Source organism: Ruminiclostridium hungatei (genome assembly GCF_002051585.1).
Classification (GTDB): Bacteria; Bacillota; Clostridia; order Acetivibrionales; family DSM-1351; genus Ruminiclostridium; species Ruminiclostridium hungatei.
The window spans coordinates 115344-173014 of sequence record NZ_MZGX01000004.1 but is presented as its reverse complement, the minus strand read 5'-3'; the positions used below and the strand labels follow the sequence as shown (position 1 = coordinate 173014).

Genomic DNA, 57671 nt, shown 5'->3' with positions numbered 1-57671 from the left:
GACACCTGCTGATAGCTGGCTATGACGTGATTACTTACAGCCTCTTTGACAGTGCCTTTCTTATGGGAGACGCAAAGCTCAATTACGATATGGCAAAAAGGCTTGGGGCTGATATCAGAAAACTGGCGGATGCCGCGGATATTGCCGGATTTGCTGCAGAGCTCAAAAATGCAACCATGGTTATAGACGGGATTTTCGGTACAGGCTTCAGAGGCCGTGTCAAAGGCTTTATAGCAGAAGTAATGGACACAGTTAACGTCAACTCAAATTTTACGCTTTCCATAGATATTGCCTCCGGAACAGAATCTGCCACCGGAAAGGTTTCGGACACCTGTATAAAGGCGCATAAAACAGTTGCTTTTGAGCTGCCAAAGATAGGTCAGTTGATATACCCGGGGGCGGAATATGCCGGAGAACTGGTGGTGGAAAGTATAGCCATGCCTCAAGAGTCCATGGACAGCGTGGAAATAAACACTTTTCTCACCGACCGGCAGACTGTAAGAGGTTTTATGCCTGTGCGGGCTGCCGATGCAAACAAGGGCAGTTGCGGAAAAATTGCCGTGGTAACAGGTTCCCAGGGCATGGCCGGTTCGGGCTGTCTGGCGTCAAAAGCCTGCCTCAGAACAGGCTCAGGCCTGGTATACGTGGCAGCACCCCGGAGCATGCTGAATATATACCAGTGTGTGGTGCCGGAGGCTGTTGGGGTTGGACTGTCAGAGTACAACGGAGTTCTTGGACCGGACAGCGTTGACGGCATAACAGGCCTGATAAAAAAATGCAATGCGGCGGTGATTGGACCGGGCCTCTCTTCCAACGAATGCATATATCCTGTGATAAAGTCTCTTTCTGAAAAGCTGGCTGTGCCGGTGGTGCTTGACGCCGACGCATTAAATGCCCTGGCGGTTGATACAGGCCTTCTGGGCAGTTTTAAGAAAGAGGTTGTAATAACTCCCCATCCGGGAGAGCTGTCAAGGCTGACGGGGCTGGACACAAGCTATATCCAGGAGAACAGGCTTGAAGTTGCACGAAAGTTTTCCAGGCTGTGGGGAGTGACACTTGTGCTCAAGGGGGCAAAAACCATAATAGCGGACAGCAGGGGGACAGCATATATCAATCCCACAGGTAATGCAGGCATGGCCACGGCAGGCAGCGGAGATTCCCTGTCCGGAATCATTGCATCTCTTATGGGACAGGGGACTGGAGCTTTTGAAGCCGCTGTGGCGGGAGTATACCTTCATGGACTGGCAGGGGATATTTCCTCAGGAGAAAAGGGGGAGTACGGGCTTACCGCCATGGATATTGTGGAAAACATACCAGATGCAATAAAAAGAACAATATAACCTGTTGTCCTGATTCAGGAGATAAGCTTTACCAGTCGGGAACAGTTATGCTCAGCCGGTACTTCCATACTAAATTCAATCAATGTTTGCACCAAAAGCAACCGCTTGAAATTGTACTGCTCCTTCCAAATTATTTTCCCGTCGCTCAAACTCGACTTCCTGTCTCGTGTTGAGCCTCAAAGCAACGTCCTGTCGCTTTGCCGGTAAAACAATTTGTCTTTCGCCAACAATTCCAGCAATTGCTTTTAATCGTGCCGCTCATTGCCTGAATTTGTATTCGCTTACCGTTGAGCTGAATTTTCTTATCTGTGCTAATCAACCAGCACAATGCATTTATTTAATATAAAAACAAGGCCTGGTTATGAAAAAGCAAAACTATTGCTTCTAATGGGTGGCATTTGGAGCAGATAAACATATTAATATAATATAGCTGTTTGAACAGTTGAAAATATAGTGATAGTATTTTTACTGAGGAATGTTTTTAAAGTAAACAGAATTTGGTTATACTAGAGAGAGAAACAAGTGCTGTATTTAATCCTGTCTTATGCCGGCGAAGATTCAAGGGGTCCGGCAGTGGATCGGCACGGGTACACACGGAGGTTAAAATGGAATATAAACTAAATAGGGCGTGGGCTGAGATCAACCTTGACAATATCGCCCATAATATTCGTGAGATCAGAAGAATAACAAACAAGAACGCTGAGATTATGGGGGTAGTCAAGGCGGATGCATACGGACATGGAGTAATGGAGGTGGCAAGGACACTCCTGGAAAACGGTGTGACAAGGCTGGCGGTATCAATGCTGGATGAGGCCATTCAGCTTCGGAAGCAGGGAATAAATGTACCAATACTTATTTTAGGCTATACCGACCCTATAAGGGCAAATGAAATCATTGAAAATGATGTGACTCAATCGGTATTCAGTCATGAATTGGCTCAGGCACTTTCAGATGAAGCGGTTAAGCAGGGACGAAAGGTCAAAATCCACATAAAAATTGACACGGGGATGTCCAGAATCGGATTTTTACCCGGATATAGTGCAGTTAAAAATGTTATAGAGATAAGCCGTTTGCCAAACATAATTATTGAAGGATTATTTACTCACTTTGCAACAGCAGATGAAAAAAACAGGGAATTTACAATATCTCAGTTTGAGCGTTTTATGAGTATATGCTATGAGCTTCAGAGAATAGGAATACATATCCCAGTCAAGCATTGTGCCAACAGTGCAGGAATTATAGAATATCCCGAGATGCATCTGGATATGGTCCGTCCGGGTATTATTCAATTTGGAATGTACCCATCTGAAGAAGTAGACAAATCAAAAATCCTCCTGAAACCGGCTATGACGTTAAAGGCAAATGTAATACTTGTCAAAGAGGTGGAAAAAGATACATCCATAAGTTACGGAAGAATATATACAACTTCCAGGACATCCCGTATTGCAACCATACCCATAGGATACGCAGACGGATACATGCGGATGCTTAGCAATAAGGGAAAGGTGCTTATCCATGGACAATATGCCCCCGTAGTAGGGAGGATATGCATGGACCAATGCATGGTGGATGTTACCGAACTGACTGAAACGGTGGAGGTTGGTGATGAAGTTGTCCTTGTGGGGGAACAGGGCGGAAATGAAATAACGGCTGAGGCTGTTGCCTGCTCTATTGGCATGATAAATTATGAGCTGGTCTGTATTGTGGGTAAAAGAATACCAAGGGCTTTTATAAAAGATGGAAGGATTTCAAAAATTCTCAATTACTTGATATGAGCGGGTTCTAGCATGGTAGTAACATAAACTTAATTTGACCGGGTATTTGATGGGGGATTATAATATTCCTATACATGTGCATTGAAATTCCACTGGATTGTTAATGAACAGGCATTTGGAATATTATAGATATAGAGAAAAGCTTATTAAGAAACGATTGAATGATGAAGATGAGGTCGTTATTTGTCGTTCTGAGAAGTGGGGGTAAATAAGTTGGCTCAATATAAAAAGATATTAATTAGCGTGCCGGACAACTTACTTGAAGAATTGGATATCATTGTATCAAATGAAAAAACAAACAGAAGTATGCTTGTCAGGGAAGCGATGAGTCTTTATATTAGAGAAAAACGCAGGGTTGAATTGAGGGATAAAATGAAAAGAGGTTACGAAGAGATGGCTGAAATAAATCTAAGGCTTGCTGAGGGTTGCCTTGGAGCTGACAACGATCAGCAGCGTATATATGAGGAAAGGCTTGGGGAGATGGAGGAAACGTGGTAATAAAAAGAGGAGACATATATTATGCAGATCTGAGTCCTGTCATAGGCTCGGAGCAGGGCGGTGTCAGACCTGTACTGATTGTACAGAATGACATCGGTAACAAATATAGTCCAACTGTAATTGCAGCAGCAATTACTTCTCAGATAAATAAAGCAAAGCTGCCTACTCATATAGAAATAGGTGCTTTGGAATACGGTCTTGCAAAGGATTCGGTTATTTTGCTGGAGCAGATAAGAACTATTGACAAGAAGCGACTGAGGGAGAAAATCGGGCATCTTGATGAAGAACTCATGGATAAAGTAAACAATGCTCTTGAAGTCAGTTTTGGACTTTCAGAGATATAAAGAGATATAATAGAACTAAACCTTTAATAAAGTTCGGCTAAAGCCATAAAAATCTGAAAACACAATGGAGGTTGGGATGAAAAAACTAAAGAGTGTGATAAAAAAGAAACACATTATTATTTTATCTGCCTTTGCATGCAGCTTTGTCTTGCTTCAGCTTGCACCGGCAGTAAGGGCCGAGACAGGCAGCGGTCAGGTTATATATGATTCCACATACATAGACAAATTGGAGTCCGGCTTGAAAAGTCTGATTCAAAGCACCAGGGAGGATTTGCAGAAGCAGATGACAGCATCAGCTTCGCAGGCTGATCTGGAAAAAAAGCTCAGTGATACCGAAAAGGAACTGGCGGCATTGAAGGAAAGCATGGTATTCAAGGTTGTTAAGCTACCGGTGGGCAAAATCCTCCTGGGCGGCAACAGCACCGAAATCATATTGAGAACCAAAAACGGGGCTACTGCGTACATAGAGAAAACTGCAAGCGGCGGATTGTCAAACCTTATATCGGGTAAGGACCATAAAAACGGAGAGGTCATACCCGACAACCAGTTGCTGCTTGTTCCGAATGGTGACGGAAGAGGAATTAAGGCTTCCAAGGAATCCTACATAATGGTTAAGGGTGCATATACAATAAAATAGATTTTTTCATATCAGGGTATTGACCTATCCTGATATATTATTTAGCAATATTAAATAAAAGGGAGCCTGATGACGATATATCATTAAGCTTCTTTTTTGCATGCAGGACCTTTGCATATAAGATGCCCCGGTGCAATATATATCTGATATGTACCATGCCCTGCCTGAAAAGGCAGAACAATTTTGTGAAAAGGAAAAAATCTGATGGACAATATGAATCAGAAAAAAACAGTTCAGCAAAAAAGAACGGACATACTTATAAGGCTGGCTTTAATTCTCATAGTAGTTATGATTTTGTTTTTTTTCGTGGTCAAGCCCATGCTCAAAAAAGATTATTATTTTGAGGCCGGAGATGATTACAAATTTGATAATCTTGGTGCTGACAGCCATAAGGACAGCTTTGACGTGGCAGTGGCAGGTGAGGGGATAGATGCGGTCAGCAGTGCGCTTGGAGCTGCCGGGGTTGGTGCGAAAACTCTGCTGATATGGCAGGCACCGGATTTTGGAAGTGCATTTAAAGGTGCACTGGATGTCAACTGGGCGGCCGACTACACTCCCACCGGCAACAGCGTCAGCTCGGACCTGTTTAAGGAATTGCGCTATAAGTCCGGTGACGGCTCCAACCTTGAAAATTATATCAGTGAAATTGAAAAGCTGGTTTCGGAGGAAAAGAAACTGACGGTACTGTTTGATGCCGAAATCAGCACTGTAAGCCTGAGTGGCGGAAAGCTGACCGGACTGGAGGTTAAAACCCCGTCAGAGACCAGGAATATAGTGGCAGGCAGGTATATTGATGCAAGCCGGTTGGGTGAGATACTGATTAAGTGCGGAACCGCATATAACCGGGGATACGAAGATATTGGCATCAAAGGCCTGTACCCGCCTGTCCAGCTTAATTTCACAGTTTCAGGGGTTGATTACCCCAAAATTCAGGAACTGCTCCGGAAACAAAGTTTTCTCATAAGCTATTATATTAAGGAATATAATACCGGAAACAGGAATATTCGTATTTCAGGACTGAATGCGGCTGATCAGGGTGACGGCAAGGTTGTTATACAAGCTGTAAATGTGGATAACCTTGACCTGTCCGACGAACAAAAGGTCAAAGCCGCCTATGACAAGGCAAAAAAGGAATGCCGGAATTTTTATATTTATCTTAAGGCCAACCTGGAAGAATTTAAGAATTCGTCCCAGATGACTGTGGCGGAGGAATTTGTCATGCCGTCGCCCTATCATTTCAAGGGCAGGTACACCATGACGTTAAGTGATGTTCTTACCGGCAAAAGGTATACCGACAGGATAAGCACCGCCTCAAAGCCTGTCACCTTTACCATGGATGACGGCAACAAGTATGTGCTGTGCAATCCCAAAACCTTCTATATACCGCTGGGCTCCCTTATACCGGAAGGACTGGACAATGTGCTGATGACGGGGGACAAGATATCGGCCTCCTCCCTGGTCCAGCCCGCTATCGGATCAAATTCCAGCAAAGCCGGCAACGGCTATGCCGCAGGTATTATTGCAGCATACAGCATTTCAAGAGACATGGAAATACCAAGGCTGATTGAAGACAGGAACCTGGATACACAGCAGGACATAGAAAAAATACTGAGAAAAATGGGCATATACATGTCCGACATAAAAGAAGACGTGGAAAGTATTACAGGAAACTGGAGCTATCCATTTGCTGAAAAGCTTATAAACCTGGGCTTGCTCAGCGGCGGCATAACCAACGACTACAAATATGAAAAGGAAGCCAGGGAAAAGGATCTGGCCTACATAATTTTAAACGGCGTCCCAAGAGTTGATGAGACGGCCTATAATTATACCTTTGACGCTGCCGTCAGGAAATATATAAAGGATGAACCTCTCAGCAGGGAGAAGTTCGGACGGATTTTGCTGGAACTCACCGGCAAAACAGGGACCGGGAGTAAGAATTACTATGAAGAAGCCTGTAAATCGGGACTTATAGATGATACCCTGCAAAAGAACCTGAAAAACGCAAGCGTGCTTAAGCTGTCGGATGTATACTACGGGTCGGTGAAGCTGCTTGAAAAGCTGACAGGAAAGGCTGTAAAATAATATCCGGAATAATAAACCGGATATTGCGAGGTTTAACTATTTCACCAGTCCCACCCTTATTCCCAGAACGTGAAGTATAAACTTGGGCAGTCTTAACATCCTTTTAAAACGCCAGGGCTCCTTATATAGCCTGTATAGCCACTCAAGCCCGTGATTCCTGAAGAAATCCGGTGCAAGCTTTACATTTCCGGCCAGTACATCCATGGTGCCGCCCACTCCAAGGGAAGCCTTAACCTTTAAACGGTGCTTGTTTGCGGTAATCCACAGCTCCTGCTTCGGAGCGCCGAGGCAGACCAGAAGCACCTCTGCACCGGAACTGTTTATATCTTCTATTATTGAAGCCTCGTCGTCACTTGTAAAATATCCGCTCCGCGTGCCTACTACCTCCGCACCTGGATAGTCGCATATGATATTGGCATTAGCTTTCTCTGCTATACCGGGTTTGCCCCCGAAAAGATAGAACTTCACAGGCCTCTGGGAAGCTGCTTTCAAAAGGTTCTTTACAAGATCAAAGCCCGAAACCTTTTCGGTGACTTCCCTGCCCAGAAGCTTTGATGCAAGCACTACGCCCGCACCATCGGCAACAAGCATATCTGCACCGTTAAGCAGGGCTTTCATATTTTTATCTGTTATCCCTTCCATCATGATTTCTGCATTGGGAGTAAAGACAGAATGGTTTTCAGCAGAGGAGATAAATTCATATATTCTTTCTACAGCCTGCTCCATTGAAATATCGTCAAGATTTATACCTGCTATTTCAACAATCTTTCTCATAGACTCCATATCCTCCAAGCTCCTGTGAATCAGAGCCTTATGGCAGCTCTGACCATATAAAACATTCCTCTACAGTTTAAAATATACAATTTTATTTGTCAATGAATATGGCAAATGTAATAAAGCTGTATAAAATGCTGGAAAATGTATCCAATAGGGCATGTGAATACCCGGCGGGAAATTAAAGTACTATAATATTGTGGATATTGTTGAGGCAGATTTATCCTGCTATAATTGAAGCAGGTACACGGCGAACCTGAACGGTGGTGCCGAAAATTAAGGAGGACTGATCATGGGTTTTGATTATGTAAGTGAATCCAATTTTATTGTGAGAAAGTCTGGAAGGGAAAGCGACAGCTATTACATCGACTACCTGGGGGTGTACAAAGTTACCGAGATCGCCAAGCTGGTTCGGCTGGAAGCTCCTTTGCTCAAAGAAAAGTATTTGAAATACGGCGCAGTATACTTTGATGAACTGGATGTATACTACTTCAGCCGGGCGGAAGATGCAAAAAGTGCCATAGAGGAAATACTGAAGAAGCTTAAATCAAGCCAGAAAGGCCGGATAATACAGCTTACGGAGGCCGAGATAGAATATATAAGGCAGGCTCTTATAAACGAAGGGGTAAACAACATCAGGGTGAGTTCCAAAGTAAAGGACAATATATTTAAAAAGCTGAATTCCTAGCACGGGCAAGAGGTCTTCAGCACAAAATATTGTGCGGTGTTTGGAAAAAACTTCATATAAATATTCAATCTGCAAGTCAGACATACAAAACCTGCAAAACTCCTTGTAAAATTACGTTTTTTAATGTATTATAATTGCATATTGAATAAATATACATAAATAAAAAAAGGGGTGTAGGGATTAATGAACAAGATGAAAAGAATTTTAATTTGTCTATCGGCATTGCTTATTATAGCATTTGCAGCAACAGCATGTGGTGTTTCCACCGGCAGTGGAAATGCAGATGATACTCAAAAGGTTCTTAAGGTAGGAGTTGACGATACTTATCCTCCAATGGAGTTTAAAGATGAATCAAACGCTACTGTGGGATTCGATATTGATGTGGCAACCGAGCTTGCCAAAAAAATGGGAATGAAAGCGGAATTCATCTCCAATGATTGGGCGGGAATATTCCTTGCGCTGGAGTCCGGCAAATTTGATGTAATAGTATCCTCTGTAAGCCGTAATGAGGAAAGAATGGAGAAATATTCCATGACGACTCCTTACATTGCAAATGCCCAGGTTATTGTTGTACCTGCAGAGGACACCTCCATAAAGGAACCCAAGGATCTTGCGGGAAAAAATGTCGGTGTACAGATTGGTACTACTGCTGACGAATCCTGTGCAGAATACCTGAAAACTACAAAATTCACACTCAAGCAATACGACCAGGTAATCCAGCCCTTTTCAGATATGAAGGCCGGAAGACTGGATGCCATAGTAGTTGACGAGGTTGTTGCCAGATACTATGTAAAGAAGGATCCAAAGAGCTACAAGGTATCAAGTGCAAGATTGACCAATGAGCCTATTGGTGTATGCTTTGCAAAAAACAGTACAGAATTGAGAGACCAGGCGCAAAAGGCGCTGGATGAGCTTTTTGCCGACGGCACCATGAAAAAACTGTCTGAAAAGTGGTTCGGAGAAGATCTTACCGGTAATGTAAAAGATATTAAATAATATTTCAGAAGCAAACCTGATATAGACAAGAGATTGTTTTTCCTCTTGTCTATATTTAGGAATAGAAATATAAAAAGGTATAATAGGGAGTTGTTTATTTTGGATTTAATAATAAGTAAGATACCACAGTTGCTTGAAGGAGCGGTTGTTACCATGCAACTGACAGTAGTAGCTGTTGTCTTTGGTATGATTCTGGGATTGTTCCTGGCCTTGGGCAGGCTTTCCAAAAATGCAGTAGTTGATAAGATTTGCTGGTTTTACATTTGGATATTCAGAGGAACTCCTTTGCTTATGCAGATATTCTTTTTCTATTATGCACTGCCTCTTGCATTGGGAAAGACTTTTTCCTTCGGTGCTATGACGGCGGCATTTATAGCCTTGTCCCTTAACTCGGGAGCATATCTGGCAGAGATAATAAGGGCGGCCATCCAGTCCATAGACAAGGGACAGATGGAGGCTTCAAAGGCACTGGGAATGAGCTATGGACAAGCCATGAGGAGGATAATCGTACCTCAGTCCTATAGAAGGCTTATTCCGCCTGTAGGTAATGAAGTAATCGCTTTGCTTAAGGATTCCGCACTTGTTTCATCAATCGGGATGTCTGAGCTTATGAGAACCACGACTCAGATTTCAAATGCTACAGCCAGTGCAGTCATTTATCTGCCTTCTGCTGCATTGTATCTTATAATGACTTCACTATTTACTTTTGTTTTTGAAAGACTGGAAAAGAAATATTCCGTATATGAATAAGGGGGAGAGACGGCATGGGAAGAATGATTTCAGTAGAAAAAGTATATAAGTCGTTTGGAACCCTTGAGGTGCTTAAAGACATTAATCTAGAAGTCCAGCAAGGAGAGGTGCTCTGCATAATAGGCCCCAGCGGCTCTGGAAAAAGCACTCTGCTGAGGTGCCTCAATCATCTTGAAGTAATCACCAGCGGCAAGATAATGATTGAAGATGACCTGCTTGCAGAAAAACTTGACGGCAAGAATCAGTTTAAAATTGCCCATAAGAAGATTTCCGAAATATGCACCGAATTGGGAATGGTTTTTCAGAGGTTCAATTTATTCCCGCATATGACAGTTTTGCAAAACATAATTGAAGCTCCCGTATCAGTAAAGAAGCTTTCAAAGGCCGAAGCAGTGGCCTATGCCATGGAGCTTCTGAAAATGGTGGGGCTGGAGGACAAGAAGGATGAATACCCCGCCCGTCTTTCGGGTGGACAGCAGCAAAGGGTTGCCATTGCCAGAGCTCTTGCCATGAAACCTAAAATAATGCTGTTTGATGAACCCACATCGGCACTTGATCCGGAACTGGTGGGTGAAGTGCTTGAGGTTATGAAGAAGTTGGCCAGGGGTGGTATGACAATGGTGGTGGTTACTCATGAAATGGGTTTTGCAAAGGAAGTGGGCTCAAGAGTGATATTTATGGACAAGGGAGAAATCAGCGAGGAAGGCACGCCTGAAGCTATTTTTTCCAATCCTAAAAATGAAAGGACAAGGGCCTTTTTGCAGAAGGTGCTGTAATAGCCTGTCAATTTTTAAAAAACATCAGAGTAATGTTTATATAAGCCAAAAAAACATATATTAGATATATATGTTTTTTTTGTTGCAAAGGAAGACAGCATATATTTATAATAAAAACCTGTAAATATTAATATTCAAAGGGCTGTAGCTGGATTGCAGCCCACTGGGTCATGGAGGAAAAATGCAATTAAAAAAAGTATTGGGCTTTTTTAAGATTTACCTGATAATTACATTTGGAGCAGCAATCACCGCACTGGCCATCAATATCTTTCTGGTACCCTACAAGATTGCGCCAGGAGGCTTGAGCGGACTTGCTACAGTTATATTCTATCTTAGCGGAGGGAAGCTGCCTGTAGGAACAACGATGCTGGTAATAAACATACCGCTTTTTTTTATGGGGTATAAATTTATTGGCAGGCATTTCTTCGTGAGAACCTTGTATGGCACCATTGTACTTTCCGTAATTATCGATCTGACAGAAAATTATATGGCGGAGCTGGCTAAAAAGCTGCTGGTCAATGAGGCGGGCAGTGCTACAACCCCGGACATACTGTTGTACAGCATAATAGGCGGGTTTTTAAGCGGAATAGGGCTGGGGCTGGTTTTAAAGATGGAGGCTACCACAGGCGGGACGGAACTGGCTGCAAAGCTTTTGAACAGGCCCATCAGAAATCTGACCATCGGACAGATACTGCTGGGTATTGATGCATTAATCATCGCTTTTGCCATTGTTGCTTTCAATAGCGTTCTCATAGGGTTGTATTCACTTGTGAGCCTGTTTATAACAACAAAGGTAATCGATGCCATGGTGGAAGGTGTGGATTATGCAAGGGCTGTCCTCATAATATCTGAGAGGCAGGAGGAAATATCCAGGAGGATTATGAGAGAAATGGACAGAGGAGTGACCGAGCTCAAGGGCAGAGGCGTATATTCCGGCAAAGATAAGAATGTTCTTCTGTGTGTACTCTCAAGAAGCGAGATACCGCACCTTAAAGAAATAGTCCATTCGTTGGACATAAATGCATTCATGCTGCTGGCTGATGTAAGGGAGGTTTTGGGAGAGGGTTTTAACGGAGTTCCCAAAAAATGAACCTCAATAGCCGGCAAAATATCCCTGAGATTTAAAGAGAAAATATTGTTTCAACAATAGAGAATGGTGGCATTTATATATCAGGTCTCTATAGGACGAGTATGAAACAATTCCAAAATAATTTATGTTTGTGATTTTGGCAGGAATTTGGGGGATATATGAAAATAAGGATAGGATTAAAAATTTTTGTAAGTTTCTTTGTGATAACCTTTTTGATTATTCTGGTCAGCATAATAGGACTTACGGGAATGGATTCCATACGTGACTCCTATGGAGTAATAGTAAATGAAAGCCTTCCGGTGGAAACGCTTATAAAGGAAGCAAGGGCCATAAACCTGGAGCAGGTGGCTGCGGTTCGTGGATTCATGATATACAGGGACGAGCAGTATCCGAAACTGTATAATGATTTGTCAAAAGAACTTGAGGATGTATATGCGAAAATAGCTGAAATGGCCAAGACAACTGAATCCCAGGAGTATCTGAACAGGTTGAAAGCCGCCGATAAGGCATATAGTGACGGAGTTCAGGTGGTATTCGATTATGTCAGAAAAGGTCAGCTGGATGAGGCGGTTGCATATGGCGAGAAGGTTAAGGTAAAGGTTACCGAAATCAAGGAGATAACTAAGGCATGGAGTACATATGTGGGCAGTCTGGATATTGAAAGAATCAATCAGACTGACAAACAAATAAACGCGCGAATAACCTTCTTGTTTGTGCTGGTAGCTATTGCAGTGCTGAGCGCCCTGGGGGCAGGGTTTATACTTACCAGGAATATTGCAGGCCCCATCAAGGCATTGACAGGTGTGGCAGGCAAGATTTCAGAGGGTGATCTTACTCAGGAGATTCCGAAAATAAAAACCAGGGATGAAGTGAGGGAGTTGGGCAGCGCTTTTGCGGCTATGGTTGCAAATCTCAGGGGACTGATTATAAATGTAAATGATGCCTCACAGGAGCTGGTCGCATCCAGTGAGGAGCTTGCAGCTTCGTCGGAAGAGGTGTCCAAGGTGTCGGAGCAGATAGCCGACGCAGTTTCCGAACTTGCTGAAGGGGCGTCTGAACAGGCCCATTCATCTGAAAAGGGAAATGCCAGAATTCTGCAAACCGTTGAGGGCTTGTCTCAAATAGCGGAGGATATGGCCCAATCTGAAAAAATGGCGGAAAAGGCAAAGGAAGTTGTGGAGAAAGGGGAGGCATCTGTAAAATACCAGGAGCAAAAGGTTGTTGAAAACAATCAGACCTCTTCTGAAGTTGCTGCCGCAATCTCGGAATTATCAGTAAAGTCTGCAGAAATAGGGCAGATATTGGAGGTTATTAAAAGTATTGCGGAGCAGACAAACCTGCTGGCACTGAATGCGGCCATTGAGGCGGCGAGGGCAGGTGAGGCGGGAAAGGGTTTCTCAGTTGTCGCCGACGAGATACGCAAGCTGGCAGAACAATCAGGATACTCGGTAAAACAGATTGATAAGATTATAAAAGAGGTTCAGGAGGGTGTCAATTCAGCCGTAGCCAAAATGGACAAATCCAGGCTGGTAGTCCGGGAACAGGCTGAATCACTGGAAAATACCGTGGCAGCTTTTAGGGATGTGGCGGAGGTTGTGGGCATTATCAGGAGCAAAATCATACTGTCGGCGGAAGCCTCGTCTGCCTTGAGCAAAAATGCCGTGCAGGCCGGTGAAGATATTACCGCCATAGCATGTGTGTCACAGCAGACAGCCGCAAGTACCCAGGAGGTTGCGGCATCAACACAGGAACAGGCCTCTACCGTACACCAGATAACCGACTCTGCCGAAGGACTGTCCAGGCTTGCCGTCCAGCTTCAGGAGGGTATAGGAAGGTTTAAACTTTAGAAATGAAAAGTGAAACGGCACAGCAGGTGCCGGATCTTTTAATAGACGCAAATGGGCAGTTGCAACCGCCCATTTGCGTTATTGTGTTTATACGGTCCGGGACTTCAGCAAAGCTGTCAGTTCAAACCAAGCTCCTTACGTTTTTTCTCGATATGATCCACATATATCTGTATGGTTTTCTCAGCATCAAGCTCCACCACAACCTTTCCCAGGCCCAAAGTTTCAGTTGTCTCGGTGAGGGTTTTGACCACCACATCACTTCCCGTTATGGAGGGAACAGGCGCCACATGTACGAGCCAGCCCAGGGCAACGGCAGTACAGGCATCGGCCACAGCTTTCTGTTCAAGATACTCCGGTGCTCCTATTACAAGCGGCAGCAGGTTTGTATCTATTTTCAGGGCGTCTGCAAGTTCCTTGGCGGTCTGAGTCATCTTGCCAATATCGACACATGCTCCGTAGGTAAGTACGGGAGGGATGCCCAACTGCCTGCATACAGCCTTCAGGCCTTCTCCACATTCCTCGGCAGCCTCAGGATTTGTAAGTCCGGTGTACTCCATGACGGAAGAGGTACAGCCACCGGAAAGCACCAGGATATTTTTCTCTATAAGACCCTTGGTAATTCTGAATATATTGCTGCCGCCCTGTCCGTACCTGGCGGTTGTGCAGCCTACTATGGTGGCAATTCCGCGAATATTTCCATTTGCAATCTGCTGGATAAGCGGGTCAAAGCTTCCTCCAAGAGCCTTCCTTATGGATTCGGTGCTGAAACCTACCATACAGTCGGAGGTGTGTGGCGGTATATAGGTTTTTCTGCTTTCGGCTTTCCTTTGCTTGAAGGAGTCTATTGCCATGTCCAGAGCTTTTTCCGCCTGCTCTTTCATTTTTTCAGGTATAAAGTCCAGGGACTCGGTTCCCTGGAGGCGTATGACGGGATGGGTGCCTAAAAGCTTGGTGCCGAACCTTTTGGCATACAGGGGCATGGTCGGAACAGTACAGTTGTAGTCAAACATAAACATGTCCACAACTCCGGTTGCCAGCAGGTATTCCTGGGACAGCCATTCTCCCTCCTGACCGCCGTAAGCCGTCTGATTATGTGTGCCCTCATAGTTTATAAGCTGCTGGCCTTCGCAGACATGTCCCAGGATCTGGATACCGTCAGCACCCGCGGCCTTTGCCCTTTGCTGCCATTCTTCAGTAGAGGCCAGGTCGATGGCGACATGTGCCAGCAGTGGCATGTGTCCATTTGTGACTATGTTTATCATGCCTTCCTTCAGAAGCCCCATATTCTGCTTTTTGACAGCGATTTCCTGGGTGCCCATCAGTATTTCCTGTATGATATCCAGAAGGAACAGCCCCTGATATTCATTGGCGACCCCCAATCTCACACTGTTAAGCAGGAATTCCACCGGATCGGATGTGAAGTTTGTCATGCAGCGGGTCTGAGCATAGGCCACTTCGCTGTAACCGCCGCCTGGGAATAGTCCGAGCGTTCTCCACAGCTCTTTCCGCTTTGTGGGGGCGAAGGCTTCAACGGTTTTTGACTCAATATGATAAGGAGAATGTATATCATCCATAACCCATTGGGCAAAGTCTACAGCCAGTTTTTCAAGAGGTTGTCTTACATCCAGTCCTGCCATCTCCGCATATTTTTTAAGCTTCTCAGGGTCTCTTAGCCTGAGCCCGCTTTGGGGATGTTCACCGGCAGCCTTCAGGGTTCTGGCGGCCTGATGGCAGTGAAATATGTTGGCCGAGGTTCCAATTGTAACATGCCGGTACATAAAGTTTCTGGCCACCATGGTATGTGCATCCACGCCGCAGGTACCTCTCGGGACTTTATCGTTTATCCTGCAGGGGCCGTTTGCGCATAGCTGGCAGGACAGACCCTCAATGCAGAATTTACACTGGATGGGCTGCTGCTGGCTGAACCGGTCAAAAACATTGGTCATCCCTGCATCATGTATTACCTGGTACATCTCTCGCATGGCCGGATCAATAATAACATTCATGGGATAACCGTCCTTTGTCTGGTCATCCTTCTTGATATGCTCCCTTTGCCACTTGTGGACTTCCTCCATTGAAGGGGACTTCCGGATTTTATCATAATCTACATTTATGCGGTTATGGATATCAGTGTGGGTAACCGGGTCATTTGAATGTTCATTTGTAAGCTTTGTACCGAAGGTGGTATTGTCACCTCGCATGGTACCAGCACTTTTTTCATAGGATTTTTTAATATCATTGTCGGACATTGACAGCCTCCTCTAAAACAGTATTTGCTTTATAGTCTCTCATTTTCAGAATTTTTATATTCTTCACAATTTCCAGACTCTGAAAAGATATCAAAATATAAGTAAATTTTGTATAAACCTGTTTCTTATAGAACTAATCTGGGAATAAAATAATCAATCCGATACTTGAATATGTTGTGTTATACTTTATAATAATTAAAGATATCAAGAGGAGGGAGCGGTTCACCTTTGTGCATTAAAAATAAAAGCTGTCTGACTAAAGCCTTTATATTTATCGCTGCCATTATCTTATTCGCAGCAGTTTCGGGATTGAATATCAATGCGAAAGCTTTGAACAAAAAGCATGTATTGATTATAAACTCCTATTCCGAGGGCTTATCCTGGACTGCGGAGGAAAACGAAGGCATACTGGAGAAACTTGAAAAAACTGAAGCAATGCTTGATATATCCATTGAGTATATGGATTGGAAAGCTTATCCTACTCCTGAGAATTTGCAATACCTGCATGATTACATGAAATACAAATATAAGCAAAAAACCATAGACCTTATATTGACCACGGATGATGCTGCTCTCAGCTTTGCTCTGGAAAACAGAGAGGAGCTGTTTAACGGTGCGCCTGTGGTTTTTTGCGGTGTAAACAAGGAGGGAGTAGAAGACTTAACAACGGGCAGGCAGAATGTAACCGGCATAGTTGAGCAGATAGACCTTGAGGGCACAATACGAGCTGCCATGGAAATAAATCCGGATTTGCGGGAAATGTACGTAGTATTTGACAACTCTGAGAGTGCGGTTTCAACCTGGGAGCTTGCCAGAAAATCCGCCGGGAAGGTTTCTGAAGATATAAGTCTTATACCCTTGAACAGGGGAAACTATGAAGGCATCCTTGAAAAAGTCGGACAGGCTGAAGCTGGCAGCGCCATACTGTTGGCCTCCTTTTATAGTGATGAAGAAGGAAATGTATTGGGCTTTGAGGATTTCACCCAATTAATCGCCCAGTCCAGCAAGGTTCCCGTGTATCATCTGTATGAATTCGGACTGGGGCATGGTGTTATCGGAGGAAGCATGCTGGGTGGCAGGGTTCAGGGGCAACTTGCCGGAGATATGGCATTAAGGATTCTCAATGGCATGAATATTGCCGCAATACCGATTTATTATGCTGGTACAACCCGTCTTATTTTTGATTATGAAATGCTGAAAAGCTACAATATCAATCCTGGCAGAATACCTGAGCAGAGCCTGGTTATAAACAGGCCCATGTCCATATTCAGGGAATACAGCAGCTACGTTGCTTCGGCTGCAATCATAATAGCATTGCTGATTCTCTTCATTATTGTGCTGCTTTTTTATCTGAACAAAATAAGCAGGATAAAGCAGGAGCTTTACGGCAGAAATGTGGAATTATCACGCCTGTATGAAGACTTGACTGCTTCAGGTGAGGAGCTTAGGACAAAATACGACGAACTGGAGCTGGTCCAGAAAAGCCTTTTTGAAAGTGAGACCCGTTACAAGCAGTTGTATGAAAAGATGCTGAACGGATATGTAGTGTTTGAGCCTGTTGTGGATCAGGATGGCATAATCAGGGATATACGCTTCATTGAATACAATGACAGCTATATATACCAGATGAATATCAATGTCACAATAACTCCCGGACAGACCTGGACAGAGATTTTCGGCTTTATTAACAGAAATCAGTCAATATACCAGAGGGTGCTGGCTACCGGTGAGACGGAGCACTTTGAAACCAGCCATCCTGACGGCAGTGCATTTTTTCTGGTAAATGCCTTCAAAATAAATGACCGGCAGGTAGGTGTGGTATTTGAAAATATAACAAATTACAAACTGGCCATAAAGGAAGTGCGCAAGCTCAATGAAGACCTGGAGGAAAGAGTAAGGGCGAGAACCCACGAGCTGCAGACTGCGGTCAGCCAGTTGGAGTCTTTTGCCTATACGGTTTCACATGATCTGAAATCACCTCTCAGAGCTGTAAACAGTTACATAAAGATAATAATGGAGGATTACGGAAAGTCCTTAAACAAAGATACTGCCGAAATGCTTATAAGCGTTTGGAATATATCCAGGAATATGGTTGAAATGATAAACAAGCTGCTGGTCTTCTCAACGGCATCCAGAGCAGAGCTGAATCTTGAGGAAGTCAACATTGAAGAGAAGCTTCTGAGCTGCTTTAATGAATTAAAGGCGGCATATCCTGAAAGGACTGTAGAGCTGGTCATAGAAACGGGACTGCCTGTGGTAATGGCGGATAAGGTGCTTATTGTACAGGTTATCAACAATATACTGTCAAATGCATTCAAGTTTACAAAGGTTTGTGAGCATGCCAGGATCAAGGTCGGGAGTACGCTTACTGAAAATGAATATATTTTTTATGTCAAGGATAATGGAGTGGGTTTTGACATGAAGTATTCCGGCCGGCTTTACGGTATATTCCAAAGGCTTCATACCAGTGATGAGTTTGAGGGCTCGGGTATAGGTCTGGTCACTGTGAAGAGAATTATCGAAAAGCATGGGGGAAGGACCTGGATAAAGGGAGAGCCGGGAACAGGGACCACTATATATTTTACAATCCCGTATATCTCGGGCTAGGGAGGTGATGACTTGCTGAAGGTAATGCTGGTAGACGATGTGGAAATAGTAAGAATCGAAATGAAACGTATGCCTGTGTGGGGAGAGAAGTCCGGCTTTGAAGTGGTATGTGAAGCTAAAAACGGTGAGGAGGCTCTTGAAAAACTGGAAAAGCAGGAAGTGGATATGGTTATCACTGATATAAGGATGCCAAAGCTGGACGGAATGGAGCTCTTAAACGAAATCGTGGCTAACAGGCTTTGCTCCTGCGTGGTCCTTTTGAGTGATATCAGTGAATTCAGCTATGCAAGGCAGGGAATGATACTGGGAGCCTTTGACTATATACCCAAGCCGGCTGATGAAGAGGAACTGCTTAAGCTGCTGAAAAGGGCCTATGAACATATAATAGATGAAAAGAAGGAAAATGAGCGTGTTAAAAAGCTGGAAGAGGTATTTGAAGAGAAAATCGGGGAGTTTTTTCAGGGAGTGGATATAAAGGAAATTGCCGCCTTGATTCAAAGCAGGGATGAAAAGGCAATCGACAAAATACGACATACTGTAAAAAGAATAGGGGCAAACCTGGACTATAATCTGTTGAAAGCCGAAGGGGCCATGAAAAAAGGAATACCGCTGGTAATCAGTTCGCTGCTCTTGGAAAACCCCTGGCTGGAGAAATATATAAACACATCTGTTTTAAACAACCTGACCACCCGCCAATTTAGCGGGTTTGACGAACTTCTGGACTATATAATGCGGGATGTGACCTACATCTTCAATATTTTTCAGGCCCTGCAACTGGGATATCATGAGAAAGGCATAGTCTGGGAGATGTGCAACTATATCCTTCAGAATATAGATGAGGGTCTGTCCCTTCAAACCGTTGCAGAAAGGCTGTATATGAACAGGACATATATCAGCGAGGTCTTCAAACAAAAAACAGGCATCTCATTTACTGAATATCTGACCCGGGTTAAGATGGAAAGAGCGAAGAAGCTGCTTGAGGCTGAGGAGGTAAAAGTCTATGAGGTGGCTGAAGTCCTGGGATATAAGGACTCTGAATACTTTGGGAAGATTTTTAAAAAATATGCTGGTAAATCAATAACGGAATTTAAACAGGTAAACAGACAATAATTCGCTAATACCCGACATTTTTCGGGGTAAGTTCTTGAATATTTCCATTTTTGTTTTAAGGATAAACTTGTATTATTGGAATATAAATACAGGTTTATCCTTTATTGTTTAGTTGAGAAAAATCTAACATTCATTATAAAAATATCAACTTTTGAAATAGGCAAGTCCTGGCAGTGGACATTGGATGGGGGGGAAGAAAATGTTTAACTTTAAGCCTGATAGAATTACTCTTAAAATTACGGCTATTTATCTTCTGATTGGAATCCTTTGGATTCTATTATCTGACAAGGTACTTAACTTTTTGGCAAATGATAAAGAAATGGTAACCATTTTCAGTTTAATTAAAGGGTGTATGTATGTTACCATAACAGGTGTAATTCTGTATTTTCTTATTAACAATTCAGTAAATCAATTAAAAGAAACCGAGCTGGAATTGAAGCGAAGCTGTAAGGCTTTCTCAGATGCGAACATGCAGCTTGAACTGACAAACAGGGAACTTGAGGACTCACGGTCTGAACTTGAAGGTCAGTATAATCAGACATTAATCAATCAGAAAAAGATCCAGGAAAGTGAAGCGCATTACAGGTTAATATCCGAAGCTACAAATGATGCAATATGGAAGGAAGTTAACGGAGTAAGAAGTTTTTCCGACAGATGGTATCAGATCACAGGCTATAGTGCTGCTGACCTTGAAGCTGTGGAAGGCGGCTGGGAAAGCTTCGTCCACCCTGATGACCTGCTTGCGGCAAAGGAAAAGATGCTTGCCCATATCAGGGACAAGACTCCATATTATTTTTGCGAATACCGTATGAAGAGGAAAGACGGAAAATATATGTGGATCTATGCCAGGGGGAAAGCCTGCTTCAATGAAAACGGAGAGTTATTCCAACTGGCAGGCTCCCATACCGACATCACAGAACTGAAGGAATATGAACACAAATTGAAATACCTGGCCTATCATGACCAGCTCACAGGGCTTGAAAACAGATTTGCCCTGAATGAAAGGCTGAATTATCTGATTTCTCAAAACAGTAATGAAAAATATGCTTTGCTCTACATTGATATTGATGATTTCAAATATGTAAATGACAGTATGGGGCATAAATTTGGAGATATGCTGCTGGTAAAAATATGCGAAAGGCTTTTGGAAAGCAGGCTGTTGAACTCCACTATATATAGGATCGGCGGTGATGAATTCATTGTGCTGGTTGAAAACTACGCAAAGCAGGAAAACATTGAAAGGTTTGCAATAAGTATACTGAAGAGCTTCAAGCCGCGCTTCCAGGTAAACGGAATAAATATTTATACCACTGCCAGCATAGGTGTTTCAACCTATCCCGACCACGGAAACGGTATTGACGAACTGCTGAAAAATGCTGATATTGCAGTATATAAGGCAAAGGAAACAGGAAAGAACAGAATTGTTTTTTATAACACTCCCATGAATGCTGAGATTATCGAAAGGGCAATTATTGAAAAACATCTGAGGAATGCGCTGGATAATAAGGAGTTTGAATTGCATTACCAGCCGCAGTTGGACATAAAGAGCGGAAAGATATCGGGCTTTGAAGCGCTTTTGCGCTGGAACAATCCTGAACTCGGCCCGGTATCTCCGCTAAAGTTTATTGGGATTGCGGAGGCAACCCATATGATAGTGCCAATAGGTGAATGGGTGTTGAGACAGTCCTGTAAATTTCTCAGGGATATAGAAAAAATGGGCTTCCAGGGTTTGAGCATAGCTGTGAACATATCAATGATTCAGTTGCTTAATGAGGATTTTGCACATATGGTTATTGACATCATTGAGGAAGCCGGCCTCAATCCAAGACAGGTGGAGCTTGAAATAACAGAGTCCATACTTATGGAATCCTATGAAGTCATAGCAGGAAAGCTTAAATTGCTGAGGGCAAGAGGGGTGAAAATCGCACTGGACGATTTCGGAAAGGGGTATTCCTCTCTCAATTACCTTAAAAGCCTGCCCATAACGACCTTGAAAATCGACAAGTCATTTATTGATACTATTTCCAATGGCAACAAGGACAAATCCCTTACGGATTTGATTGTTAAAATAGGGCGTTCCATGGACTTGTGTGTTGTAGCCGAGGGTGTGGAAACACAGGAGCAGATGGACTACCTGGTCAAGCATAAATGCCACAGGATACAGGGATATCTTTTCAGCAGGCCCGTGCAGCAGTCTGAAATTGTAAGAAAGCTTAATGAACAATATTATAATCAAAACACTTTTCAGGAGGAATTAGCACTATGAAATTAAGGGTCAAATTATCCATTGCAATGATTTCAATGATGTTTGTAGCTATTGCAATAATGGGGGCCGTCACTTTGTTAAAGTCTACAGATACCATCAACAAGATGACGGGTTCGGCCATGACGGAAATAAACAAGGAAAATTCAACAATCATCCGTTCCATGATTGAAAAGGAAAAGAGAAATATTCAATTAGTCGCACAACAAAAAGAGGTAGAAGAAATCCTGCAAAAATCCAAAAACGGAGAAGCCGTGTCGGATATCCAGGGCGAATTGAATAAAAAGCTGCTGACTATGGTAAAGGAAGCCGGAAATATTGAACACATATTTATTGTGAATTCTCAGGGAGCGATTTGTGCGGATAGTGATACAAAGCTGCTTGGGACTGATTTGAAGGACAGGAACTATGCAAAAAACGCGCTGGCTTCAGGTGAACTCACCATCAGCGAAACCTTGCAGTCCAAATCAACCGGAGCATACATTGTAGTCTTTGCATACCCGGTAAAAGTAAACGGGGAGCTTCTGGGTTTTGCGGCAGCGGCGGTAAATGCGGACAGCATTGTAAAGTACCTGGCTGAAACAAAAATCCTGGATACGTCTTCCAGCTATGCTTATCTTGTGGACGAGACGGGAATCGTGCTTTACCACCCTGATATTAAAAAAATCGGACAGCCTGTAGAAAATGAACAGATTAAAGGCGTTGTCGAGAGAATAAAAAAAGGCGAAGAGGTGGCACCTGAAATAGTTCAATATGAGTTTCAGGGAAAGCTCAAGCAAGCTTCCTACAGCGTTCTGCCTGAAACAAAATGGACTCTTATAGTGGCAGGCGATATGGGAGATATAATGGCTCCTGTATATGGAATGATTCAATATATACTGATTATCGGCGGAGTACTGATATTGCTGGCCCTCCTTGCCGGTTTGTTCATTGCCGCAAGGATAGCGTCGCCCATTATCAAACTGACCGAGCTTATAAATAAAACCGCAGAACTGGATATGAAGTATGATGAAAAATATGAGTACCTTATAAACAATAAGGATGAAACCGGTGTCATAGCCAAAGCTACGTTCTCCACCCGGCAAGTTTTGCGGGAGATGGCGGAAAAGCTTCAAAAGGTATCGCAGTCCATCTTGCAGAACGCCGGGTATATGGAAAGGCTGTCCGGAAACATTCAGGAAAATGCCCATGACAGCTCGGCTACTACACAGCAGTTATCTGCCGGCATGGAGGAAACAGCCGCTTCTTCTCAGGAAATTACGGCTACAACGGAGGAAATCGATGCAAGTGTAAGCGCAATTGCTCAGAGAGTAAAGGACGGAGCCGAGAAATCCGGACAAATAACAGTGAGGGCAAATAATCTGAAAATAGACTCCATGGAAGCTGCAAAGCAGGCAAAGGATATTTATGAGGATGTAAAAATAAAAATGGAAAATGCCATAGAGGAATCAAATACGATCACTCAAATAAGCCTCCTGGCAGATACGATACTTTCTATTACCAGCCAGACAAACCTGCTGGCATTGAATGCAGCAATAGAGGCCGCCCGGGCAGGAGAGGCAGGAAGGGGCTTTGCGGTGGTGGCAGATGAAATAAGGAAGCTTGCGGAGCAGTCAACTTCCACAGCATCCGGTATTCAGGAAATTGTGAGAAATGTATATTCCTCGGTGGGGCATATGAAGGAAAATTCGGAGGCCATACTGACCTTTGTGGACAAAAATGTGCTGGCAGACTATGAAAAGCTTATAAAGGTAAGTGAGCAGTACAACAGTGATGCTGAATATATAAACAACCTTATGGCGGAATTCGAGCTGGCAGCCGGCCACCTTGATGAAGCTGTTTCAAGCATATCAACGGCAATGAATGAAGTGGCTGCAACAATAAACGAAAGTGCCAAGGGTGTACAGGATATTGCGGAAAAGTCCGCGGATATAGTTGAAAAGACAGTTCAGGAAACAAAGCTTGCGGATCAGAACTCGCAAGGTGCCAGAGAACTGCAGACGCTTGTGGGAAGATTTAAGATATAGGAGCTGAGGATTATGGTTATGGAAATAGAAAAATTACGTCAAAAACTTAATGACATGGTTGAAGCCTGTGACTGCGGCTGCAGTGAAGTTCTGGAGCTGAGCAGGGAAATGGACAAGCTGATTGCGAATTATCTTCAGGAAAGAAGCAAGTAATAGAATTGACATAAAATTCTTATACTTTTATAATTAAGTTTAAATCATACGTGATTGACTTGCGTTAGTGGCTTAAAACACGAAAGTTTTGTTATCCGATTATGTAGCGCAATCCGGACCTGAAGGCACGTCATATTTTGCTGTTTGGTATGACGTGAACCAGGGTCCGGATAAATTTAAGGTTGATTTTTTAAATGACACACGGAGGTGGAAAACTTGAAAAAAGTACTTATAGTTGACGATGCATCGTTTATGAGGCTGTCGCTGAGAACGATGTTTGAGAACAGTGGTTTCGAAGTGGCAGGAGAAGCCGGAAACGGCCTTGAAGCAATAAAGCTGTATGCAAAACTGAGACCTGATGTTGTTACCATGGACATAACCATGCCGGAACTGGATGGAATACAGGCATTGAAATCTATCCTCGATATAGATAAAAATGCAAAGGTTGTTATCCTGTCGGCAATGGGCCAGGAAGAAAGGGTAAAGGAAGCAATTCTGGCGGGAGCCAAAACATTTATAGTAAAGCCTTTCAAAGAAGAGCATTTAATCCAAACACTAAATAAAATAGCCAATAATTAATTTGGCAGGTTGGAAGGAGGCGGTCCCTTGTCAGGTCAATTTTCCGGTGAACCCATGCTCGATATGTACATATTTGAAACAAATCAAAACATTGAGCAATTGGAAAAATGCATTCTGGATTCGGAGAGGTCAAGCTGCTATACTCAGGCAGCAATAAACGAGATTTTCAGAATCATGCATACAATCAAGGGTTCATCAGCAATGATGCTTTTTAGCAATATATCCGTACTTGCACATTCCATAGAGGATCTCTTCTACTTTTTAAGGGAACAGAAACCGGACAACATTGATTGTTCAGCTCTATCGGATTACATCCTTGCAGGGATTGATTTTATCAAGCTTGAACTCCGAAAAATCGAGGATGGAGAAAAAGCTGATGGTATACCCGATAATATTATTGAAGATATAAAATCTTTTTTAAGACAAATCAAATCAGAAAATCCTGATAATTCTTCAGTTCAGGAAGACAAGCGAGCCTCAGCCGAGCAGCCCCGCTATTATATAACCCCAAATAAAATTAATAAATCCATAGCAGCTAATACCTTCAAGGCGGTCATTTTCTTTGAAGACGGTTGCGAGATGGAAAATATAAGAGCTTTTACAATAATTCATAATATCAGGGAATTTACTGAAGAGGTTTTTTATTTTCCTGAAGACATCATTGACAACGATGACAGCATCAATGTCATACGTGAACAGGGTTTTAAAATATACCTTAAGACCCGGAAAAGCCATAAGGAATTAAGCGTTTTTTTCAACCAGACAGTATTCTTAAGATATCTGGAGCTTGAAGAGCTCAAGGATGATTCGGAGTTTTACGGTCTCAAGGACAAGACCGGCAGTGACAATGCCGGGGCCGGTTCTGCAGTCATAGCTCATATGGATACCGTACATAGGGAAAACCAGGATAGGGAGGTAGCTGTAAATTCAGGTCAGAGCATAATCAGTGTCAATATTTCCAAACTGGACAAGCTTATGGACCTGGTAGGCGAAATGGTTATCTCGGAGGCAATGGTAACACAAAATCCTGACCTGGGAGGGCTGCAACTGGAGAACTTCCAGAAAGCTGCAAGACAATTGCATAAGATTACCAGCGATATCCAGGATATGGTCATGTCCATAAGAATGGTTCCTCTGGCCATTACCTTTCAAAAGATGCAACGGATAGTCAGAGATATGGGTAAAAAGCTTGAAAAGGAAGTTGAACTGGAACTTATAGGAGAAGAGACGGAAGTAGATAAAAATATAATTGAACATATATCCGACCCTTTGATGCACCTGGTGAGGAATTCCATAGACCACGGTATAGAGACAAAAGCGGTCCGAGAGGCTCTGGGTAAACCTTCAGCAGGCAAAATCACCCTGGAGGCAAAAAATTCCGGAAGCGATGTGGTTATCCTTGTGAAGGACGACGGCAAAGGCCTGAATAAAGAGAGTATTCTCGAAAAAGCCGGAAGGAATGGTCTCTTGACTAAACCCGCCGAGGAAATGACGGATAAGGAAGTATATAACCTTATTTTCCTGCCGGGTTTTTCCACAAAAGAGAAAGTTACTGAATTCAGCGGCAGAGGTGTGGGTATGGATGTGGTTGTGAAAAACATTGAATCTGTGGGTGGCTCTGTGGCGGTTGACAGTTGGGAAGGGACGGGTTCCGTCATAACTTTGAAAATTCCGCTTACTCTGGCCATAATAGACGGTATGAACGTGCTGGTGGGAAATTCCCGCTATACCATACCTACCAAGGCAATAAAGGAATCCTTCAGGCCTGGCTCAAAGGAGCTGATAAAGGACCCTGACGGAAATGAAATGATTATGGTCAGAGGAAACTGTTACCCTGTCCTGCGGCTGCATGAATTTTTCAGGGTTAAAACCCAGGTCACCGGATTTACCGAGGGTATTCTTATAATGGTAGAACACGAGAACCGGACAGTATGTCTGTTTGCCGATGAACTGCTGGGGCAGCAGCAGGTGGTGGTAAAAGCACTGCCCCAATACATAAAAGCCAGGCGCAAGGTTAAGGGGCTGACCGGTTGCACTCTGCTGGGAGACGGCAGTATAAGTCTGATCCTGGACATAGGAAGCCTGGTAAGTATCTAATATTTTGAAAGGAGATGCACAAATGGAGGAAGCTACAGAGCGGAAATTACCTGAAAAACAACTGCAGGACGGTGAGGAAGACACCCAGAAGGGCAGATTCCTTACTTTCAACCTGGACAGGGAATCCTACGGAATTGAAATAACACATGTTACAGAAATTATCGGTATACAGCCCATAACTGAGATTCCTGAACTTCCGGATTACATCAGAGGTATCATAAATCTCAGGGGCAAGATCATACCCGTAATGGATGTCAGGCTCAGATTCAGGAAGACATTCAGGGAGTACAATGACCGTACCTGTGTTATTGTTGTGGATATTGCGGATATTTCCATAGGCCTGATAGTTGACAGCGTATCGGAGGTAATCTCTATCCCTGACACCGAAATTGTAGCGCCGCCTGAAGTAGGCAAGGGCGGTAACAAATACGTCAAGGGCATTGGAAAGGTTCACGGAGAAGTAAAGCTTCTGCTGGACTGCAATAAACTCTTGAATGAAGACGATTCTGAGTATTTAATAAACATATAAAGGGAGGAACTTTTATGAAATGGTTCGGTAATTTGAAGCTGAGGACCAAGCTTATAGTCTGTTTTGTTATACTGGCGGTATTTACGGGTGTTGTGGGCTTTATGGGCATAAGCAACATGGGTACCATAAACAGCAGGGGGGACGATATGTATTATAATAATTTCGTTCCGGCAACCAGCCTGGCCAAAATTCAAAGAGCAATGCTCATTATCAGATCCGACTATCTTTTGATGGTATATGAAAGGGATGCGGCCAAATTTCAGGAGAGATATGATGAAATAAACAGTTTCTCAGAGGAAACAAATAATATAATGCAGGAATATGAAAAAACCATTGGGACGGATAAGACCAACAGGGACCTGTTTGAAGTCTTTAAGACCAACCTTGCCACATACAGGACCATACGCGCAGCGCATCTGGAAATAGTAAAAGCCGGCGGATATGAGGAAGCCATAAAAAAGCTGCCCGAATTCACAAATGCCAGAATTGAAGTGGAAAATTCAATAGATGCTCTTGTCAAATATAATACTGAAAACGCTCTTGACAAAGCCAATGAAAATTCAAAAGACTACCGGAGCCAGTCAATAATAATGATTGCCATAATTGCTGCAGGCATAGTGCTGTCAATCGGATTAGGATTGATAATTGCGGGAATAATCAGCAGACCTCTGAATAAGCTGGTTGTCTCGGCAGATCACATTGCTGACGGAAACCTTGATGTCAGCATAGATGCTGCAACTGACGATGAGGTGGGAATACTGGCAAAGGCCTTCAGAAAAATGACCGACAACCTCAATGATGTAATGACTAATATCAATGTTGCTGCTGAACAGGTTGCATCCGGTTCAAGGCAGGTGTCGGATTCAAGTATGGCCCTGTCACAGGGAGCCACAGAGCAGGCCAGCTCTGTAGAAGAACTCACGGCTTCCCTTGAGGAAATTGCATCCCAGACCAGGCTCAATGCCGACAATGCCAGCCAGGCAAATACCCTGGCAGTAACCGCAAAGGGCAATGCGGTCCAGGGCAATGAACAGATGAAGGAAATGCTCAATGCAATGGAGGAAATAAATGAGTCCTCCGGCAGCATATCCAAAATAATCAAGGTTATAGACGATATTGCCTTCCAGACAAATATTCTTGCTCTGAACGCAGCAGTGGAAGCGGCAAGGGCGGGACAGCACGGGAAGGGCTTTGCAGTGGTGGCGGAAGAGGTGAGAAATCTTGCAGCCAGGTCTGCCAATGCTGCAAAAGAGACAACAGATATGATTGAAGGCTCCATTAAAAAAGTGGAGGGCGGCACAAAGATTGCAAATCAGACAGCCGAAGCCCTCAATAAAATAGTTGAAGACGTGACAAAGGTGGCAAGCCTTGTAAACAATATCGCTGTCGCATCCAGTGAGCAGGCTTCCGGTATAGCGCAGGTAAACCAGGGAATAATGCAGGTTTCTGAAGTTGTCCAGACAAACTCTGCCACTTCGGAGGAAAGTGCGGCTGCAAGTGAAGAGCTGTCCAGCCAGGCAGAACTCCTGAAGGAACAGGTTTCGCGATTCAGACTGAGAAAGTCGGGTACCGCTGTTCACGGTTACAAGGCTATTGATGATGACCTGAACCCTGAAATACTCAGACTTTTGGACCGGATGAACTCCAGAAAGGCACCGGCAGGCAGCAATGAGACTCATAATGAGGGCTCTCCTGCTGCCGGCTCCAGAAAGATTGTCCTGAGCGACAGAGAGTTCGGGAAATATTAGGAGCTTTAGGCTGTGAATAATTTGGACAAGCAGGTGATAGCTTGGTAGAAATAACAAAAAAGGAGTTTCAACAGTTATCCGACTACATTAAGGCCAATTACGGAATCAGACTCAAGGAAGAAAAGATGACCCTTGTTACGGGGAGACTGCATAATGTTTTGCAGCAGGCCGGTTTTTCCAACTTTACGGAGTATTATGACCATCTTGTCTCCGATAGAACCGGAGGAGCGGTGGCTACACTTGTTGACAGGATTACCACAAACCACACCTATTTTATGAGGGAGCCCAGTCATTTTTATTATTTCAGGGACAAGGTACTGCCGTACTTGTCCGAGACCGTTAAGGAAAAGGATCTGCGCATATGGTGTGCGGCGTGCTCCACAGGTGAAGAGGCCTATACACTTGCTATGCTTATGGATGAATTTTTCGGCAGGACAAAAATGTGGTGGGATACGAAAATACTGGCTACCGACATAGCTGAACAGGTTTTGGATACGGCCAAAAGGGGAATTTACAGCAGGGAAAGAATTGAACCTCTGCCTCTCACGTGGAAGACAAGCTATTTTAAAGCCTACGATACTGAAAATTCGGTTTTGATCGACAGGATCAGAAATGAAGTAATATACAGGAAGCTGAATCTGATGGATAGTTTATTTCCTTTCAAAAAAAAGCTGCACACTATCTTCTGTCGAAATGTTATGATATATTTTGACAATGAAACCAAATGCAGGCTGGTTGAGAAGTTTTATGAGCATCTGGAATACGGAGGTTACCTGTTTATCGGGCATTCCGAATCTTTAAACAGGGAAGCCACCAGATTTAAATACATATTGCCGTCTGTATACAGGAAGGAATAAAGAGGAGTGGTTATATGACCGGCAGGAAGATAAAGGTATTGGTGGTTGACGATAGTCTGCTATTCAGAGAAGTAATAGCAAGGGGTATAGAAACAGACCCTGCCATTGAAGTTGTTGCCAGAGCAACAGACCCCTTTGATGCCAGAGATAAAATAATCCGGTATGAACCTGATGTAATGACTTGTGATGTGGAAATGCCCAAAATGAATGGTATAGAATTTATAAAAAGACTGATACCTCAATATCCTTTGCCCGTCATAGTCATCAGCACGGTCAGCGAAGCCGTTTTTGATGCTCTGAATGCAGGAGCTGTTGATTTTGTAACCAAACCCGATATTCAATCAGCCATAAGTGTAGAAAATTTTATTAAGGATATTATCCAGAAAATAAAAATAGCTGCAAACGCAAAAATATCAAGTGCAAAAGGCATGAGCGCCGTAAGTACCTCAGGCGGAAGAATAAACACGAAAAAAATAGTGGCCATAGGAGCATCCACAGGAGGAACCGAGGCCATATTCAGCCTGCTTAAAAATTTGCCTGCCGAGATGCCGGGGATACTTATAGTCCAGCATATCCCCCCCGTGTTTTCGGCCATGTTTGCCCAGCGGCTGGACAATCAGACCAGGCTGAATGTGAAGGAAGCCAGGACAGGAGACTTTCTGGAGCCTGGTATGGTATTTATTGCTCCGGGAAACATGCACATGAAAATTAAAAGTGCCGGAGATAGATTCAGGATTGAAACCTTTGCAGGTGACAAGGTAAACGGTCATTGTCCTTCGGTGGATGTTTTGTTTGAATCGGTTGCAAAGGAGGCAGGAAGCTCCTCAATAGGCATCATGCTTACGGGGATGGGCTATGACGGTGCCAGGGGCCTTCTGGCAATGAGGAGAAAGGGAGCCGGAACCATCGGCCAGGATGAACAATCCTGTGTAGTGTACGGCATGCCAAAGGTAGCCTATGATATAGGGGCGGTTGAAAAACAGGCATCTTTGCAAAACATACCGCAGGTGCTGATGGCAATGCTGAAGTAGGTGATTTGAATGAACTCGGTAAAATCAGTAATAGGAATTGGGGAATATGCCTTATCAGACAGCAGGGTTAACGCATTGAAGACATATGCTCTGGCATCCTGTGTGGCAGTTACTGCATACAGTCCGGCCAAACGGATAGGTGCAATGATACATGTGGCACTGCCCAAGCCCGGAAACCTGGAGGACGGTTTTTTCAGGCCGGGCTATTATGCCACAACCGGAATACCCATAATGATAGATAAGCTTGTAAGGGAGTGCGGCTGTACAAAAGAGGAGCTGCAAATCCGGATTTACGGAGGTGCCGAATCTATCAGCGACAAGGACATATTTCATATAGGCAGAAGGAATGTGGAGGCTGTATTGGAGACGCTGACCAATATGCACCTCAGAATAGTAAATGCAGATGTGGGAGGCCGGATAAGCAGGACGATTGAATTGGATGCGACAACGGGAATGGTGGAGATACACACTCAGCCTATGACCATATAAGGAGGTGGGTAGACTGGAAAACGACAGAATAGCTGCTGTCCTGGACAATATAGGGGATGGGGTTATTGCAACGGACAAAGAGGGCAGGATAGAGTACATGAACAATACTGCGGCCACAATGACGGGATGGACGGCAGAAGAGGCTGTGCGCCGGGAATTCAGCTCGGTATTTTCCCTTATAAACATTAAGAGCGGTGAAAGTCTGGACAGTCCCTTAAAAGAGGTAATGAAACTTAAAGCTGTTGTGGGGCTTAAGAATAACTCAGCCCTTTTGTCCAGAAATGGGAAAGCCTACATTGTGTCGGCCAGTTGCTCACCAATCAGGGATAAAGACAATAATTTCAGCGGGGTGGTAGTTGTATTCCGGGATATCAGCAGAATCAAGAGAATGGAAGAACATCTGATTGAAGAGAGAAACAATCTTGAAATGACCTTTAACCATTCTCCCCTTGGTATGCTTATTATGGATTTCGACAGGGTGGTCAGGCAGGTTAATAATGCATTTCTGGAGATGCTGGGAATTTCAGATAACGAGGTGCTGGGGCTGGGTTACGGAGACGGCATAAGGTGTGTATTCAGCCGGGAAAAAGGCTGCGGAAACAGCAGTGACTGCGGATTGTGCGAGATACGAAAAAGGATATCGGCAGTTTTAAAAACGGGTATACCCAGCAAGGACCTTGTAATTCAGCAGACTACGCTGAGAGGCGGAGTTCGGAAAAGACCCTGGTATAATATACTGTTTATGCCGGTTCATCATTCAGGAGAAAGAAGTGTGCTGCTTGTAATAACAGATGTGACAGAGAGCATGGAGCGAGAGCAAAAGCTTATAGAGGCTAATAACTTCAGTTTGAAGATGATGGAGAATTTTCCCGCCTTGATATGGAAGACTGACAACAACGGCAGGAATGTTTACGCAAATCATAATTTTCTGACCTTTGTGGGAAAAACAGAGCAGGAGGTTATAAGGGACGGATGGCTGGACTGCGTTCATCCTGCCGACAGAGAAAGGCTTGAAATAAGGCTTGAGAAGCAGATAGATGAAAAGTGGATGCATAATACGGAATTAAGGCTTAAGCATTGCGGCGGAGACTATATCTGGCTGAACACAGTTATTAAGCCCTTTTATGATATGACCGGAAAACAGGACGGGTATATAGGAATGGGCCTTGATATTAATGATAAGAAAAATACTGAAATGGAATTACAGAGGGCCAAGGAGGATGCCGAAAAGGCAAACAAGGCAAAAAGTGAATTCCTTGCAAATATGAGCCATGAGATAAGAACTCCCATAAACGGAATAGTGGGCATGATAGACCTGACCCTGCTTACCCTGCTGGACTCGGAACAGCAGGATAATCTCAGGACAGCTAAAAGCTGTGCCAACACCTTATTGAAAATTATAAACGACATACTGGATTTCTCAAAAATGGAGGCAGGAAAACTGATAATAGACAATGTGAATTTTGATATCAGGCTGCTCATTGAAGAGATTTTTAAGGCACAGTCCACGCTGGCGGACAGAAAGGGTCTGGAATTCAACTATTCATTTTATTCCGGAATACCTCAATATCTCATTGGTGATCCTGGCAGGCTGCAGCAGATACTTAACAATCTGATCAGCAATGCCATAAAATTTACCGAAAAGGGCGAAGTAAACATAGTTGTCAGAAAAGAACTTGTTGAAGCCGACAAAGTAGAACTAAAGTTTTCGGTATCGGATACCGGCATCGGAATAAGTGATGAGGAAAAGGAAAAGCTCTTTAAAACCTTCAGCCAGGTGGACAGTTCCATAACAAGAAAGTATGGCGGAAATGGCCTGGGCCTTGTGATTTCAAGACAGTTGGTGGAAATGATGGGCGGGCGGATGTGGATTGAAAGTGAGAAAGGAACTGGCAGTACCTTTAACTTTACAGTTAAATTCAGAAAGGGAAGTGCAGCCGCCCCGGGACAGGACAGCGAACAGGTGCCGGCAAGGACGGTGCATAAGCTGAACATACTGCTGGCGGAGGATGACAATGTAAACAAGGCCGTCATAACCAGAATGCTGAAGGAACGGGGGCATGAGGTGGATGTAGCCGCCACAGGCATAGAAGCTGTGCATATGCATAATGAAAAAGGCAATTATGATCTCATACTTATGGACATTCATATGCCTCAGATGGACGGTCTTGAAGCAACTAAAATCATCCGGGAAAAGGAGGGCGGGACAAGACACACTCCTGTTATTGCCATTACAGCCCATGCCTTGCAGGGTGACAGGGAAAGGTTTATGGAATTGGGAATGGACGAATACATTCCCAAGCCTGTAGCCATGAAGGAATTGTACAGGATTATAGAGTCTGCTGCTTTCAACATACAGCCGGAGAGGGATATCAAGGGCATAAAAATAGACGGCGACGGAAATATCGTACCGATACCGGAGCCGGAGCATACCGGCAAAGCAGCGGCAACTGCTCCGGGGCTTATTGAAAAAATTGAGGAGGTGGCATCCAGCCTTGCTGCTTCTCTTGAAGGAAGGGATATGGAGCTGGCCGGAAAATTTGCTCACGACATAAAGAATATCTGCAACGAATCGGGTGAGGACGAACTTAAAAGTCTGGCTTTTCAAATCGAACTGGCTGTGCGCCGCAACAACTTAAAAGATGTTCTTTATAATTATCTTACTTTTGATAAAGAGTTCAAGACCTTAAAAAGATTGTACAGTCGGGGAAAGGAGCAGTAGAATATGAGGATTTTAATTGTTGAGGATGATATGGTCAGCAGAAGGTTCCTGCAGAAATTTTTAAAGCAGTATGGGGAGTGTGATGTTGTAGTTGACGGAATCGAAGCCCTGGATGCCTTTCTGTTCTCCTTGAAGGCCAATGATCCATACAGTTTGATATGCCTGGATATCATGATGCCAAAGGTGGACGGCATAAAAGTGCTTAAGTCCATAAGGGAGCTGGAGGCCCAAAAGGGCATTGAACCTGAAAAAAGGACAAAGGTTATAATGACAACTGCACTGAACAGCGCAGACCTGGTGCAGAAAGCATTTGAACTGGGCTGCGAAGGCTTCGCTTCGAAACCCCTGGATACGGTCAAATTTGTTGAGGTTATGAAAAAGCTGCGGCTTATATAGATACTATGCTTATAAAAGGGCTATGGCATAAAAGGCGGTAATTTTCCCGCTTTATGCCACGGACAACTGAATATTCACCGGCATCAACTCTGGTACTCCTTTACCAGCAAGGCTCTTATATAGCCTCTGTCGGTGCTGGTGGAATCAATATAGAACCCGCGGCCGTAATAAAACCTTATGAGATCACGGTACTTTGAAGCGGTATGAAGGCTTACCTTTTTTACTCCCTGAGATATAAGAATCTTGTCTGCCAGGTTCATCAGGGATTTTCCTATTCCAATATTGTGATAACCCAGCATAACACCGAACCTGCTTATGTACGCGGTGTTGTCCGGCTGAAGCTTTATTCTGATGGTGCCCACCGGATTGCCGTCAATTAAAGCGATATATACCTCCTTTTCCAGTATATCCGCCTCAATATTCTGAAGGCTCTCGGTCAGGGCATCCAAAGTACCTGATAAACCGGTATCCAGCATATATTTTCTGAAGGCCTCCTGCATTATAATGGAAATAGAAGTTGCATCTTCCAGGGTGGCCTTTCTGATAATAAACGAATAATTCATGTATTGCTCCTTTCCAAACAAAAATAAAATGATTTCCTCATTAATTAATAATGAAAGAAATCATTTTAAAGCAAAATAGGATTACTTGCCCAAAAGTGTTGCCAGGACCGCCTTCTGTGCATGCAGTCTGTTTTCGGCCTCGTCAAAAATTACTGATTGGGGCCCGTCAATGATTTCCTCTGTAACCTCATATCCCCTGTAGGCAGGCAGACAATGCAGGAATATTGCATCTTCCTTTGCCTTTGAGAACAATCCGGTGTTAATCTGATAGGGCATGAATATTTTAAGCTTCTCTTCTTTCTGTTCCTCCTGGCCCATGCTGATCCAGGTATCTGCGTAAACCACGTCTGCATTGGCAATTGCTTCGGCGGGGTCACGGGTTATCAGGATTTCTGAGCCTGTGGATTTAGCTGCTGCCCTGGCCTCAGCAACATAGCTTTCTGTGCACTCGTAGCCTTCAGGTGTGGCAATTGCAACATCCATACCGGTTTTCGCACAGCCGTGCAGCAGGGAATGTGCCACGTTGTTGCCGTCTCCTATGTAGGCAAGCTTAAGACCCTCAAGCTGCCCCTTGTGCTCATACACAGTCAGCAAATCGGCTAATATCTGACAGGGATGCATTTCGTCAGTCAGACCATTGATTACAGGGATGGTGCCGAATCTTGCCAGGTCCTCCACATCACTTTGCTTAAAGGTTCTTATCATGATTCCGTCAATATATCTTGACAGTACGTTTGCAGTATCGTAAATGCTTTCTCCTCTGCCCAGTTGGATATCGTTTGAGCTCAGAAACAGGGAATACCCTCCCAACTGGTACATTCCGACTTCAAAGGACACCCTGGTTCTTGTCGAGGATTTGGAGAAGATCATGCCCAGTGTCCTGCCCTTTAAAATATGATGCTGTACACCTTCCTTGGTCTGTCTTTTAAGCTTTTGAGCAAGTTTCAGCAAATCCTGAATTTCTTCCGTACTTAAATCGTTCAGACTTAATAAGTGATTCATAGATACCTCCATATTAAAAAAATAGGTAAATTCAATATTGAAAGCATTTTATAGTACTTACGTACAAGCTTTTATCATGGATTGCTTCCAAGATATTTACAAGAATTAGCACTGGTTCATCACAGACAATTTTACTGCCGCTCACATTCGCCATCCCTGGCTCAGGTTTCGCTAAAACCTGCCTAGTACAACATTCGGTAAATCCTGGCACATAATTTGGGTATATTTTTTCGAACTACATCGTTGTCATCAATTGGAATAAAGCAATTATTCCGCACTCCTCCGCCTTGTACTTCAAAAAAATCTCCTCCAACTTATGCACCCTATTTGCCGAATGTTGTACTAGTACGGGTTTTTCAGTAAAATAATCCATGCTTCACCAACAAATTCATGTAAATACCTTTAACCAAGCCATCCATTGATACAAGCTGTACTCGCATACTATAAACGGATACTCATATATTGAATTTATATGTTTTTATTTCATTTCCGGCATTTCAGCCTCTGTATATGGAATACTCATCCAGTGAATATACCTCGGCCCTGTTGTCTGCAATGAGGCGTTCCAATATGCTCAGTACCGCATTGGTGGTGTCCAGGGAGGTTATGCAGGGGATGTTGTACTCCATGGCAGTTCTTCTGAGGATAAAGCCTTTTCTCTCGGGTATCTTGCCTCGTGTGGGTGTATTGATGACAAGGGTGATTTTGTCTTCCTTGATGAAGTCCAATACCTCGCTTTCATCAATCAAATCAACCGGCAGGGCGGCAGCGCCTAATACCCGGCAGGTGCCCGCTGTGGCAGAAAGCTTGAAACCCAGAGACAGCAATTTATTTGCTATGGCAATGCTTTCTTCCTTGTCCCGGTCTGCAACCGAAAGCAGGACATTTCCGCCGGAAGGTATTTTCATGCCGGAAGCTGCGATGGCCTTGTACAATGCGTTGTAATAGTCCTTGTCAACTCCCATGACCTCACCTGTGGACTTCATTTCAGGCCCAAGGAAAGTATCTACCGTGGTGAGCTTTGCAAAAGAGAATACAGGGGCTTTGACCGCATAGAATTCGGTTTCTCTGGCAAGACCGTTTTTATAGCCCAGCTCCGCCAGGGTTTTTCCCATTATAAGCTTTGTAGCCACGCCTACCATGGGTATCCCGGTAATCTTGCTCATAATGGGAACTGTTCTGCTGGCGCGGGGATTAACTTCAATCACGTAAACCTTTTCGTCGTTGTCCATAACAAACTGAATATTGAACAGGCCCACAACTTTCAGAGCCTTGGACAGGCGTATGGTATAATCCTCGATGGTAGCCTTCACCTTCTGTGACAGGTTTCTGGGAGGATATACGGCTATTGAATCCCCGGAGTGAACTCCTGCCCGCTCAATATGTTCCATGATGCCCGGAATAAGGACTTCATTGCCGTCGCATATGCCGTCGACTTCCATTTCCCTTCCTGTCACATACTTATCAATGAGTATGGGGTGGGCTGTGGAAATATCTGAAGCCATCTGTATATATTCCTGAAGGGTTTTATCGTTATAAACAATTTCCATTGCTCTTCCGCCCAATACGTAGGACGGCCTTACAAGGACAGGATAGCCGATTTCATTGGCTATGTGCCGTGCCTGCTCAAAAGAAAAGGCTGTTTTTCCTTCCGGAATGGGAATATCCAGTTCTTCCAGAAGCTTCAGGAACTTATCCCTGTCCTCTGCAATATCTATGCTCTGAACAGAGGTTCCAAGAATTTTTACGCCCTCGGAATGCAAGGTTTCTGCAAGGTTGATTGCTGTCTGCCCTCCAAACTGGACGATGACTCCCAGCGGCTTCTCCTTTTCGATGATATCCAGGACACATTCCTTGGTCAGCGGCTCGAAGTAAAGCTTGTCGGAGGTGTCAAAATCCGTGCTGACGGTTTCCGGGTTATTGTTTATGATAATAGATTCAATTCCCAGCTCCTTCAGGGTTTCAACCGAATGAACGCTGCAGTAGTCAAATTCTATACCCTGGCCGATTCTTATAGGGCCGGAGCCTATTACCAGCACCTTGTCGCCTTCGGTTACCTCTACATCGTCCTTTTCCTCATAGGTGGAGTAATAGTAGGGAGTCACTGCCTCAAACTCGCCTGCACAGGTATCAACTATCTTATATACAGGATTTATAGGGTATTTTTCCCTGAGCTCCAGTATTTTTTCCAGGGGTACATTGCACAGGTTGGCGATGTAAGAATCTCCAAAGCCTATTTTTTTTGCTCTGGAATAGAGATCGTAATCCAGCCAGGCAATGCCCGCATTTGTTATCTCTTCACCCAGCTTGACTATTTTTTTCAGCTTTCTTATAAAGAAATCGTCTATCTTTGTTATACGTACGATTTCACCTGCCGAAACCCCTTTCTGAAGCGCCTTGCATATGGCAAACATACGCTGGTCACTGGGGTGCTTGACGTATTCAACCAGCTCCTCGCGGCTCTTATTGTCAAAGAGGCTCAGTCCCAGTTGGTAGTTGAATTTAATATCCAGAGAATCTATTGCTTTGAGCAAGGATTCCTCAAAGGTACGGCCGATGGCCATAACCTCGCCGGTAGCCTTCATTTGTGTTCCGAGGCTTCTGTCCGCATTGGCAAATTTATCGAAGGGCCAGCGGGGAACCTTTGTGACCACATAGTCCAGGGAAGGCTCAAAGCAAGCACTGGTGTTTTTGGTAACAGAGTTTTTTATTTCGTCCAGAGTCATTCCTATGGCTATCTTGGCCGTAACCCTGGCAATGGGATAGCCGGTGGCCTTGGAAGCCAGCGCACTGGAACGGCTGACTCTGGGATTGACCTCTATTACAACATATTCAAAGCTGTCGGGATTCAAGGCAAACTGTATATTGCAACCGCCCTTTATATCAAGGGCTCTGATTATTTTTATGGAAGCAGTTCTCAGCATCTGGTACTCCAGGTCGGAGAGAGTCTGGCTGGGAGCCACGACAATACTGTCTCCCGTATGTACTCCCACCGGGTCAAAGTTTTCCATGTTACAGATAATTATGCAGTTGTCGTTGCTGTCCCGCATGACCTCATACTCAATTTCCTTCCAGCCCGCAACACTCTGTTCCAGAAGCACCTGGCTGATCATGCTGAGCTTGAGGCCTTTGCCGCAAATGTACCTGAATTCCTCCATATTGTTGGCAATACCGCCGCCGGAGCCTCCCAAAGTATAGGCCGGCCTTATGATAATGGGGAAGCCTATTTCATGGGCAAAGGCCACTGCATCCTGCATTGTGGTGACAATTTTGCTGTGGGCGACTTTTTCGTTGATTTCCTGCATGGTCTCCTTGAAAAGCTCTCTGTCCTCGGCTTTTTTTATAGAGGAGAGGGAGGTGCCAAGAAGCTGTATGTTCATCTCGTCAAGAATACCGTCTTCCGCAAGCTGGACGGCCATGTTCAGACCTGTCTGACCGCCCAGGGAGGCAAGTATCCCATCGGGCTTTTCCTTATATATAATCTTTTTTACAAATTCAAGGGTTATAGGTTCAATATAGACCTTATCCGCCGATTGGGTATCAGTCATAATAGTGGCAGGATTGCTGTTTATGAGAACGACCTCGATACCTTCCTCTCTCAGGGACTTGCAGGCCTGTGTGCCTGAGTAGTCAAACTCCGCGGCCTGACCTATTATAATGGGCCCTGAACCAATAACCAGCACTTTTTTTATATTTAAATTTTGGGGCATGATATTCTCCTGTCTGTGCGCACCGCATGCACGCTAAAGTTATAAAACCTTCAATAGCACGTAGTTCTTTTTTTAATTCAGGCCATCATTCTGACAAAATCGTCGAATATATATGCGGAGTCCTGAGGCCCCGGGGCTGCTTCCGGGTGGTACTGAACGCTTATGAGCGGAAGCTGCTTGTGTCTGAAACCTTCGATGGTGTTATCGTTTACATTGACATGTGTTATAACGATGTCGTTATTGGTACTGTTATCTATGGCATAGTTATGGTTCTGTGAAGTGATATAGCACCTTCCGGTGATATAGTCCTTAACAGGATGGTTTCCTCCGTGATGGCCGAATTTCAGTTTGGTAACACTGCAGTCCAGTGACAAGCCCAAAAGCTGGTGTCCCAGGCATATTCCCAATATGGGCCTGACTCCAAGCAGCTTCTGTATGGTCTTTTTTGCTGCCGCAAGATCTCTGGGGTCTCCAGGCCCGTTTGACAAAAGTATGCCGTCAGGGTTGCAGGACAGGATTTCCTCATAGGAACTGAAGGCAGGAAGAATGTGTATGTCGCATCCTCTGCTTTCGAGAGAGCGGACAATATTGCTTTTCACTCCAAAGTCCAGCAGCGCCACTCTTTTCCCCGGGCCCGGAACGTGCACCGGAGTTTTGGAGGTGACCTCCATCACAAGGTTTCTGGGCATGGCTTTGTAAGCCTGAAGGTTCTTGCCCAGTATATCCAGATTTCCGCACTCGGTGGATATTATTCCAAACATGCTGCCATGCTTTCTGATATGCTGGGTGAGGGCTCTTGTATCAATGCTTTTGATGCCTACAATATTATGTCGTGCAAAGTATTGCTCCGGGTCAAGGGTATATCTCCAGTTACTTGGGGTGGAGCAGAGCTCTTTTACAATGAAGCCCTGAACATGCGGTTTATAGGACTCGTTATCCAGGGTGTTGAAACCATAGTTCCCAATCAGCGGATAGGTCATGGTTACAATCTGGCCGTTATAGGAGGGATCGGTGGTGATTTCCTGATAACCGGTCATACATGTATTAAAAACAATTTCTCCGGCTGTCTCACCGCTTTTTCCGAAACCTTCTCCGGAGAAATATGTGCCGTCTTCCAACAATAATACTGCTTTCATATATAGTCTCCAATCAGCTGCCTGATGCAGCGACATCAATAATAAGTACGAAGTATAATCATTCACCCAGTGCGCAACTCAGGGCTGCAAGGAATTCGTCCGCATCCTGCGTGGTTATGATCAAGGGAGGAAGTATTCTCAGCATATTCTCGCCGATGTTGGCCAGCAGATATTTTTTCTCAAACATTTTATTTTTCACCTGGGGAGCTATAGGCGCATTGAGCTCGATGGCAATCATCAGTCCGGAGGCTCTGACTTCCGATATGACCGGACAGGATTCTGCTGCCAGCGCCTGAAGCTTTTCCTTGATATATTCTCCCACCCTTTGAGCATTTTCAGGCAGTTTTTCTTCCTCCATGATCTTCATTACTGCAAGCCCGGCGGTACAAGCCAGCGGGTTGCCTCCAAAGGTAGAACCGTGTTCTCCCGGGGCAAAAGCTTGTGCAACCTGGTCCTTAGCACATACTGCTCCTATTGGAATGCCTCCGCCCAGTGCTTTTGCCAGAGTGAATATATCAGGCTCTATGTCATATTTCTGGTAGCCGAAGAGCTTGCCGGTCCTGCCCATACCTGTCTGTACTTCGTCAAATATAAGCAGCAGCTTCTTTTCGTCGCAGAGTTCTCTGACCTTTTTCAGATATTGGGCATCGCACGGATATACGCCGCTTTCACCCTGGACAGGCTCCAGCATAATGGCGCAGGTGTTTTCGGTGACTGCTGCGCTGAGTGCCTCAAAATCATTCAAAGGCACCTTTTTAAAGCCCTGGGTCAATGGTTCGAAGGGCTTTGCATATTTGTCCTGGCCCGTGGCACTGAGAGTAGTGATGGTTCTGCCGTGGAAGGACTTTTGAAGTGTGATTATCTCGTACTTTTCAGGCATTCCCAGCTTTCTGAAGTATAGTCTTGCAAGCTTGATGGCGCCTTCGTTTGCCTCAGCACCGCTGTTGGAGAAGAATACCTTGTCTGCGCATGAATTCCGGCACAGCTCCCTTGCCAGCAAGGCCTGTGATTCTATGTAATATAAATTTGAACAGTGTACAAGCTTCGTCAATTGTTCGGTGACCATTCTTACAAAGGTCGGATGTGCGTAGCCGATGGAGTTGACTGCTATACCCGAGAAAAAATCCGTATATTTTTCACCGTCGGTACTCCAAAGGTTTATGCCCTGTCCTTTTTCAAAGGCGACGGGCGTTCTTTTCCCAAATGTATTCATAAAAAATTGGCTGTCGTATTCCTGAATATCCTTTACCAACATATTAGCCTCCAATCCACGTGGATTCACGCAGTAAAATAATGATGAAACATACTGGCGGCAAAAATGCAGCCATATAAAAACAATGTATAATTAATAATTATACATTGCTGTGTATAAAAATGCAATATAATAATGCTACTTTGTATTGTGAAGATACTTGTTTCTTAAACCGGCATATGAATTTTCAAGGGATATAAGGTAGGAATAAAGCCTGTTGCTGTTTTCCTCCTCCATAAAGGTGAACATCATGCAGTATTTATAAAGTGCATTTTCTGTGGATGCTGTGACTATCTGACCTTTTGCATATATGGAAGAATTGTCATCAAGAAGTATGTTTATTTCACAGGGGGAATTTTCAGGGATTTCCTGATCTATAAGAAAAGCGGTGCCTCCAAGTGAAAGGTTTGACACGTTGCAGTAGTAACTGCTGCTGCTGGTTGACAGGGCGGCAGGCAAATATACATCCAGCCGTGGGAAAATCCTGTGGTTCTGGCTTTCACATATATTATGGACTTTCACTCTTATGTAAGGGAAGCGGGATAACTCTATCTTAACTACCGAACAATTCAGAATATATTCATAATATTGATTGTTAAATTTGATGTCCACGGGAGTGCCGGAAAAAAGACAGGCCCTCAGCAGATCGTTTGTAAAAGGCAGACATATGGTGTCTTCAATACATTCGGTGATTATATTAAGGGACCAGGCGGATTGGTTCAGTTTCCTGAAGCTCACCAAAGACCCTGGGACAATTAATTTGGAAATACATGCACTGTTCAAAGATGTTTTCCTCCTGTAACTATGCAATCCCACCAACAGGATAGTAATTTTTTATGGAATAAAAACACTCCTTACTTTATTATAAAGTAAGAAGTGCTGTCCTACAATGTCAATACCAAAATTTTTGGAAAAAATTCGGTGGAAGCAAGGCATCAATATAATGCTTCATTTTCATGGTACAGCTTTTTATCCTTCATAATCATAGTTCCGATACCCTTGTAGGTAAATATCTCAAGCAGTATGCAGTGGGGTATCCTGCCGTCGATTATGTGTGTCCTTCCCACTCCTTTTTCGAGAGCGTCCACGCAGCCCAGTACCTTTGGTATCATTCCTCCTGCTATGATCTTTTTGCCGATCAGGTCATGCACTTCGTCAATGGTAAGGGCAGGGATGATACTTTCGCTGTCTTTGGAGGGTTTCACACCTTCCACGTCAGTAAGCAGCATGAGTTTTTCTGCTTTAAGGGCGGCTGCGATTTCGCCTGCTACCGTATCGGCATTTATGTTATAGCTTTGTCCGTTTGGGCCCACACCGATTGGGGCTACCACTGGTATATATTCATCCTTGGATATAAGTTCAAGAACCTTGGAATTTATTTTGGTAATAGAACCGACAAAGCCGATGTCTTTCATTTCACCGTCTATCTCGGTTTTATACTGCTCACACTCTATAAGCTTTCCATCAATGCCGCAGAGACCTATGGCCTTTGCGCCCTTGCTGTTCAGCAGTGAAACTATCTCCTTGTTGGTTTTACCCACAAGCACCATCTGAGCCACCTCGATGGTTTGAGCATCTGTGACTCTCAAGCCGTTTACAAATTCGCTTTTAACATCAAATTTCTGAAGAGCCCTGTTTATATCAGGTCCCCCTCCGTGCACCAGGACGGGATTCATGCCTATGTATTTTAAAAGAGTGATATCTTCTATGACGGAGTTTTTCAACTCGTCATTTATCATTGCATTACCGCCGTATTTGATAACTACTGTCTTTCCATAGAGCTTTTGTATATATGGCAGTGCTTCTATCAATATTTCGGCCTTTTTAATCAAACCATCATAATTCATAAATAAACATCCCCCTATAATATAACTTCCTGAATATAACTTCCTGAAATCTCAGATATAAATCAGCTAACTTAGCCTGTAGTGCTGATTAAAAATGTGGTAAACAGTCAGAAATTGCTGCTCACTCCCGTACGGACTTCGTCCTACAGCCCGGTTGCCTCATCCAGTCCCAGCATTATATTCATATTCTGAATCGCTGCTCCCGAGGAACCCTTGCCCAGATTGTCAAGTACGGCTATGAGCAGGATTCGTTCAGTGTTGCCTGTGACGTAAATCTCCAGGTTATTGGTATTGTTTACCCTGGTTGCCCCAATGAAGCTGTTTATGTACTCTTTTTCCGAATCCGGAGGCATCACTCTTATGAACCTCTCCTGTCCATAGTATTCGGACAGGAAGGCATGGATATCTTCTTTGGCCGCAGGCTTGGGCAATAGTTTCGGAAAAAGCGGAATGCATACGGACATACCTTTATAATACGGGCATACTATGGGAGAAAATATGGGAGCCTGCTCCAAACCGCTGATTGCAGTCATTTCGGGAATATGCTTGTGGGACAGTCCCAGTGCGTAAAGCTGAGGACTTTCAAAAGGATTTCCCCGGGGGTCTTCGAATTGGGCTATAAGTTTTTTGCCGCCGCCGCTATAGCCGGAAATGGCGTGGGATGTAACGGGATAATCCTTTTGCACAATACCTTTTGAAATCAAAGGATACATCAGGCTGATAAATCCGGTGGCATAACAGCCGGGTACGGATACTCTTGCTGAGGCCTGTATTCCGGCGCGGTGTTCCCGGCTTAACTCCGGCAGCCCATAAACCCATTGCGGGTTTGTTCGATGGGCGGTACTGGCGTCGATAACCCTGGTCGAAGGGTTATCTATCAGAGCCACAGCCTCAACGGCAGCAGTGTCGGGCAGGCACAGAAAAACAATATCCGCGCTGTTCAGGCACTTTTTTCTTTCATTTATATCTTTTCTTTTTTCGGCATCTATTTTAATAATGTCAAGATCATTTCTCAAGTCCAGTCTTTCGTTAAGCTGAAGTCCTGTGGTGCCCTCGCTTCCATCCACAAAAACCCTATACTTCATAATTATCCTCCATCTGCTGCTGGGCAGCCGTACAATTAATGATTTAATAATTATACAGTATTATGCATAAAAATTCAATATTACGCAAATATATTTTATCTTCGGGTTGAATTGTCAACCCGGAGCACGACCTTCCATTACTATATGAAATTCCTGAGATAAACAAAAACCGGTGCGGGAAATAAACCCAAAAGGTATTATAAATGGCCTGTATACATTTAAATTGGCATTATACAAAAGTACTAAAAGCAAAAAATTAATTTTGTTAAAAAGCAATATGGTTTGTACCAGGCTTGCAGTGTATCATATTAGTATAGAATTTCTTAATACGATTTAGATATAAAACAAATAGCGAGTTTTGGGAGGTATAAGAATGGCTAGTTTAAAGCTGAAAAATATTTATAAGAGATATGCAGGTGGAGTAACTGCGGTTAATGACTTCAATCTTGATATTGAACACAACGAATTCCTCGTACTGGTTGGACCTTCAGGTTGTGGTAAGACTACTACACTCAGAATGATTGCCGGTTTGGAAGAAATATCAGAGGGTGAATTATACATTGGAGATAAATTAGTAAATGATGTTGCTCCTAAGGACAGAGATATAGCAATGGTTTTCCAGAACTACGCATTGTATCCTCATATGACAGTATTTGATAACATGGCTTTCGGTTTGAAACTCAGGAAGACTCCTAAGGATGAAATCAAGAAGCGTGTTAATGAAGCAGCTAAGATTCTTGATATAGAACATTTGCTTGATAGAAAGCCAAAGGCTTTGTCCGGCGGTCAGAGACAGAGAGTTGCGCTGGGTCGTGCCATAGTGCGTGAACCAAAAGTATTCTTAATGGATGAACCTCTCTCAAACCTGGATGCAAAACTCAGAGTACAGATGAGAACAGAGATCGGAAGACTTCACAACAGATTGAACACAACATTTATATATGTAACACATGACCAGACAGAAGCTATGACAATGGGTACAAGAATCGTTGTTATGAAGGACGGATATATCCAGCAGGTTGACTCACCTACTTCATTATATGACAGACCTTGCAACCAGTTCGTTGCCACATTTATCGGCAGCCCGCAAATGAACCTTATAAGTGCGGTGCTTACTCAGCGCGGAAGTGACTTGCACCTGGTATTCGGCAAGAGCGATGTAAAAATACCTGAAGGCAAGGCCAAGAAGCTTGAAGGAACCGATTATATCGGCAAGGAAGTTTTTGTTGGTATCAGACCTGAAAACATACATGACGAAGCCATGTATCTGGAATCAATGCCAGACAGTATTGTTGAGGCTCATGTTGACCTGGTTGAAATGCTGGGTGCAGAAACCTTCCTTTACATGATAATTGAAGGAGCAGTTTCAACTGTAACTGCAAGAGTAAATGCAAGATCCAAGACCAAGACAGGAGATGTTATCAAGGTTGCATTTGATGCAAATAAGATTCACCTGTTTGACAAGGAAACCGAACGTACAATTATTAACTGATAATTATTATTTAAAAAAAGGAAAGCTCAGGCTTTCCTTTTTTTGTTTGGGTATGTATGCAGCAAGAGAGGAAGAATATTGTACAGGTCTTGAATCAAGCTATTCAAAATAAATTTACAATATGGGTTGTAGTAAAAAAAACTGTTTTAGTGTATAATTTTAATGTATTGTGAATTGAATAGTAAAATATTCACGTATTTTAAAAGCGGGAGGTTAGCAATGTCTGTAAAACTATTTCAGACGCTATCTGACAAATATAGCGAGATTATAAACAAAGAAGTTGGTGTAACCGACGACAACGGTGTTATTATAGCTCATTCCGATTTTCAGGCTATAGGACAGCAGGACCCCAATATAGCGGCATTTTTACAGGAAAAGCAACTTCAGGGCACTATGGAGGGAAGAATATATAATAAAGTTATCGTTAAAAACAAAGTTGAGTTTGTTACCTTTATACAGTCTGTTGAACCTCAGGATATCACATATCTTGAGCTGTTTACCTTAAATATTCTCAACCTTAAAAGCTACTATGATGAAAAGTATGATAAAAACACCTTTATCAAGAATATAATCGTAGAAAATATTCTGCCGGGTGATATACTGGTGAGATCAAAGGAACTGCACATCGATTATAATGCTTTGAGAGTAGTGTTTCTTATAAATGCCACCAGCGAAAGAGACATACATGTTCATGAAGTGATAGAAAGCTTGTTTCCAAACAAGAGCAAGGACTTTGTCATTGTCATTGACAACGATAATGTTGTCCTGGTCAAGGAAGTCAAAAACAAGGATGACTATAAGGAAGTATACAAAATAGCGCGTATTATTGTGGACACCCTGAATGCCGAATTAATGGTCAAGGCCTCCATAGGGATAGGAACTATTATTGCAAATCTGAAAGACATTACCAAATCCTACAAGGAAGCTCAGATGTCCATGATCATCGGAAATATTTTCGGCGGGGACAATAACATATACGATTATAACAACCTTGGAATCGGCCGGCTGGTATATCATATACCAACTTCATTATGCCAACTGTTTCTGGATGAGGTATTCAAGGATAACTCTGCGGATTCGCTGGACAATGAAACAATGCTTACAATTCAAAAATTCTTTGAAAACAATCTGAATGTGAGTGAGACTGCAAGACAGCTTTATATTCACAGAAATACGCTTGTCTACCGGCTTGAAAAGATCAAGAGGCTCACAGGACTGGAACTGACCAGCTTTGACGACGCTGTTATCTTCAAGCTGGCCATATTGGTCAAAAAGTATCTTGCAAATTTAAATGAATAAAAGATAGGGGTAATCCAATTGGTTGAATTTATAGATGTGATGAAAAAGTATCCCAACGGTACTGTTGCCTTAAAGGGTATAAACCTTAAAATCAATAAGGGTGACTTTGCATTTATAGTTGGGACAAGCGGTTCAGGGAAGTCAACACTTTTAAAACTTTTGATGAAGGAAGAAACCGCCACTGAAGGGGAAGTCATAGTTAACGGGTACCGTTTGTCGTCATTGCAGCCCAAGCAGGTTCCATACCTGCGCCGTGGAATGGGTATGGTTTTCCAGGATTTCAGACTCCTGCCCAACAAAACTGTTTATGAAAATGTGGCTTTTGCTATGGAAATAACAGAATGTCTTCCCAGAGAGATCCGGAGGCAGGTGCCCATGTCACTTGCCCTTGTGGGCTTAAGCCGTAAGGCAAACGCCTATCCTCATCAGTTGTCAGGCGGTGAGCAGCAGCGTGTTGCAATAGCCAGATCGCTGGTAAACAATCCTGCTTTGCTGATTGCAGACGAGCCTACAGGAAATCTGGACCCCGAGAACTCATGGGAAATTGTAAAACTCCTTTCAGAGGTCAATCAGAGAGGTACTACTGTAATTGTCGCCACACATGAAAAAAGTATAGTTGATGCTATGAAAAAGAGAGTTATCGCCATCGACAAGGGAAGGATAATGAGGGATCAACAGAAAGGGCTGTACGGGGATGAAGATACGGAGTTTAAGATATATTCTTAAGGAAAGTTTTGTAAATGCATATAGAAACAGATTGATGTCCCTGGCATCGATTAGTATTATCAGTGCGGCATTGATACTGTTCGGAGTATTTTATCTGATTCTGATAAATTTGAATCATAATCTGGATTTATTGTATGATAAGCCTCAAATGCAGGTTTACTGCCTCCCTGAGCTGACGGATGAACAGGTTGAAGCTGTTAAGACAGAGATTGCCAACAATGAAGATATAGAGAGCTATAAGGAAATAAGCAAGAAAGAAGCCTTTGACCAGTTGAAAGAGTATCTGGAGGATGAAAAAAAGGATCTGGGTGGGGCAAACATACTGGAAGGTTACGACGAGAGCATGATGTTTGTTTCATTCACAGTAAAGGTCAAGGACCCTCAGAACAGCAACAAGGTTGCAAAGACACTTGAGGCTCTTGCGGGTGTAGATAATGTGAAATACTCTCAGCAGACAATCGATATGATACTGAAAGTATCCAACTGGGTTAAAATTGTAAGTTTTGTTTTAATAGGCCTGCTGCTGGTGATATCCCTGTTCATTATTGCAAACACTATCAAGCTGACTGTATTTGCAAGACGAAAAGAAATAAACATAATGAAATACATAGGGGCCACAGACTGGTTTATAAGATGGCCGTTTGTTTTTGAAGGAATACTTATAGGTTTGCTTGGAGCGACGATTGCTTTTGTGCTGGTTGCGTACATATATAGCTTTGCACAGCCCAGATTGGCGGAGGAGTTTTCAGGAGGACTGGAAATGGTTCAGTTTGGAAGCGAGTGGGGCACTCTTGTGCTCATATATCTGGGAATAAGTGCGGTAATAGGTGCTTCAGGCAGCATAATGTCCATACGTAAGCATTTACATGTTTAGGAATTACTTTGATTTTTAAAATTATTGTTGTATAATGGTTAAAGAGGGTTGTTTTTATAAATATAAAGACAATAAAAACATATGATAAATGTGGGGGGATAAAATGAAGAGACTATCTATGATAGCCTTGGTTGCTATTTACATATTTTCATGCGTTATTATGCCTGCCAGCGCAGCATCCACAATTGATAAGACAAAGCAGCAGCAACAGAGTGTAAACAGTGAGATTAAAAAGATTGCAGGGCAGAAGGATGCGGCGTCAAAGCAGATAAAGCAAAGTACTCAGGAAAAAGAGTTTTATGAATCACAGGCACAGAAGACTCAGCAAAATGCAAATCAAAAGAGTAAAGAGGTATCTTCCGTTCAGACGGATATTGAAAATATAAGCAAGGAAATAGACGAGATACAGACCAATTATGAGAAGAAGACCGAGCTTTTTAAAACAAGGATGAGGGTAATGTATCAGAATATGAATCAGTCTTCTCTGGAATTGTTTGTTGAATCAAAAAGCTTTGGCGAATTTTTTTCAAAAATGCAGTTATTGTCGGTAGTTAAAAAAAGCGATGAAAAATTGATACAGGAAATAGCACTCAGCAAGGAAAATACCGAGCTGCAGAAGCAAAATAAATATCTTGAGCTTGAAAAGAAAGAGACCGAGCTGAAAAAGTTGAATGTGAAGGTTTCTGAACTGAAAACCTCCAGGTCAAATGCCGAATCTGAGATAGAGGCTTCGAAAAAACAATTGAAGCTGGCTGAGAAGAGAGAGGATGAACTGATTGCCCTGTCCAAGCAGTTGGAAAAGCAGCTTGCCCAGCTTATGGACAGCAAGGCCAAGTATGCCGGCGGTGTTATGAAGTGGCCCACGCCCGGTTATACCAGAGTGTCATCCCCCTATGGAATGAGAATTCACCCTATATATAAGGTTAAAAAAATGCATACGGGTATTGATATCGATGCTCCGGCCGGCGCATCAATAATTGCCGCAAATTCAGGAAAGGTAATAATGGCCGGTTGGAACGGAGGCTATGGAAACTGCGTTATAGTTGACCATGGCGGAGGGCTTGCAACCCTGTATGCCCATCAGAGCAAAATACTGGTTTCGGTTGGAGAAAAGGTGGAAAGGGGTCAGACAATAGGCAAGGTTGGAAGCACCGGTTTATCCACAGGCCCGCATTTGCACTTTGAGGTCAGAAAGAACGGCTCCACGGTCAATCCTAAAGATTATGTGTAAGCAATAATATTTGTCATAATAAACAAGCTAAAAACCCGCATGTAAAAATGCGGGTTTAATATTATGTTTTAAAGCATATCAATATATATAGTCAGCAATATATGCTGTATAAGAATTGCCGGAAATGGTTTGATTCAATTTTAAAGAAGATTAGGGGTGTATCGATTTGACAGGCGACAGAAAGGATTCCAGACAACTCACAGCAGTAATAGCAATGACAGCAATCATTTGTTTTAGCATATCAGTTGTATTTTTCATGGCATGGACCTACGTTAACGGAAAGTATTCGCTTTTATTTGAAAAGAGCAATGTTTCCAGGACCTCGGTACAGAAGTTTAATGAAGCCAGAAGTATTCTCCAGAAATCCTTTTATGAAAAGATAGATACCGACAAGCTGCTGGAGGGTGCAATTGCAGGTATGGCTGACTCTCTTAAGGACCCCTATACCGTTTACTATAATAAGGACCAGATGAAGGCCTTTACCAATATGCAGAGGAATACCGAGGATGAGTATGTTGGCGTAGGCCTTCCCATAATACTTGATAAAAACGGAATAATAACGGTTCTGGAACCTTTTGATGATTCGCCGGCAAAGGCGGCGGGCATAAAGCAGGGAGACAAAATCCTGAAGATAGACGGGAAGGATATCACAGGTATCAGAGATGAAACTCTGGTGGCAAACATGATAAAGGGACAGGAAAATACGGAGACTGTGCTTACCATACTCAGACAATCAGAGAACAGTACCTTCGATGTGAGAGTGGTAAGAAAGAAAATAAAGGCAAAGCTGAATATCCGCAGTGAGATGCTGGAAAACAAAATCGGATATATTAAAATTAAAATGTTTGATGAGAATATCAGCAAGAACTTTATAAGCCAGCTTAACGCACTGGTGGCCCAGGGAGCTGCAGCCATAATAATTGATGTGAGGGATAACCCCGGGGGGCTGTACAATGAAGTTGTTTCACTGGCTGACAGGCTCCTTCCCAAAGGAACGATAGTTTACACAGAAGACAGACAGGGCAAAAAAACATACCAGAAATCCGATGCCACTGAACTGAATCTTCCTGTTGCAGTATTGACCAACGGAAATAGCGCCAGTGCGTCAGAGATACTTGCAGGTGCTGTCAAGGATTTTAAAAAAGGCATATTAATAGGCACTAAAACCTTCGGAAAAGGTTTGGTGCAATCAACCTACAGCTTTGACGACGGCACCGGAATAAAAGTTACAATAGCGAGATATTTTACACCCTCCGGAGTATGTATCCATGGGCAGGGCATCAAGCCCGATATTGAGATAAATCTGCCGGACAAATACAAAGACACCCCTGTGTCTGCAATTCCAAGAGAGGATGATTTACAGCTTCAAAAAGCCATACAGATATTACAGGGCAAATAGCCAATAAATTTTACCGTATAATGGTGATTTGTTAAATATATGGTGCCGGAGGTATAAAAAGGCTGGAAAATCCGCATAATACCTGTAGGAGGTGTTTAGCGGTGGATGAAAATGAAAAATTGAAATATGAGATTGCTCAGGAGCTGGGCCTGATTGAAAAGGTTATGAAGTATGGGTGGAAAAGCCTGAGTCCCAAGGAGACCGGGAGAATAGGCGGACTTGTGAACAAGAGAAAAAAGACACAGCTACAGGAAAGTCAGCAGATATGATTTGCTGGCTTTTTTAGCGCATGGAATATATAACTTTTTATTGAAGGGTCCGAGCAATACCGGAAATAAAATAAGAGCGGCCTGCCATAGCATGTGAATTATGTGATAAAATACATACTGATATTACAACTTTAAGGAGTGGTTCCTATTTACAATAACTTTGCATATATATACGACAAGCTTACACTTGATATTGAATATCACAAGTGGACTGACTATGTGGAAAAACTGATAAAAAAAAATAAAATCAGTGGGACGATGGTTTTGGAACTGGGCTGCGGAACAGGCAGCTTTGGAATAGAAATGGCAAAAAGGGGCTATGAAATGATATGCCTTGACCTGTCTGGCGACATGCTGGACCGTGCTTCTAAAAAGGCGGCGGAAGAAGGTGCGGATATACTTTTCCTGAATCAGGATATGAGCAACTTTGAATTGTACGGTACGGTAGATGTCATTGTATGCCTGCTGGACAGCTTTAACTATCTGACAAGGTCTGTACAGGTGCAGAGGATGCTGAAGCTTGTACATAACTATCTGAATCCCAATGGGTTGTTTATATTTGATGTTAATACCAAATATAAATTTGAAAATATTTTGTCTGATAATTTTTTTTACGAAATCGGAGAAGATATAACCTATATATGGGAGAACGAGTATAACCCGAAGTCTGGAAAAGCGAGATTTGACCTGACTTTTTTCGTAAGGGAGGGACAGCTTTTCAGAAGGTTTGAGGAGACCCACTTTGAACGGGCATATACCCATGAGGAGCTGCTGGGATATATTGGAGAAGCGGGCCTGGAGCTTGTTTCCGTGTATGAGGGCCTTACCTTTAAAAAGCCCCGTAATGAAAGCCCGCGGAATTTTTATATTTGTAAAAAGGGCAAATAATTGCTTGCTTATAGGAATAATTGTAATCCTATGTGGCAAAATAATTTTACACTGACAACAAGGAATAAACATGGTTTAGCAATTGGTTGATTAAATATGATTTGACAGGTTAAACTATATATGTTAAACTTCTATATGTTGTTATAAATCAGCGACTTAGGTCGTAGAACAGTTTAGTTATATTCAGGAGGAATTAATCAATGGAAAAGGGAAGAGTTAAATGGTTTAATGCAGAAAAAGGTTTTGGTTTCATCGAGAGAGATGGCGGAAATGACGTATTTGTTCATTTTTCAGCAATCACTATGGATGGATACAAGACACTTGAGGAAGGCTCAGAAGTTGTATTTGAAGTTGTTGAAGGAGCTAAGGGTCCTCAGGCTGCAAACGTTCAAAGGGCATAATATTTGCTTTTAAATATATACTCAAGTAGCCATTACCACCCCGATATATTTTTAATATATCGGGGTTTTCAATATTCAAGGATAAACCGTTTATGGGAAATTGGAGGAAACCATGAAGGACTATATTATACGTGCAACGGCCGCGGAAGGAACGGTCAGAGCATTTGCAGCAGTTACTACCGGGCTTGTAAATAAGGCTTCCAATATACACGACCTGTCACCCATAGCTGCGGCGGCACTGGGCAGGACACTGACTGCTGTGGGTATGATGGCCCGCATGCTGAAAAATGAAAAGGATAAGCTGACCATCCAGATCAAAGGTGACGGACCACTGGGGGGTATTGTGGTGGTATCTGATTTCCAGGCCAATGTAAGAGGATATGTCCATAATCCCAATGTAGACCTGCCGCTAAATGAGCGTGGAAAGCTGGACATCAGGACGGCTGTCGGCTTCGGCTACATCAACGTAATAAAGGATATGGGTCTTAAGGAACCCTACATCGGATTTGCAGAGCTGGTTTCGGGAGAGATAGCAGATGACCTTACCTACTATTTTGCAACTTCAGAACAGATTCCCTCAACTGTGGCATTGGGCGTGCTTGTGGACAGGGAAGGTGTTACCGGTGCAGGCGGCTTTATTATTCAGTTGATGCCGGGTGCAGAGGAAGAGACAGTTGAAAGGCTTGAAAAGAGGCTTATAGGCTTTCCCTCCATATCAAAGCTGCTGGCTGAAGGGACTACACCTGAACAGGTTCTGGAAATGCTTTTGGAAGATATGAACCCGAAAATTATAGAGAAGGTTCCCACAAGCTTTACCTGCAACTGTTCCCGTGAAAGGATGGAGAGAAATCTCATAAGTATAGGAAAGGAAGATTTGCTGGAAATTCTTGAGGATGGAAAAGGTGCGGAACTTCAATGTCACTTTTGCAATGAGAAATATAATTTCGGACATGAGGATATCCAGAATCTCATAAAAGAAAACGCATAAAGGTGCAAAAAGTTAATAATACAGCGATTTTTAGAGCATTTCCGAGTATATTAACGCCTGCTAAAAATAATTTTGAAAAAAAAGAAAAAATATTATTGACTTTATACAATAAGTTTTGTATACTATCAATTGTCGCTCACGGAAATAACCTTGGGAGCTTAGCTCAGCTGGGAGAGCATCTGCCTTACAAGCAGAGGGTCATAGGTTCGAGCCCTATAGTTCCCACCACTTATTTCCGTGTAGACACAAATTGGCCCGGTAGTTCAGTTGGTTAGAATGCCAGCCTGTCACGCTGGAGGTCGACGGTTCGAGCCCGTTCCGGGTCGCCAATTTGCCCAGATAGCTCAGTCGGTAGAGCAGGGGACTGAAAATCCCCGTGTCGCTGGTTCGATTCCGGCTCTGGGCACCATAAATTGTAAAATCTAACGAAGTAATCCGATGGTTTTATAATGTTTAAATTGGAAAAAGCGAGGAGTACAAGGAAGACGAGTGTCGAGCACCGCAGCTTATGTGATAAGTGAGGAGCGCAGAACAGGAAGTCTGACAAAGTAATCCGACGATTTTTACAATTTAAGATGCGGGTTTAACTCAGCGGTAGAGTGTCACCTTGCCAAGGTGAAAGTCGAGAGTTCGAATCTCTTAACCCGCTCCAAACAAATGAGGCAGATTGCATATGTGGTCTGTCTCAATATTCATGGCGCCATAGCCAAGTGGTAAGGCAGAGGTCTGCAAAACCTTTATCCCCAGTTCAAATCTGGGTGGCGCCTCCAAGATGAGAACTCAGTCGAAAGACTGAGTTTTTTGTTATGTTGATAAGCTGGATTTGAACTTGTTAAGTCCTGGAAATTTTTTTGAAATACCTTGACTATTGGCTGATTAAATGCTAAATTCATAATAATTGAATAGATAACAGTGTATAACGAACACTTCAGGGTTAGGTGAAATTCCTTACCGGCGGTAGGCATTAATTGTGAGCCCGCGAGCGAAAGCAGATCCGGTCAGATTCCGGAGCCGACAGTACAGTCTGGATGGAAGATAGTGTGTTTTATTTTAATTTTTTATGTCCCTGGGGTAGGTTTACTTCCAGGGACTTTGTGTTTTTATTACGGGCATACGCAGGAGATTGATTATGGAAAAGAATGAATATTATATGAAAAGAGCATTGGAGCTTGCAGCAGGCGGTTGGGGCAGAACCAACCCCAACCCTCTGGTAGGTGCCCTTATTGTTAAAAACGGGGAAATAATTGCTGAGGGCTGTCATGAAAAATTGGGAGGTGCACATGCCGAGGTGGCGGCTCTTAAAAATGCAAGGCAGGACGTCAAGGGGGGCACGCTTTATGTGAATCTGGAGCCGTGTTCACACTATGGGAGGACGCCTCCCTGTGCGGAGGCTGTTATAAAAGCCGGTATCAGCAAGGTTGTAATAGCCATGGAGGACCCCAACCCCAAGGTCTGCGGCAAGGGTGTGGAAATGCTGAAAAATGCAGGAATTGAAACTGTGACAGGCGTTCTTGAGGGTGAGGCCAGAAGGCTTAATGAAATATTTATAAAATATGTGACACGAAAGCAACCATTCGTAATTTTAAAGGCCGCAATGACACTTGACGGGAAAATAGCAACTGCCGGCGGAGACTCCAAATGGATATCAGGCGAGGGCTCAAGACAGCAGGTGCACCTGCTGCGTGACAGGGTATCCGCCATTATGGTCGGCGTTGACACAGTACTGGCCGACGATCCCGCCTTGACTGCGCGGCCGGGAGGAGAAACGGGAAATGATCCTGTAAGGATAATTGTTGACAGTAAAGGCAAAATACCCATAGACAGCCGTGTAATCAATAATGAAGCTGCAGCAGGAACCATTCTTGCAACAACATCTGCAATTGAGGCTGGAAAGGAGAAGCTGCTCCTGGAAAAAGGTGTAAGGCTTCTGAAGCTGGATGGTCCGGACGGACATGTGGACCTTGAAGGGCTGCTGGAGCAATTGTACGGACTGGAGCTTGACAGTGTGCTGCTTGAAGGCGGAGGAGGGCTGAACGCCGCAGCTCTGGCCGCAGGGATTGTTGACAAGGCTATGATTTTTATAGCACCGAAAATTATTGGAGGAAGAGATGCAAAAACTCCTGTGGAAGGTGATGGAATAGGACTTATGCGGGATGCGCTCAGACTGGGGGAATTGAGTATTGTCAGGTTTGAGGAAGACATTCTTATAGAGGGATATATCAGGTACAAATAAGTGAGGTAATAATAAAGTATTATGAAAGGAGCGCCATGTTTACAGGGATAATAGAGGAAGTAGGTGAAGTCAGGTCCATTGCGAGAGGGAGCATGTCCATACAACTGGAAATAGGATGTTCAAGAATCATGGATGACGTGAAGACCGGAGACAGCATAGCTGTAAACGGGATTTGTCTTACAGTTACACGAATGGGAACAAATTGGTTTGCCGCGGATGTAATGCCGGAAACCATGAGGAGAACCGGCCTGTGGAATTTAAGGACTTCGGACAGGGTCAACCTTGAAAGGGCCATGAGGCTCTCTGACAGGTTGGGAGGCCATATTGTAACCGGGCATATAGACGGCACGGCAGTACTTGCAAAAAGAGTTGAAGAGGATAACGCCGTGTGGCTTAACTTTGAAGCCTCAAGTGACTTACTTAAATACATTGTCATGAAAGGTTCCGTGGCATTGGACGGCACAAGTCTGACGGTAGCACAGGTGGACCATAAGTCCTTTAGGGTTTCGCTGATACCGCTTACTGCGGGCATTACAACCCTGGGACTCAGAAAAGCCGGAGATATTGTAAATGTGGAATGCGATATTATGGGGAAATATGTTGAAAAGCTGATGGAGGCAGGGCCCTCAGCTTCAAGGTATGGTGAACGGCAACACGGGTCGGCTTTAACTATAAATTTTCTCAAGGAAAACGGCTATGCGTGAAAATTCAGATAAGAGGGAGGATGAGCAAATGAGATTTAATTCCATTGAGGAAGCAATAGAGGATATCAGGCAGGGAAAAATGATTGTGGTCATAGATGATGAGGACAGGGAGAATGAA

At 43.6% G+C, this 57671-nt stretch carries 49 protein-coding genes, 5 tRNA genes and 1 riboswitch (2 of these 55 cut by a window edge); of the genes, 44 read left to right on the top strand and 10 right to left on the bottom strand.

The annotated features are described in order from the left end of the window. From CLHUN_RS04405 to CLHUN_RS04380, 6 genes are all read left to right on the top strand, one after another. Positions 1 to 1340, top strand: the 3' portion of a protein-coding gene (locus tag CLHUN_RS04405; protein ID WP_080063353.1) for an NAD(P)H-hydrate dehydratase. It extends 211 nt beyond the left edge of the window; 1340 of the gene's 1551 nt are visible here — the last part of the coding sequence; its start codon lies off the left edge, out of view; its stop codon occupies positions 1338 to 1340. 605 nt (positions 1341 to 1945) lie between these two features. Then, a complete protein-coding gene (gene alr / locus CLHUN_RS04400; RefSeq protein WP_080063352.1) occupies positions 1946 to 3115 on the top strand; it encodes an alanine racemase in 1170 nt (389 codons plus the stop codon). A gap of 213 nt (positions 3116 to 3328) precedes the next feature. After that, positions 3329 to 3613 (top strand): CopG family ribbon-helix-helix protein, encoded by a 285-nt coding sequence (locus CLHUN_RS04395; RefSeq protein ID WP_080063351.1) that lies wholly within the window; start codon positions 3329 to 3331, stop codon positions 3611 to 3613. Continuing rightward, positions 3607 to 3957 (top strand): type II toxin-antitoxin system PemK/MazF family toxin, encoded by a 351-nt coding sequence (locus CLHUN_RS04390; protein WP_080063350.1) that lies wholly within the window; start codon positions 3607 to 3609, stop codon positions 3955 to 3957. Before CLHUN_RS04395 ends, CLHUN_RS04390 begins: the two co-directional genes overlap by 7 nt. 76 nt (positions 3958 to 4033) lie before the next feature. After that, the gene (locus CLHUN_RS04385; RefSeq protein ID WP_080063349.1) at positions 4034 to 4594 is read left to right on the top strand and encodes a hypothetical protein; all 561 of its coding nucleotides are present in this window, start codon (positions 4034 to 4036) and stop codon (positions 4592 to 4594) included. A 204-nt stretch (positions 4595 to 4798) separates the two neighbouring features. Beyond that, positions 4799 to 6676 (top strand): FAD-dependent oxidoreductase, encoded by a 1878-nt coding sequence (locus tag CLHUN_RS04380; RefSeq protein ID WP_080063348.1) that lies wholly within the window; start codon positions 4799 to 4801, stop codon positions 6674 to 6676. Between the two features lie 36 nt (positions 6677 to 6712). Here the strand turns inward: CLHUN_RS04380 and CLHUN_RS04375 are convergent, their stop codons facing one another. Next, positions 6713 to 7450, bottom strand: coding sequence for a WecB/TagA/CpsF family glycosyltransferase (locus tag CLHUN_RS04375; protein ID WP_080063347.1), 738 nt, complete (start codon positions 7448 to 7450; stop codon positions 6713 to 6715). A 292-nt stretch (positions 7451 to 7742) separates the two neighbouring features. Between CLHUN_RS04375 and CLHUN_RS04370 the strand changes: the two genes are divergently transcribed. The 6 genes from CLHUN_RS04370 to CLHUN_RS04345 all read left to right on the top strand — a co-directional run bounded on the left by CLHUN_RS04370 (position 7743) and on the right by CLHUN_RS04345 (position 13597). Beyond that, the gene (locus tag CLHUN_RS04370; RefSeq protein ID WP_080063346.1) at positions 7743 to 8138 is read left to right on the top strand and encodes a hypothetical protein; all 396 of its coding nucleotides are present in this window, start codon (positions 7743 to 7745) and stop codon (positions 8136 to 8138) included. A 183-nt stretch (positions 8139 to 8321) separates the two neighbouring features. Beyond that, complete coding sequence (locus CLHUN_RS04365; RefSeq protein ID WP_080063345.1) at positions 8322 to 9134, top strand: substrate-binding periplasmic protein; 813 nt, start codon at positions 8322 to 8324, stop codon at positions 9132 to 9134. Positions 9135 to 9233: 99 nt separating this feature from the next. After that, positions 9234 to 9884 carry an amino acid ABC transporter permease gene (locus CLHUN_RS04360; RefSeq protein ID WP_207559136.1) on the top strand — a complete coding sequence of 217 codons (651 nt, stop codon included), beginning with the start codon at positions 9234 to 9236 and terminating at the stop codon, positions 9882 to 9884. A 14-nt stretch (positions 9885 to 9898) separates the two neighbouring features. Next, on the top strand, positions 9899 to 10660 hold the full coding sequence (locus tag CLHUN_RS04355; protein WP_080063344.1) for an amino acid ABC transporter ATP-binding protein: 762 nt from the start codon (positions 9899 to 9901) through the stop codon (positions 10658 to 10660). A gap of 181 nt (positions 10661 to 10841) precedes the next feature. Continuing rightward, positions 10842 to 11750 carry a YitT family protein gene (locus CLHUN_RS04350; RefSeq protein ID WP_080063343.1) on the top strand — a complete coding sequence of 303 codons (909 nt, stop codon included), beginning with the start codon at positions 10842 to 10844 and terminating at the stop codon, positions 11748 to 11750. A 158-nt stretch (positions 11751 to 11908) separates the two neighbouring features. Beyond that, the gene (locus CLHUN_RS04345; RefSeq protein ID WP_080063342.1) at positions 11909 to 13597 is read left to right on the top strand and encodes a methyl-accepting chemotaxis protein; all 1689 of its coding nucleotides are present in this window, start codon (positions 11909 to 11911) and stop codon (positions 13595 to 13597) included. 116 nt (positions 13598 to 13713) lie between these two features. Here the strand turns inward: CLHUN_RS04345 and cooS are convergent, their stop codons facing one another. Then, entirely contained in the window at positions 13714 to 15846 is a 2133-nt protein-coding gene (gene cooS / locus CLHUN_RS04340; protein WP_080063341.1) for an anaerobic carbon-monoxide dehydrogenase catalytic subunit, read from the bottom strand. Positions 15847 to 16074: 228 nt separating this feature from the next. Between cooS and CLHUN_RS04335 the strand changes: the two genes are divergently transcribed. The 14 genes from CLHUN_RS04335 to CLHUN_RS04270 all read left to right on the top strand — a co-directional run bounded on the left by CLHUN_RS04335 (position 16075) and on the right by CLHUN_RS04270 (position 34454). Then, a complete protein-coding gene (locus CLHUN_RS04335) occupies positions 16075 to 18453 on the top strand; it encodes an ABC transporter substrate binding protein (RefSeq protein ID WP_080063340.1) in 2379 nt (792 codons plus the stop codon). Between the two features lie 12 nt (positions 18454 to 18465). Beyond that, positions 18466 to 19563, top strand: a complete 1098-nt coding sequence (locus CLHUN_RS04330) for a response regulator transcription factor (protein WP_080063339.1) — start codon at positions 18466 to 18468, stop codon at positions 19561 to 19563. A gap of 199 nt (positions 19564 to 19762) precedes the next feature. Then, positions 19763 to 21829 (top strand): putative bifunctional diguanylate cyclase/phosphodiesterase, encoded by a 2067-nt coding sequence (locus CLHUN_RS04325; protein WP_165755651.1) that lies wholly within the window; start codon positions 19763 to 19765, stop codon positions 21827 to 21829. Further along, entirely contained in the window at positions 21826 to 23853 is a 2028-nt protein-coding gene (locus CLHUN_RS04320) for a methyl-accepting chemotaxis protein (RefSeq protein WP_080063337.1), read from the top strand. The genes CLHUN_RS04325 and CLHUN_RS04320 overlap by 4 nt, the downstream gene beginning before the upstream one ends. A 12-nt stretch (positions 23854 to 23865) precedes the next feature. Beyond that, positions 23866 to 24006 carry an aspartyl-phosphate phosphatase Spo0E family protein gene (locus tag CLHUN_RS04315; RefSeq protein ID WP_080063336.1) on the top strand — a complete coding sequence of 47 codons (141 nt, stop codon included), beginning with the start codon at positions 23866 to 23868 and terminating at the stop codon, positions 24004 to 24006. Positions 24007 to 24222: 216 nt separating this feature from the next. After that, complete coding sequence (locus tag CLHUN_RS04310) at positions 24223 to 24585, top strand: response regulator (RefSeq protein ID WP_080063335.1); 363 nt, start codon at positions 24223 to 24225, stop codon at positions 24583 to 24585. 27 nt (positions 24586 to 24612) lie between these two features. Beyond that, positions 24613 to 26682 carry a chemotaxis protein CheA gene (locus tag CLHUN_RS04305; RefSeq protein ID WP_080063334.1) on the top strand — a complete coding sequence of 690 codons (2070 nt, stop codon included), beginning with the start codon at positions 24613 to 24615 and terminating at the stop codon, positions 26680 to 26682. 22 nt (positions 26683 to 26704) lie between these two features. Beyond that, positions 26705 to 27211 (top strand): chemotaxis protein CheW, encoded by a 507-nt coding sequence (locus tag CLHUN_RS04300; protein WP_080063333.1) that lies wholly within the window; start codon positions 26705 to 26707, stop codon positions 27209 to 27211. Positions 27212 to 27225: 14 nt separating this feature from the next. Next, entirely contained in the window at positions 27226 to 28959 is a 1734-nt protein-coding gene (locus tag CLHUN_RS04295) for a methyl-accepting chemotaxis protein (RefSeq protein ID WP_080063332.1), read from the top strand. 41 nt (positions 28960 to 29000) lie between these two features. Next, a complete protein-coding gene (locus CLHUN_RS04290; RefSeq protein ID WP_080063331.1) occupies positions 29001 to 29816 on the top strand; it encodes a CheR family methyltransferase in 816 nt (271 codons plus the stop codon). Between the two features lie 14 nt (positions 29817 to 29830). Further along, positions 29831 to 30847 carry a protein-glutamate methylesterase/protein-glutamine glutaminase gene (locus CLHUN_RS04285; protein ID WP_080063330.1) on the top strand — a complete coding sequence of 339 codons (1017 nt, stop codon included), beginning with the start codon at positions 29831 to 29833 and terminating at the stop codon, positions 30845 to 30847. Between the two features lie 9 nt (positions 30848 to 30856). Continuing rightward, positions 30857 to 31336 (top strand): chemotaxis protein CheD, encoded by a 480-nt coding sequence (locus CLHUN_RS04280; protein WP_080063329.1) that lies wholly within the window; start codon positions 30857 to 30859, stop codon positions 31334 to 31336. 4 nt (positions 31337 to 31340) lie between these two features. Beyond that, positions 31341 to 34058: a PAS domain-containing hybrid sensor histidine kinase/response regulator gene (locus tag CLHUN_RS04275; RefSeq protein WP_080063328.1), complete on the top strand. Its 2718-nt coding sequence runs from the start codon at positions 31341 to 31343 to the stop codon at positions 34056 to 34058. A 3-nt stretch (positions 34059 to 34061) separates the two neighbouring features. Further along, entirely contained in the window at positions 34062 to 34454 is a 393-nt protein-coding gene (locus tag CLHUN_RS04270; RefSeq protein ID WP_080063327.1) for a response regulator, read from the top strand. 83 nt (positions 34455 to 34537) lie between these two features. On the opposite strand, the gene CLHUN_RS04265 is transcribed toward CLHUN_RS04270, so the two are convergent. The 8 genes from CLHUN_RS04265 to argC all read right to left on the bottom strand — a co-directional run bounded on the left by CLHUN_RS04265 (position 34538) and on the right by argC (position 45049). Further along, positions 34538 to 35017: a GNAT family N-acetyltransferase gene (locus CLHUN_RS04265; protein ID WP_080063326.1), complete on the bottom strand. Its 480-nt coding sequence runs from the start codon at positions 35015 to 35017 to the stop codon at positions 34538 to 34540. A gap of 81 nt (positions 35018 to 35098) precedes the next feature. Beyond that, positions 35099 to 36019 (bottom strand): ornithine carbamoyltransferase, encoded by a 921-nt coding sequence (argF, locus tag CLHUN_RS04260; RefSeq protein ID WP_080063325.1) that lies wholly within the window; start codon positions 36017 to 36019, stop codon positions 35099 to 35101. Between the two features lie 497 nt (positions 36020 to 36516). Further along, positions 36517 to 39729, bottom strand: a complete 3213-nt coding sequence (gene carB / locus CLHUN_RS04255) for a carbamoyl-phosphate synthase (glutamine-hydrolyzing) large subunit (protein ID WP_080063324.1) — start codon at positions 39727 to 39729, stop codon at positions 36517 to 36519. Between the two features lie 77 nt (positions 39730 to 39806). Beyond that, positions 39807 to 40865 (bottom strand): glutamine-hydrolyzing carbamoyl-phosphate synthase small subunit, encoded by a 1059-nt coding sequence (carA, locus tag CLHUN_RS04250; RefSeq protein ID WP_080063323.1) that lies wholly within the window; start codon positions 40863 to 40865, stop codon positions 39807 to 39809. A gap of 58 nt (positions 40866 to 40923) precedes the next feature. Continuing rightward, positions 40924 to 42120, bottom strand: a complete 1197-nt coding sequence (locus CLHUN_RS04245; RefSeq protein WP_080063322.1) for an acetylornithine transaminase — start codon at positions 42118 to 42120, stop codon at positions 40924 to 40926. A gap of 135 nt (positions 42121 to 42255) precedes the next feature. Beyond that, on the bottom strand, positions 42256 to 42900 hold the full coding sequence (locus tag CLHUN_RS04240) for a PilZ domain-containing protein (protein WP_165755650.1): 645 nt from the start codon (positions 42898 to 42900) through the stop codon (positions 42256 to 42258). Between the two features lie 152 nt (positions 42901 to 43052). After that, positions 43053 to 43964 carry an acetylglutamate kinase gene (gene argB, locus CLHUN_RS04235; RefSeq protein ID WP_080063320.1) on the bottom strand — a complete coding sequence of 304 codons (912 nt, stop codon included), beginning with the start codon at positions 43962 to 43964 and terminating at the stop codon, positions 43053 to 43055. Positions 43965 to 44107: 143 nt separating this feature from the next. Beyond that, entirely contained in the window at positions 44108 to 45049 is a 942-nt protein-coding gene (gene argC, locus CLHUN_RS04230) for an N-acetyl-gamma-glutamyl-phosphate reductase (protein WP_080063319.1), read from the bottom strand. Positions 45050 to 45422: 373 nt separating this feature from the next. On the opposite strand from argC, the gene CLHUN_RS04225 reads away from it, so the two are divergent. The 18 genes from CLHUN_RS04225 to CLHUN_RS04140 form a co-directional block, all read left to right on the top strand. Beyond that, positions 45423 to 46541: an ABC transporter ATP-binding protein gene (locus CLHUN_RS04225; protein ID WP_080063318.1), complete on the top strand. Its 1119-nt coding sequence runs from the start codon at positions 45423 to 45425 to the stop codon at positions 46539 to 46541. A 219-nt stretch (positions 46542 to 46760) separates the two neighbouring features. Continuing rightward, on the top strand, positions 46761 to 47840 hold the full coding sequence (locus CLHUN_RS04220) for a PucR family transcriptional regulator (RefSeq protein ID WP_080063317.1): 1080 nt from the start codon (positions 46761 to 46763) through the stop codon (positions 47838 to 47840). Between the two features lie 18 nt (positions 47841 to 47858). Beyond that, entirely contained in the window at positions 47859 to 48566 is a 708-nt protein-coding gene (gene ftsE, locus CLHUN_RS04215; RefSeq protein WP_080063316.1) for a cell division ATP-binding protein FtsE, read from the top strand. Then, on the top strand, positions 48535 to 49440 hold the full coding sequence (ftsX, locus tag CLHUN_RS04210) for a permease-like cell division protein FtsX (RefSeq protein WP_080063315.1): 906 nt from the start codon (positions 48535 to 48537) through the stop codon (positions 49438 to 49440). Before ftsE ends, ftsX begins: the two co-directional genes overlap by 32 nt. 103 nt (positions 49441 to 49543) lie before the next feature. Beyond that, positions 49544 to 50671, top strand: a complete 1128-nt coding sequence (locus tag CLHUN_RS04205) for a murein hydrolase activator EnvC family protein (protein WP_080063314.1) — start codon at positions 49544 to 49546, stop codon at positions 50669 to 50671. 166 nt (positions 50672 to 50837) lie between these two features. Then, a complete protein-coding gene (locus CLHUN_RS04200) occupies positions 50838 to 52070 on the top strand; it encodes a S41 family peptidase (protein WP_242656436.1) in 1233 nt (410 codons plus the stop codon). Between the two features lie 101 nt (positions 52071 to 52171). After that, positions 52172 to 52339 carry an alpha/beta-type small acid-soluble spore protein gene (locus CLHUN_RS04195; protein WP_080063313.1) on the top strand — a complete coding sequence of 56 codons (168 nt, stop codon included), beginning with the start codon at positions 52172 to 52174 and terminating at the stop codon, positions 52337 to 52339. 138 nt (positions 52340 to 52477) lie between these two features. After that, positions 52478 to 53227, top strand: coding sequence for a class I SAM-dependent DNA methyltransferase (locus CLHUN_RS04190; RefSeq protein WP_242656435.1), 750 nt, complete (start codon positions 52478 to 52480; stop codon positions 53225 to 53227). A 200-nt stretch (positions 53228 to 53427) separates the two neighbouring features. Beyond that, a complete protein-coding gene (locus tag CLHUN_RS04185) occupies positions 53428 to 53628 on the top strand; it encodes a cold-shock protein (protein WP_004627690.1) in 201 nt (66 codons plus the stop codon). A 112-nt stretch (positions 53629 to 53740) separates the two neighbouring features. Beyond that, the gene (hslO, locus tag CLHUN_RS04180; RefSeq protein WP_080063312.1) at positions 53741 to 54616 is read left to right on the top strand and encodes an Hsp33 family molecular chaperone HslO; all 876 of its coding nucleotides are present in this window, start codon (positions 53741 to 53743) and stop codon (positions 54614 to 54616) included. A gap of 152 nt (positions 54617 to 54768) precedes the next feature. Continuing rightward, positions 54769 to 54844 (top strand) — tRNA-Val (locus tag CLHUN_RS04175). A gap of 24 nt (positions 54845 to 54868) precedes the next feature. Beyond that, positions 54869 to 54945 (top strand) — tRNA-Asp (locus tag CLHUN_RS04170). Positions 54946 to 54949: 4 nt separating this feature from the next. After that, positions 54950 to 55025: transfer RNA gene (locus tag CLHUN_RS04165), tRNA-Phe, on the top strand. A 168-nt stretch (positions 55026 to 55193) separates the two neighbouring features. Further along, positions 55194 to 55268 (top strand) — tRNA-Gly (locus CLHUN_RS04160). Positions 55269 to 55312: 44 nt separating this feature from the next. Continuing rightward, a tRNA-Cys gene (locus CLHUN_RS04155) sits at positions 55313 to 55386 on the top strand. A gap of 151 nt (positions 55387 to 55537) precedes the next feature. Then, positions 55538 to 55660, top strand: a riboswitch (FMN riboswitch). 85 nt (positions 55661 to 55745) lie between these two features. Further along, the gene (gene ribD, locus CLHUN_RS04150) at positions 55746 to 56849 is read left to right on the top strand and encodes a bifunctional diaminohydroxyphosphoribosylaminopyrimidine deaminase/5-amino-6-(5-phosphoribosylamino)uracil reductase RibD (protein WP_080063311.1); all 1104 of its coding nucleotides are present in this window, start codon (positions 55746 to 55748) and stop codon (positions 56847 to 56849) included. Positions 56850 to 56884: 35 nt separating this feature from the next. Further along, positions 56885 to 57553: a riboflavin synthase gene (ribE, locus tag CLHUN_RS04145; protein WP_080063310.1), complete on the top strand. Its 669-nt coding sequence runs from the start codon at positions 56885 to 56887 to the stop codon at positions 57551 to 57553. Positions 57554 to 57581: 28 nt separating this feature from the next. Continuing rightward, positions 57582 to 57671 carry the 5' portion of a bifunctional 3,4-dihydroxy-2-butanone-4-phosphate synthase/GTP cyclohydrolase II gene (locus tag CLHUN_RS04140; RefSeq protein ID WP_080063309.1) on the top strand. Its footprint extends 1158 nt past the window's final position, so 90 of the gene's 1248 nt are visible here — the first part of the coding sequence; it begins with the start codon at positions 57582 to 57584; the stop codon falls past the right edge of the window.

What these genes read in the sequence shown, in the direction of transcription:
- alr (WP_080063352.1), top strand. Translation starts at nt 1,946, where the DNA reads ATGGAATATAAACTAAATAGGGCGTGGGCTGAGATCAACCTTGACAAT.
- CLHUN_RS04385 (WP_080063349.1), top strand. Translation starts at nt 4,034, where the DNA reads ATGAAAAAACTAAAGAGTGTGATAAAAAAGAAACACATTATTATTTTA.
- CLHUN_RS04380 (WP_080063348.1), top strand. Translation starts at nt 4,799, where the DNA reads ATGGACAATATGAATCAGAAAAAAACAGTTCAGCAAAAAAGAACGGAC.
- CLHUN_RS04375 (WP_080063347.1), bottom strand. Translation starts at nt 7,450, where the DNA reads ATGAGAAAGATTGTTGAAATAGCAGGTATAAATCTTGACGATATTTCA.
- CLHUN_RS04370 (WP_080063346.1), top strand. Translation starts at nt 7,743, where the DNA reads ATGGGTTTTGATTATGTAAGTGAATCCAATTTTATTGTGAGAAAGTCT.
- CLHUN_RS04365 (WP_080063345.1), top strand. Translation starts at nt 8,322, where the DNA reads ATGAACAAGATGAAAAGAATTTTAATTTGTCTATCGGCATTGCTTATT.
- CLHUN_RS04355 (WP_080063344.1), top strand. Translation starts at nt 9,899, where the DNA reads ATGGGAAGAATGATTTCAGTAGAAAAAGTATATAAGTCGTTTGGAACC.
- CLHUN_RS04350 (WP_080063343.1), top strand. Translation starts at nt 10,842, where the DNA reads ATGCAATTAAAAAAAGTATTGGGCTTTTTTAAGATTTACCTGATAATT.
- CLHUN_RS04345 (WP_080063342.1), top strand. Translation starts at nt 11,909, where the DNA reads ATGAAAATAAGGATAGGATTAAAAATTTTTGTAAGTTTCTTTGTGATA.
- cooS (WP_080063341.1), bottom strand. Translation starts at nt 15,846, where the DNA reads ATGTCCGACAATGATATTAAAAAATCCTATGAAAAAAGTGCTGGTACC.
- CLHUN_RS04325 (WP_165755651.1), top strand. Translation starts at nt 19,763, where the DNA reads ATGTTTAACTTTAAGCCTGATAGAATTACTCTTAAAATTACGGCTATT.
- CLHUN_RS04320 (WP_080063337.1), top strand. Translation starts at nt 21,826, where the DNA reads ATGAAATTAAGGGTCAAATTATCCATTGCAATGATTTCAATGATGTTT.
- CLHUN_RS04315 (WP_080063336.1), top strand. Translation starts at nt 23,866, where the DNA reads ATGGTTATGGAAATAGAAAAATTACGTCAAAAACTTAATGACATGGTT.
- CLHUN_RS04300 (WP_080063333.1), top strand. Translation starts at nt 26,705, where the DNA reads ATGGAGGAAGCTACAGAGCGGAAATTACCTGAAAAACAACTGCAGGAC.
- CLHUN_RS04295 (WP_080063332.1), top strand. Translation starts at nt 27,226, where the DNA reads ATGAAATGGTTCGGTAATTTGAAGCTGAGGACCAAGCTTATAGTCTGT.
- CLHUN_RS04285 (WP_080063330.1), top strand. Translation starts at nt 29,831, where the DNA reads ATGACCGGCAGGAAGATAAAGGTATTGGTGGTTGACGATAGTCTGCTA.
- CLHUN_RS04280 (WP_080063329.1), top strand. Translation starts at nt 30,857, where the DNA reads ATGAACTCGGTAAAATCAGTAATAGGAATTGGGGAATATGCCTTATCA.
- CLHUN_RS04270 (WP_080063327.1), top strand. Translation starts at nt 34,062, where the DNA reads ATGAGGATTTTAATTGTTGAGGATGATATGGTCAGCAGAAGGTTCCTG.
- CLHUN_RS04265 (WP_080063326.1), bottom strand. Translation starts at nt 35,017, where the DNA reads ATGAATTATTCGTTTATTATCAGAAAGGCCACCCTGGAAGATGCAACT.
- argF (WP_080063325.1), bottom strand. Translation starts at nt 36,019, where the DNA reads ATGAATCACTTATTAAGTCTGAACGATTTAAGTACGGAAGAAATTCAG.
- carB (WP_080063324.1), bottom strand. Translation starts at nt 39,729, where the DNA reads ATGCCCCAAAATTTAAATATAAAAAAAGTGCTGGTTATTGGTTCAGGG.
- carA (WP_080063323.1), bottom strand. Translation starts at nt 40,865, where the DNA reads ATGAAAGCAGTATTATTGTTGGAAGACGGCACATATTTCTCCGGAGAA.
- CLHUN_RS04245 (WP_080063322.1), bottom strand. Translation starts at nt 42,120, where the DNA reads ATGTTGGTAAAGGATATTCAGGAATACGACAGCCAATTTTTTATGAAT.
- argB (WP_080063320.1), bottom strand. Translation starts at nt 43,964, where the DNA reads ATGAATTATGATGGTTTGATTAAAAAGGCCGAAATATTGATAGAAGCA.
- argC (WP_080063319.1), bottom strand. Translation starts at nt 45,049, where the DNA reads ATGAAGTATAGGGTTTTTGTGGATGGAAGCGAGGGCACCACAGGACTT.
- CLHUN_RS04225 (WP_080063318.1), top strand. Translation starts at nt 45,423, where the DNA reads ATGGCTAGTTTAAAGCTGAAAAATATTTATAAGAGATATGCAGGTGGA.
- CLHUN_RS04220 (WP_080063317.1), top strand. Translation starts at nt 46,761, where the DNA reads ATGTCTGTAAAACTATTTCAGACGCTATCTGACAAATATAGCGAGATT.
- ftsX (WP_080063315.1), top strand. Translation starts at nt 48,535, where the DNA reads ATGAAGATACGGAGTTTAAGATATATTCTTAAGGAAAGTTTTGTAAAT.
- CLHUN_RS04205 (WP_080063314.1), top strand. Translation starts at nt 49,544, where the DNA reads ATGAAGAGACTATCTATGATAGCCTTGGTTGCTATTTACATATTTTCA.
- CLHUN_RS04185 (WP_004627690.1), top strand. Translation starts at nt 53,428, where the DNA reads ATGGAAAAGGGAAGAGTTAAATGGTTTAATGCAGAAAAAGGTTTTGGT.
- hslO (WP_080063312.1), top strand. Translation starts at nt 53,741, where the DNA reads ATGAAGGACTATATTATACGTGCAACGGCCGCGGAAGGAACGGTCAGA.
- ribD (WP_080063311.1), top strand. Translation starts at nt 55,746, where the DNA reads ATGGAAAAGAATGAATATTATATGAAAAGAGCATTGGAGCTTGCAGCA.
- ribE (WP_080063310.1), top strand. Translation starts at nt 56,885, where the DNA reads ATGTTTACAGGGATAATAGAGGAAGTAGGTGAAGTCAGGTCCATTGCG.